This window comes from Croceicoccus estronivorus (assembly GCF_001625325.1).
Classification (GTDB): Bacteria; Pseudomonadota; Alphaproteobacteria; order Sphingomonadales; family Sphingomonadaceae; genus Caenibius; species Caenibius estronivorus.
On sequence record NZ_JRQQ01000001.1, the window covers coordinates 568,570 to 626,240 of the forward strand.

The following is a 57,671-nucleotide window of genomic DNA, read 5'->3' on the forward strand; positions in this document are numbered from 1 at the left end:
TGATCACCAGGACATTCGGCGCGCCTGCAGGCGCAGTCACCTGCCCCGGATAGGCAGGGGTGGAATCCTTCGCCGACTTGGCGATCGTCCCCCGGAATTGTTCAACAGGATAGGGTAGAGTTACCCTCTCGGCAGTCTGTGCGAATACCGCACTGCCGCCACCGCAAAGGATATTCGCCGAGGCAGCCGCCATCCCCAAAAAGGCGAGACGACCGATACTTTTGCCCCTCATGCCCCCTCACCCTCATCTATTGTTTGAGGTGCGATATTGCCTGACGCCAATTGAGTGAAGAACCCGAATTGGCTTGAACAATTCGGACATCATATTGTAAAATTCTCCAATGAGTTCGTCGAATGCCGTGTCACCGATCTTCAAGCGGATCGTACAAAGCCGGTTGACTGCGGCCGATCTGCATTTCGATCTGACTCTGGACGAATGGCCTGCGCTGGAAGGCCGCGCGATTTTCAATACTTCCCACAGCCTCGCCTATCGCTTCGCCGCCCATCAACACGGTGAAGGTTGCTATTACGACGAGGGGCAGTCGCAGGCATTTTCAAGACTTGGTACGGTGGTGTTCATCCCGGCCCACAAACGCTTGCGATTACGCGGTGAAGGCGGGACGTTGCGGCACGGACGGCTGGAATTTCCGCCCGGCCATTTCCCCGAACTGGATCACATGCTGGCATCGGCCCCGGCCAGCGTTCTGCAGCATTGCATGAACATCCAGAGCAGGGAGATCCTTCAGACATTGCACCGTCTGATCCTGGAGGCTCAAAATCCGGATTGGGCCTCGCACAGAATCCTGGGCAATCTGGGGGAAATCCTGTGCCTGGACGTGATGCGATATCTGACGAGAGCGCAGTCCCGGGATCTCCCCAACCCGATCTCCAGGGATACCTTTCGAGATCAGGTCGACCGCCATTTGGCGTCGCTGCACATTCTCCGGACATCGGTGAGTGAGATGGCCGAACTCCTGGGCATAGGTGAGCGGCAATTTTCAAGAAAATTCCGCGAAATCTATGGGGTCACGTTCACCTGCCACATCCGGAACATCCGGATAAGCAAGGCAAAATCCCTCATTTTAAAGAACAGCTTCTCTCTCAAGGAAATCGCATATTACTGCGGCTATGCGGACCATTCCGCATTTTCGAACAACTTCCACCAGGTGACGGGGCTCACTCCGTCGAGGTATCGGGTATTACACGGTAATCACGACCTGAATCGCCCTGCTAGCCTGTGATGAAAATTGACTGCCCCCTCAGTCCGGCGGCGGCGGTGTTTCCGGGACTTCGCGATGGGGCAATTCCGTTTCAGGCAACTGAAATGGGGCTTCGGCAGGATTTCTCACCGGAGCCTCGGCTGGCATATCGGGACTTGGCCGTTCCGGGGGTGCCTGGGGTTCGATCTTGTCCGGCTGCGGACCTCCAGCGACACTTTCGGTGCTGTACTGATACATTTCTCTCTCCGAGAAGAATGAGACACAATCTGTACTTGATTTATGGATGAACGGCGCAACTTGTTCCCGGCCAGCCGCCATTTCTCGATCAGCACACAGGTGCAGCAGATAAATCGAACGCCACCGCGAACGTTCACGGTGGCGTTCTATCCCCCAAGCGATGCAGGCAGTCAGTGCGAAGGTGTCATCCGCGCCAGCGCCGTGCGATAGGCCGGCATCCCCAGAGCAATGATCCCGATAATCACCGGCAGCAGAATGACGCCAGACAAGGCGATCGAGTAACGAATGGCATTTTCATCGCCAAATCCGAAGTCGGTGATTGCGGCAATGAAACTCGCGCCGACGCCCAATCCAACCAGATTGACCGACAGCAGCGTCAGCGCCATCACTTGCCCGCGCAGGCGGTTGGGCGTCACGTCCTGAATTGCGGCGATCATCACTCCTTGCGCACCCTGCCCGATCAGCGTGCCGATCCCCATGAACAGAAGCGCAAGAGGCGCACTAGGCATAAGTGGGCCGATAATCAGCGGCAGCCCTTTCAGGATAGTAGTCGCAAGCACGATCTGCATATTGGCGTCTGTGCGCCCCTTTTTCATAAGCACGCCGGAAACCCACCCGCCCCCGATCGTGCCAATCGTTCCACAAACGAGCATCAGCAGGCCATAGTACAGCCCTGCTTGCGCGATCGGCATCTGATAGGTCCGCACCAGAAACGTCGGATACCAGAGAGTAACGCCGATGGAGAGCATACCGATCAGGGAAATCGAACTGATCAACATGCCGTAGAGCCGCCGGTGCAGCCACAAATAGGCCAGGGTCTGGCGGATGGTCAGCGTTTCACCCTGATTGGCGGCGGCAAGCTCACGCCGTTGCGGCTCGCGAATTGTTGTCAGCAACAGCGCCACCAGCAAGCCGGGCAAGCCGACGACGATGAACACCATCTGCCAGGGTGCCAAGGCCCCCAGGATCGGCATCACCACGCCGCCCATATCGGTGAAATGGGCAAGCAACGCACCGCCAATCACCAGAGCCAGCCCGCCACCGATCGGATAACCGATGGCATAGAAGCTGATGGCCAAGGCGCGGCGGCGGGCTTCGAAATAATCGCTGATCAGGGAATAGGCGGTCGGGCTCAGCGTCGCCTCGCCAATGCCGACCCCCACACGCGCTGCAAACAATTGCCCGAAGCTCCGCGCCAGGCCGCATATGATAGTCATGGCCGACCAGAACAGAACCCCGACCACGATTATCCTGCTGCGCCGTCTGGTGGAATCAACCAGGCGGCCGAGCGGAATGGCCGCCACACTGTACAACAGCGCGAAAGCGAAGCCCTGCAACAGACTGATTTCGAAATCGCTGAGACCGAGGTCCTCTTTTATCGGGATAACGAGCAGCGTCAGCACTCGTGCGTCAATCGCGCTGAAACAGTAGGCGATGAACAGAACGCCGACGACATACCAGCGATAGGCCGGGCCCGCTTCCTCACGGCCTTTCACCGATAGATCGTCAATCGCCGTGCTTGCCATATCGTCTTGTCCCCCAAACGGTCTTCTGATTTGCCTACCAGGCCGATACCGGGTTGGTCCGGGCGACAATACTGTCCAGGCGTTCCCGCAGTTTCTGATCGTTTTCCGCACTTTCGGGCAACAGCCAGAACCGTCCCGCACGAATACCTGCCAAGGCAAAATCGGCCACCTCATCGGGTTCCGTCAGCGCCATCTTGAGGCCGGTCGTCCGGACAAGATCCTCCATCGTCTCGTATGCAGGCTTGTTGTCGTCGCCTGCACCGTACTCATCCGGGCGGTTGCGTTTGGAGGCGAGGATCGAGGTATTGACCACGTGCGGTCCGGGGAAAAGCACAGCCGCGCGCAAGCGGTCCCCTTCTCGCAGGAATTGCTGGTGCAGCACTTCGCTGATGCTGGTCACAGCCGCCTTGGACGCGGCATAGATCGGCGTATTCGGCAGCGATCGCAATCCGCCGTTCGAAGAGGACGTGTTGATGACCACGCCTTCCTCGCCCGAAGCGATCATCCGTGGAACGAACGCACGAATACCATAGACAACTCCGAAAACATTAACATCGAAGCCCCAGTGCCAGTCATTGACCGGCAAAGACCAGATTGGCCGTTGTGCCTCGCCCAGTCCGACACCGGCATTGTTGAATAGCAGGTGGACCGCGCCGTAGCGTTCCCACACCGCGTCGGCCAAGGCATCGACTGAGTCTGCCTTGGTTACGTCCACCCGAATGCCCGCGACCTCTCCACCGGTTTCGGAAGCGACTTCCTTCGCAGTGGTATCGAGCCGATCCTGATCGATATCGGTCAGAACTACTTTGGCTCCTTCGGCGGCAAGCCGGACGCCCAGCGCCCGGCCTACCCCACTTGCACCGCCAGTTATGACGGCAACGCGATCCTTGAAATCCCGCATCAGGCGGCCTTTGCCGAGGCGAGTGCGATCTCAATGCCCGGATTGGCCGGCACATCGTTCCGCTGCACCCAGAAAGGGGCGATATATTCGGATGGCACGGTACGCAGCAGCTGGCCGCTGGTATTGGTCGCGCCTTCAACATAATCCATGCTCACCATGCGGCGGATCGGCACGTCGACCAGCGGATCATAGGCGGATTCATGGAAACGGATCTGGCCGTCGAAGGCCCGCTTGAGGTTATAGTTCCGCTTCCAGTTGAGCCTGGTGAGATAGACGTCACCGTCAAATTCGCCCGGCGTGGTGATCGACGGCAGCCCCTTGTAGCAGTAGAAATATTCCTCGAACGGTTCCGGCTTGCCCTTGTCGGCGCCCAGCGTGCCTTCCACTTCGAAATAGGTGATGCCATGCCGGGTACAGGTGGCGCGGACGCGATCGCCATCCTTTTCGAAAGTCGTTTCCGCGATCTTCTTGGGCTCGCCAAACCGTTCGCGCCCGCTGGTAACGACGGATTCGCCTTCCATCGCCATATGGAAGACATAGCCGCCCGGCGTGCCTTCATAGTCGCACATGACGCCAAGCGTCAGCGCGCCGATTTCGACTGTCGTTTCCGGCGTCACATGCATGGCAACATGCGCGAACTGAAGGAAAATCTCCGGTCGGGCCGCAGCCACGAGTGGCCGGGGCAACAGCGCCTTGGCGATTTCCGGATCGGTTTCATAAACCGCGCGCACGGTGCGGACGGTGTTGTTCAATCCCGACGATTGCGGGGCGGGAACCGGCCCCTGAACATAGCGCAGCCTAGCCATAGCATCTCTCCTTCAGACAAAGTTATCCCGTCGCGCGAGAAGGCAGTTCTCGCGCGTTCGTTCATGGAACCGGATGTTTCGTTCAGACCGCGGCCATCTGCCGCGGCGTGTCGCCTTCGATGTAAAACTGTTCGAAATAGCGGCGGAAGCGCAGGATCGGGCCATCCCCGTCACACAGCAGCGGCCGCACCCGGTGAATCTTGTGGTTCCAGATCGGGATGTCGCCCTCGACACCGCTCTGACCGCAGGTGTTGGCGATTGCCGCCATCACAGCCTGATGCTCCGGAGAGCCTTCCTCCATTTCCGGATAGGTAAAACAGAACCGCAATTCGACCTGATCCGCCTCAACAGGCGTTGCCAGAACCATCAGAGACAGCGTCACCACACCGCGCAACTGGGTGAACTTCTGCCCCGCACCGTTCTGGATTGTCTGGACACTCGAAGGGACAACCTTCTCCACACCATCCGGCAACTGGACCGTGCGTTGCCCGTGCGCCTCGCTGCGGCGCACGTGACCGTCATAAACGGTGTCGCCTTCAGGCACGGCCTCCATCAGGTGGACATACTGGAAATGGGCGAAATCCACGCCATTCTCCGCAATCTCCTGCGGATTGCTGGCGAACGACCACAGCCGCCGGACCGGCTTTGCCCAGCCCGCCTCGGTGAACGGCGCATGCTCGATCACGTCGAACAGTGGCGCTTCCCCTTCGGGATGATACCAGGCCCAGACAACCCCGTTCTTCTCTACCACCGGATAAGACCGGGCAATCGGTTCACGCTTGGTGATCGGGGGAATGGCCTTGGCATAGGGAATGTCCACGCAGAAACCATCGGGGCGGAAGGCCCAGCTGTGGAACGGGCAGCGCAGCTTGTTGCCCTCGACCTTGCCACCGTGCCCCATGTGAGCACCCAGATGAGGGCAGTAGGCGTCGAGCATTCCGGCCTCGCCGTCCTCGGTACGAAAGAGCACCTGATCGCGGCCGAAATAGTGCACAGGCTTTACATCGCCGACAGCCAGTTCGTCACCGTAGCTGACGAAGAACCAGCCAAAGGGAATATCCATCGGGAAGCGTTGCAGCATCGCCATTTTCTCTCCATTGCGGGCCAGCTTATCATGCGGTCCCGTTGCCCTGCGGCGTTGTGGGCAGAATAACCGCTATCTTCGGTTGCGGAAGCGCGCCCGCAAAGACGGAGCGTGCGCTCTCATGCACAATCGCCTACTGTCCGCCGCGCAGATGTTCATCCAGAGCGGTCATCGCGGGTTGCATCCACGGGCGTAACTTGCGGTGTTCAAAGCTCATGGCCAGATGGTCGATGAAAGCGCGAGTGGCCGCAGGCATCATGCCCGGCGAAAAAACCGCCCAAACTTCCTTGTCGAAGAAGGCCCATTCCTGATCCAGCGCGACGAGCCGACCCTCAGTCAGATCCTCGCGGATCACGCTGATCGGGATTTGCGCAATTCCCAGGCCGTGGCGGGCCGCGGACGCCAGAGCTATCCCACTGTTGCTTTTCCAGTTTCCGGAAACCTTGATCCGCCCGCTGGCGGCATCTTCGTCATGAAAATAGAAATGGCCGCCAAGATCCGTAAGGCATGAATGCCCCGCGAGATTTGTTGGGGATGAGGGCCAGCCATGCGCGGCGACGTAATCCGGCGAAGCACACAGACAATAAGACAAGTAGCCGAACAGACGCGCCTTCAGATTGGAATCGTTGAGCCGACCATAGCGGATGATGACATCGAACTGTTCCTGCACCAGTTCCGCCTCACGCAGATAGGCGACCACCTCCATGGAAATTTCCGGATGGCGTGCGCCAAACTCCGCCGCGATGGCCGACATGAACGCCACGCCGAAGATGTCGCTGAGCCCGACCCGCAACCGGCCGACCGGCCGTTCCTGAAACTGGGTCAGCTGCCGTTCGACATCGACCAGCGACGCACGCATTTCCTGGCAACGTTGATGGAACAGATCGCCTGCCGCAGTCAGGGAAAGGCGTCGCGTCGTGCGGAGTAGCAATTGCGCACCGACGCGTGCCTCCAGTTCGCTGACCATCTTGCTGACATAGGACTTGGACACGCCCAGTGTTTCCGCACCCGCCGTAAAGCTGCCGGTTTCGACAACTGCCAGGAACTCTTCAATCCCTCGCCAGGTGACCAAACGCCCTCTCCCATGCAATGCCGTCTCAAACGCGGCCTTGCGCGGAAGGCTAACCGGGTGCTGACCCGATGGGAAGCCTGATTTACCCCGATTGTTCGCGTTGCGGGGCAAATCAGACAGGCGTTCGCGCTCAGGCCGCACGCTTTTCAAACTGCGACTTGCGCGGCCCGATCCGGCTCGCCAGTTCCCACAGTGCATCCTCGTCGAGATCGAAGACCTGCAATGCATTGCCCGCGAACATCTTCTGGATATCCGTTTCCGGTAATCCGCCCAGACTTGCGAGCATCTTCTCCAATGTGGCTGGCCAGGTTCCTTCCGGATGGGGGTAATCCGTTCCCCACATGATCCGATCGATACCGATCTTGTAATAGGCTTCGGTCGTTTCCTCGTCCGGCAGCGCCGAACATCCGATCCACATGTTGCGCGCGAAATACTCGCTGGGCTTCATGGTCAGGTTGGAATTGTAATCGCCCAGCTTGCCACTGGTATGTTTGACCGACGCACGGATATCCATGAGTTCGAGCACCCAGGGAAACCAGAATTCTCCCCCTGCTTCGGTGAAGCACACTTTGAGACGAGGGTAGAGTTCGAACACTCCGCCAAAGATCATCGACCACATCGGCCGGGTCAGCCAGAAGGCATATTCGCTCAGATAAGTGCCGATCCAGCCCGGCTGGGTTGTGTCATACGCGGGGGCTCCGCCCGAATGGAAATGGACCGACATGTTCAGCTCCTGCAGGAGATCCCACATCGGATAGTATTTGCGATGGTTGTACATCGCATAGCCTTCGGTGATGATCGGCATGAAGACGCCCTTGAGCCCGGCTTCGTGCGCCCATCGTATCTCCCTGAGATTCTGCTCGATATCATAGAGCGCCGGAATCACCGCCAGACCGATCCGGCGCAAGGGATCGTCGCTGCAGAATTCCGCCAGCCAGCGATTGTGAGCCCGCGCACCGGCCCACTGCAATTCCGGGTCAATGCCGAAAGGCCGCAACCCTACATCCGCCCCGAATGGGGGAGCGTTGCGCTCCGTAATACCATCGGGGAACAGCACTTCGGCCGCCACACCGTCTCCATCCAGCACGCGATTGCGGATTTCCGGGTCCCAGGCCCCGGCCAGCCCCTCACCGACGCGCGCGCGCCATTTGGTGTTGAAATCATCCAGCAGGAAGCGCTTCTCATGCTCTTCACGAGCGACGATCTCGCGCTGGACCCGTTCATCGAACTCGGCGTGGTACTTGCTCTCCAGATAGTTGCGATACTGTTCCGGTGGCAGACCCGCATGTCCGTCCGACGAGATGACGAGATAGCGATCCATGATTTGTCTCTCCTAAATGACGCGGCACGCAGCCGGGGGTGATCCGATGCCAAAGGCCCGCAGCCCATCTGTTTTCGTGGGGTGAGAATACCGCGTGGCCATATGGCCCCACAAGGCAACCAGCGCGCACAAACTATCGCTCACAGGAAACGATCCCACAGTCGGCAACCTCTCTTTGCGCCAATGCGGGGTCGATGAATGCATAGATCAGCAGCCCGCCCATGACCCCTCCGAAGACCACGAAGGGCAATGCCGGCATCCATTCGTATAGGCCGACGGCCACAGCCGGCACGACGACGATCGATGCCCCTGCGATCGCAGACACGGCACCTGCGACAGCACCCTGCTTCCCATCCCCCACAGCAAGCGATGCCCCGGCCGTGTAAGCCGGACGGGCAAGACCATATCCGAAACTGACCAAGGCAAAAGCAGCAACCAGAGACAGGAAACCGGGCAGAGCGACAATCAGGACATTGCCCGCAAAGGCCAAGGCGCCACCCCAGCGCAACAGCGCGCGTGGCATCATTCCGCACATGCCGACCAATCCCCATTGTGCGACAAGCCCAGCCAGAGCTCCCGCGACCATTGCGATGCCGATGGAGCTCTGGGCCTCCACCGGGGAAAGACCGACCCTGTCGATGACCAGAAATCCCAACGTGTATGTATTCGCCGCCTGGGCCGAGCTCATCGCGAAACCGTAGATCAGGAACGGTCGTACAGCCGGGTCGCGCCAGATATCCCAGCCCCCACTTGATTCCGTATGTTGGCGTGCGATCTCGCCGGGCCTGTCGGATGGCAAGACTATCGCCGCCAGGCAGAGGATGCCGATACCCGCAATCCCGAATACGAACATCGGCCCTGCAAGACCAACATGGGGCAGGATAAGAAATGGCGCGATGGCCGGACCGAGAATGGTTCCCAGGCTCAATGCGCCGCCCAGCGCGGCAATCGCCCGGACGCGCAACTGCCCTTCCGTCCTGTCAGCAACATAGGCCTGCGCCGCAGCGCCCGATGCCGAACCAAACGTCCCATAGGTCGAACGGATCAGGAGGAACCCGGCGAAAGTGACCAACGGAACCGTGAGGCCATTCAGGCCCGCCAGGACCACGCAGCCGCACCCCAGCATGGAGAAGGTAAAACCCCCAAGCCCGATGAGAATATGTGGCTTGCGGCCCTTGCGGTCCGAACGCCCCGCCCAGAATGGCGACGTCACCGCCCACATCAGCGCCGAGAGAGAAAAGATGCTGGCAATCAGGAAGTCGGAGATTCCCAGTTCGCGCCCGGCAGCAGGCATGACGGAAATCAGGCCCATGTTGCCGATCGCTGTCGCGAGAGTCGTGGCGAACAATGTCGCGAACGAAAGGCGCGACAGGGCGCGCGGGGATGGATCGACAATCATCCGCATCCGTCCGCCGCGCGCAATCCCGCCTTCAGAAAGTCAGCTTGGCTTCAACACCGAAGCTCTGTGGGTCGGCCCACTGGCGAACGGCAAAGATGCTCATATTGATACCGCTGACCCAGTATTTCTCGTCAGTCAGGTTCTTGCCCCATACCGAGAGTTCCAGTTCAGTGTCCCCGCCAAGCTGAATCCCGGCCAGCGAAATGCGGCCGTCCAGCACGCCATAAGCCTTGCGGCGGCTCAGCACGTCAGGCGTGATCGTACCCCATTGCGCGCTGCGCCAGGAATAATTCAGGCTGCTGACCAGTTCCATGGAGCCCAGGTCCAGGCGGTGTTCCCCACCGATCAGGACATTGTGCTTGGGTGCCAGCGGAACCTTGTAGCTATGCGTCACATCCTCGCCCGATGGCAGGATGAATTCCTTGTACCGGGCATGCAGATAACCGTAGCCGAAGTTGAAGCTCAGGCTGTCGATCGGCCTGATCTGCCCTTCGAGTTCGAAGCCGGTAAACTGGGCTTCACCCGCATTGATGATATTGGTGGTGATGAAGGCAGGGACAAACACGCCCGCCTGAAAATCCTTATAGATGCTGTGGTAGACCGCCATGTTCAGATGGAGCCTGCGATCGAAGAACGATCCCTTCGTGCCCAGTTCGAACGACAGCAGCTTTTCCGGATTATAGGGGGAATTGAATGCGGCATTGTTGGCCGCAGTGTCGTTGAAGCCACCGCTCTTGAAACCTGTGGCAACGCGTCCGTAGAAGTTCCAGTTCGGCGAAACCTTATAGGTGATGTTCAATTCCGGGCTGAACCGCGACCATGATTTCTTGTTGCTCAGGGGAATCAAATCGTCCGGACCGACACCGCCGCTTCCGGGCAGAGCGCCCAGCGCCGGATCACCGCTGACCGTAATCGGGCTGCCGTCGGGGTTGCGCTGGAACACGCCGGAAGCGAGATCCGCCGGATTTGCGGCATATGTATTGTAGGACAGGAATCGTTCCCACACATCCCGCGTGTCCTTTGTCCAACGCAGGCCCACTGCGATGTCCAGCTTGTCTTCCAGTACGGGGGGCGTCCAGGTGAACTGGCCGTAGCCCGCTATCGAGTGGTTGTTGGCGCCACGTTCGCTCAAGTCGTACTTGTCGGAACCGAAGCGGAAATTCCAACGAGGATTGAACACATTATACCGGTCGCGCATGTAGAATGCGCCAAGCGTATATTTCAGCCGCCCTGCGCTGCCGATGACCTGGAATTCCTGACTGAACTGATTGTAATTGTTGTCCAGCCGGAAACGCAGCAGATCCAATGGCGTACCGTCGAAGTCACTGTGGCTGCGAGTCCGTACCTTCCGCCAGGCGGTAATCGTCTTGAGCGTTACGTCGCCCAATGCGCCCGTGCCAGCGTCGAATTCCACCGTGACGGAATGGCCGGACACACGGAAATTATTTTCCTGTACATTATCCGCGCTGATCGATTTGGGCCGGGTCGGGTGGATGTAAGGCTCGATCAACGGATAATAGGTCGTGCCGGGGGCGATGCTGCCCGGGGCGCTGATGGCCAGCATCGCGCCAGTGCCTTTGCTGTCATTGATGTCGTAGGCGTAGCGCACGCTGAGGCGGTCACTCGGTTCCCACAGCAAGTCGACACGCCCGGCATTCAGCCGCTGGCGGCCAAAATCCCGCGATGGGCCCGTATTCTTGTAAAAGCCATCGAACTGACGCCCGGTATAGGCCACCTTGGCCTTCAGCGTTCCAAGCCCCTCCCCTTCGGTGCCGAGGGCCGGCAAGTCGACCGAAATGCGCTGGGTGAACAAGTCGTGTTCGCCCGCGCCAAGGGTCAGCGAACCGCCAAATTCGCCAGACGGTTTGCGCGTAACCAGATTAACCGCGCCACCGATCGTATTCTTGCCGTAAAGTGTCCCCTGCGGCCCGCGAAGCACCTCGACCCGTTCGAGATCGACCACGTCGAACGCTGCCCCGGTCGACTTCGCGATCGGCACGCCATCGACATAGAGGCCGACGGGCTGATCGCGACCAAGGCTGGTATCCGATGAAGGGGCAAGGCCGCGAATGGAAATCAGCGGGCCGAACGTATTGCCGACAGTCTGGTTGATCTGAATGTTCGGAACGTACGTGCCGATATCCGACACGTTGGAAACACCGGCACGATCCAGCGCTTCGCTGCTCATCGCCGAGACTGAAATCGGCACATCGAGAAGACGCTCTTCACGCCGCTGGGCAGTCACGACGATGTCGTCGTTCCCCACAGCGTCCGTGCCCCCGCTCGCGACCTGTGCCTGTGCCTGTGCCTGTGCCTGTGCCTGCGTGGCATAGATCCCCGTTGCGGCAATTGTCGTCAGCATAGTCAAACGCACGCGATTCATCGTAATCCCCTCCTGCTCCCAGCCGGTCGGGATTAGACGCCGCACAAGGTTGCGTGCCTATTTCTCCCCTTCCCAGCGCCGCGATTTCCGCAGTCTTATGAAAAGCTTATGCAACCGGGTGACGGATGCATCACCCAAGTCAACAATGCAGTTCAATCCTTGCCGAAGCAGGGGCGTTCAACAAGATCATGGCAAAGATCAGACTGTTTCCACAGAACAGCCAAACGCGGCCGTGGCGCCGGCCAATGTTCCGACAGAAATGGCGGCAGGATACGGGAAAACGAGCCCACGCTGGAACACGCCGCACGAACGGCGTTGCCAGCGGCATTTCAATGCCAGGGTATAATCATGCACACACTCACCCAATGGGTGAGCGGCGAAATTGTCCAGGCCTCACAAGAGGCCCGGACCGTTCAGACCTGCACAATCATCGCTGCGATGAAATGTTACCCCCATCGACCACGATTTCGGCGGCCGTGATATAGCTGGCTTCGTCCGACAGGAGGAAGCGTACCACGCGCCCGATTTCCTCTGGTTCGCCCATCCGGCCAAGAAGAATGCGCTGTTCGAAAAAGTCGGGGCCCCGGGCCTGGATCGCGGACTGCATCATCGGGGTGACGATTTGCCCCGGCGATACCGAATTGATCCGGATACCGTCGACGGCAAGGCGATCCGCCAGCGAGCGTACGAGCGAGAGTACGCCACCCTTGCCCGCCGAGTACACCGGGTTCACCGCATTACCCAGTGTTGCGTTGATAGAGGCGGTCGCGACGATAGCCGATCCAGGGTTCGCCTTCAGATCCGGCAAAAACGCCTTGATGAGGAACGGAATGGCCCGCAAGTGCACCGCGATGCCAGAATCCCAGCTTGCCTGCGTCAGCCCGTCAATACTGTCGGTATCGACAATGCCTGCGCAATGGACCAGGCCGCCAATGCCAAGCAGCAAGGCACGCGTACCTTCAGCAGCAGCCGCGATTGCGGAAAGATCCCGCACATCCACTCCCATACCGACCGCGGTAACGCCGAACTCCGACGCAATCTCTTCCGCCGCAGTTTTAGCACGCCGGTCATCGAGATCCCATATCGCAACAGGACGACCGACAGCCGCCAAGGCACGGGCGGAGGCCTTTCCAAGGCCTGACGCACCGCCAGTTATGACAACGGCCGTGGATGGCGAAGCAAGTTGCGGGGTAATATCCTGTGTCAAGTCGCGCTCTCCCAAAAAAGCCGCCCGCAACAGCTGCGAGCCACTACCTACTTGTTAGTAGGCTGTATTGATCGGGCAGGATTTGCTGTCAAGCAGCGCTCTGTCATGCTGAACCGACAGGGTTCCTGAAAATGAGATCCCTTTATCAATGATGACCATCGCGGCGTGCTTTTCGCAACTCGACCGATATGCGATCGGTCAGTCGCCGCGACACCATTAGCGCCAGCAATAGCGTCAATCATTCGAAGGCATGCTTTTTGGTCAAGGGCCGGGAAATTCGATTGCATTGGCCCGACGCCTCTGGCCTCTTTGTCTTGGAATATCCGCACGAAAAGATGCGGAGTGGAAATCACGCAACAAGCACAACGCATCCGTCGAGGATGACGTGAGACGTTTTCCGGGAGACCCAGACCTTGTCCGCGAAACCTGAACTGTCCGTATTTCTATCGCACCTCGATCACATCATTGAGCGTGACAACTCCAGGATCGTGGAAATTGCAAAGATCGCGGAAGCGGTGGGCATCGAACAGGTCGTATTCAGCGAACATGTAACGCTGGCCGAAGTCATTCAGGGAAAGGGCGAAGCCGCCAAGTTCCCTTTCAAGTCGGATGAGAACTATCCCGAACCCTTGGTCATGCTGGGGGCGATTGCCGGTTGTACAACGAAGCTGCGCCTGGCCACCGGCATTCTGATCGCACCGTTACGTCCACCGACCGTTCTGGCCAAATTACTTGCCACTTTGGACAATGTCTCCAGAGGACGCCTGGATGTCGGCATGGGTTCAGGCTGGCACGTGCCGGAACTCGAGGCTTGCGGCGTGGAGCCGGATAGAGCCCTGGAACATCTCGATAACGCAATCGGTGCGTGTCGCGCGCTATGGAGCGGTGAACCGGCCAGCTACGATTCCTCGACCATCAGTTTAGAAAGCCTGGTCTGCAGGCCAGTCCCCTTTCAGGGGCAGGACTTGCCCATCTGGCTGGCAGGACCACCGTCGATCAAGGGTGCCGACCGGATCGCCCGGCTGGGGCAAGGTTGGCTGCCCTTCGGCAATGTTGCACTGGATGGCATCAAGCGCGGCTCCGACAACCTTCGCATTGCGGAACGGAAATATGGCCTTGCCGAGGGATCAATCGGCATCCGTGCTCCGCTGCCTGTCATTTCCGATCCGGATGTCGACCGGATGCTCGACCTTACCTTTGCGGGCATCGACGAATATCCCGCCGCAGGCGCCAATTCCGTGCAGTTCGCCCTGTGGCGCTACGTCAAGACCCTTGACGATGTCGAACCCGTGCTGACGAAAGTCCGCCAACGGCTCGACGCCGCCTTTTGAATCACGCGATAACGCACCGCAACGGCTAAGCTGAATGGTATCGGCGGAAAACACCTCCCATCCAATCGACAGGAATGACGGCATGCCGCTAGTGGCCACGAATGGCTATCCTCGCGACGATCATGAACACCACCACCGGCCGCCCGATCCAGAAGATGAGCTTTGGCCGCATGCCGAAGCCTTGGGCATCCTTCAATCTGGAAACCGGCGAACTGGTCACCATAGAGCGGATAGATGTCGGCAAACCCGCGCCGGGCAAGTTTGCCGCACCCGTCGAAATCTGGGTCACCCCTAAAGGGTAGCGCCTAGGTAGGCATCGCGTCCTTCACCGTCCATGCTTCCAGATCGGTCTCATTCCCGATCAGAGCCAGGCCGTGAGCGACCGAAGTCAATTCCTCCCCGCTATCGATCTTTCTGTCTCCGAAGCGTTGCTCGAACAGGCGGCGAATGGCGGGAATCAACGATGATCCGCCCGTTAAAAACACGTGGTCGATCTGATCTCCATTCAGACCTGCACTTGCCAGGGCAGTATCGACAGTTGCCGCGATACGTTGAAGATCGGGTTCGATCCACTGTTCGAAATCAGCCCGGCTGACGTCCGCTTCGATAGTCAGCGCCTCACTTTCAAAGCGGAAGCCAGCGATGCTGTCGCTTGAAAGGCTGCGCTTCAATTGACCGACCGCTTCATAGAGCGGATATCCCAGTTCCTTGTCCACTACCGCAATCATGCGGCCGATTGCGGCCGAATCCGTAGCGGAACGCTGCAACCGCGACAGTTCGTCAAGCGTCCGGCGATTGCGCATCAATGCAAGGCGCGACCAGTCCCCGAAATCGTTGAAGTGCCCATCCGGAATCTGGAGGATCTTGTCGAAAGACCGGTAGGTGCCGCCCTTGCCCAGCATGGGAAGCACGAGACGATCCATGATCCGGAAATCGAACTGATCCCCGGCAATCCCGATACCGGCCGATCCCAACGGAACACACCGTCGAGCCGAACCCGGCTCCCCCACGCGAACGATTGAAAAATCGCTGGTGCCGCCGCCGAAATCCGCAACCAGAAGCGTCGCCGGTTTCGTCAGGCGGGAGGCAAACCCATATGCCGCGCCGAGCGGTTCATAGACGTAATGAATCTCGCGATCGAGCGATGCGAACATCGCGTCGTAACGCGTCTGTGCCAGCGCCGGATCGGGCCGCGCTCCAACGTAGCGAACCGGACGGCCAACCACGATACGTTCAGGTATCTGGTGAAGCGCCGCTTCGCCATGCGCCAGCAGGTGCTCCAGAAATATCTGGCCCAGTTCCTCGAACCGCAAACGCTTGTCGAACAGGATGGCATGTTCGAATGCGAGATTGCCCGCCATCGATTTGAAAGACTGAAGGAAGCGGCAGCCCTCCGGGAAATCGAGGAATTCGGCAATTGCCCAAGGCCCCGCCTCATGCCCCAAACCCGTACGAACCGCATAATCCTGCCAGAAACACAAAGCGGACCGAAACGTCGTACTATTGCCGTCAGGAGCTGAAAAATCGACCAGATCCACCTGCCCGCCATCCCCTGCCAGCGCGACAACAGAGTTGGTGGTGCCAAAGTCGATCCCAACGGCGCGGGCATTTGACATGCCGTCCGGCATAATTCGACATCCTTGATTGGGTAAAAGAGGGCCGGCGCCTTTGGCAGGATGCCAGTGATCGCGCAACCGGACGGACACCGCGGCGCCCGAATTATCGGACAGACAGGCGCACTTCCGCAATCAGGCCAGACCTTGTTTGACAGTACCGCCCGGCATGCAGATAAATCGCCCCCGATAAGCGCAGGCGATGTTTGCAAGCCGGCGCACATTGGGGGAAAGATAATGGAACCGACGACAGCCGCATCATCACCGACCTGGTTCGACAACTTCGGCCAGATAAGTTTCGGGGTGCCGGACCTCGATCGCGCCATCGGCTTCTGGGAGGAACGGCTGGGAATTGGTCCCTGGGTGGTATTCCGCGGCCTCACCATGGATGCGACCCATGAAGGGCAGCGTATTCAGATGCCCTTCGATGTCGCGCTGACATGGCACGATGGCCGCCTTGTCGAATTGATCCAGGCGCTGGGCGATGGCCCCTCGCCGCTTCACGACGGGCTCAATCGCCCGATGATCGGCCTGCAGCGGCTCGCATCGCTTACCAGGCATATAGAGCGGGACGCCCAGCTGGCGGAGAGCCGGGGCATGGTCCCCATCACGACCGGGCAAGCAGCGGGGCAGCGTTTCATTCACTATCGCTGCGACGATGCGCCGGGAGTCATTCTGGAACTGCTTGAGCGCACTCCCGACTTTGACCGATTGATCGGCCAGTTGCGCGAGAGAGCCAACCACTATCAGCCCAGGGTTGCGGCAACTCCTCCGACACCTGCCGCAACCGACGATTCCGCCACCATGCGCGTAGCCGTGATCGATGCCTATGGCGACGCGGACAGTTTCCGTATCGCGGAAATGCCAGTGCCGGTTCCGGGCCCAACCGAAGTACGCATCAGAGTGGCTGGTGCTGCGGTCAATCCTGTCGACATCAAGGCGCGGACCGGCTTGCTGCACGACATGATGCCACTGGAATTTCCAGCCCGTCTCGGCGGTGACGTCTCAGGTGTCGTGGATGCAGTGGGTAGCACAGTGACCCGCTTCAGAGCCGGGGACCGCGTTGCCGGTATGATCAATCCCTTCAAAGACGGCGCCTACGCCGACTTTGTCATCGTCGATGAGGCCATACTGGCAGCGGTGCCGCCGGAACTTGACTTGGTGGACGCAGCCGCGCTCCCGACCGGTGTTCTGGCCGGAACGCAACTGGTGGAATGTGGCATTATGCCTCGCGCGGGCGATCGCGTCCTGGTGACCGGAGCGGGCGGATCGACCGGGCGGGCAGCTGTCCTTGCCTTGCTGGAAGCCGGGGCAATCCCCATTGCCGGCGTGCGAGCCTCCAGTCGCCAGACCGTGGCCGATCTGCCCGTGACCGCCATCGATCTCGACGATCCGGAAGCCGTTGCGAAAATGGGAACATTGGACGCGATTGCCGACACGGTCGGTGGGGATCTGCTGGAAAAGCTGTTCCCGCTTGTACGCCCCGATGGAACGGTGGCTTCCGTCGCAATACCCGTGCCGGTCCCTCCCGCGAACTCGACCCAACGTTTCAGCTCGGTTATCGCACGCTTCGATGCAGAACGGCTGGCACGTTTCATGGCGGGCGCTGCCATGGGCAGATGGACCATGCCGATCGCCGGGCGCCTTCCGCTGGATGATGTCGCCACGGCCCACCGGCTCATGGAAAATGGCGGAGTCGGGGGGAAGCTGGTTCTTTATCCAGGCTCGCAACATTCCGGGAAGAGCAAGGCCTAGACGAAACGGCCCTCACACCGGTTCCAACCAGGAAGCACCTGGTGGGGGGGAGAATTGCTGCGACCTATCCATCCGACACCTTGGTGCGTGGCTGGAAAGTCACAGTGTGCGACTTCTGTGCACATAAACCCCCTCTTACGCCGGAAAAGCCCCAGAATCGTCTTTGAATAATTTTAGACCGAAGTATAGGAATTTTGGAATCAAGATAATTCAGAGGGAGGGTTCCAGATGAAACCTAGAAAAATCATACCGTTGCTCCTATTGGGATCGGCGGCCACAATTGCGCCAGTGATGGCCCAAGCGCAAGAAAGCGCACCCGCAAACAACGGCGGCATTGAAGATATCGTCGTCACGGCTCGCCGTACGGCGGAATCCATGCAGCGGACGCCTGTCTCCATTTCCGCGTTTTCCCAGCAGTTTCTGGAAACACAGAATGTGGTGCAGGTCGACAAGATCGCTCAGTTCACCCCCAACCTCACCATTTCGCAGCAGCCTTCCAGTCTGACGGCTGCCTCGATCCTGATCCGCGGCGTCGGGCAAACCGAACCGTCAGCGGTCGCGGAACCGGGCGTCGGCATGTATCTGGACGGTGTTTACATCGCTCGCACGGGCGGTGCGATTCTCGATCTGGTCGATCTGGAACGCATCGAAGTGCTCCGTGGTCCGCAAGGCACGCTGTTCGGCCGCAACACCATCGGCGGCGCAGTGCAGCTGGTTTCCAAGAAGCCCTCGGACGACTTCGGTGTCGAACAGAAGCTCGGCTATGGCAGCTTCGACAGCTGGTACACCAAGACCACTCTCAACACCGGCTACATTGGCGATTCACCCTTCAAGGCGACGATCTCCTACCAGCATCGCGAAAAGGATGGCTGGGTCGACAACAAGCTTTCGAAGCACGACCCCTATGGTCTCAACAGCGATGCCGTTTGGGTCCGCCTGAGCGGGGAACTGTCCGACTCGTTCAAGGTCGACTACAGCTTTGACTGGAACGATCGCAAAGGCCAGCCGGCCTATTTCCAGCTGGTTGCCGCTTCCGACAACGTGCTGGAATATTTCGGTCGTTCGGAATCCCTTGGCGGGGACCCGCTGATATTCAGCCGCGAACGTCTGCGCGAAGGTCTTCAGGAAGGTTTCACCGACCGCAAGGGCAACTATCGCTGGGATTCTCGCGCCAAATCGCAGGGCCATGCCTTGACGCTGGAATTTGATGCCGGCGATGCCCTGACTCTGAAATCAATCAGCTCGTTCCGCAAGTTCGATCAGGATACGATCCTCGGCCTGAGCGGTAACGGCAATCTGCTGGGTGTGGTGTACGATTATACGTCCCCCACCAAGACATCGGTTCAGCGCGTAACCACCTATCAGGGCAACAACGCCCCGCAAAAGCAGAAGCAGTATTCCCAGGAACTGCAGGCGACCGGCAAGATTGGTGACGTCAACTACGTGCTCGGCGCTTATTACTTCCATGAGAAGGCCAGCGAGTACAACAACCAGTTCCTGACCATCGTCACACCGGTGGCCGGCTTGGCCTACCTTGGCTTCGAACCCGCAGATGTGGCTGAGATACAGGCACTCAATCCCGGCCTCGACCTGATCGGTCTCAACGCCAACCCTCCCGGCAACTTCGGCGGCAAGGCGGACTCGTATGCCCTGTTCGGCCAGGCAAGCTGGCGGCCATCGTCGCTGGATGACAAGCTCGAGCTGACTGCCGGTCTCCGTTACACGTGGGACAACAAGACGCTGTTCATCGACAATGACGGGAACGGCGTACCCGACGTCAACGGCAAGGCCAAGTTCACCAACCTTTCATGGCTCGCCTCGGTCAATTACAATGTGACCGACAACGTCATGATCTATGGCCGCGTATCGACCGGTTACAAGAGCGGCGGTTTCAACCCTCGCACTTCGGTGTTGAACGGTTTCGATCCGGAAAAGGTCATATCCTACGAAGCCGGCCTCAAGGCCGACTGGCTTGACCGTCGCCTGCGGACGAACATTGCCTTGTATTACACCGACTACAAGGACAAGCAGATCAACCAGTTCGCCTCCGGCACTGGCGGCGCGACCTCGATTATCCTGAATGCGGGTAAAGCCAGTATCCAGGGTGTCGAATTCGAAATGACGGCTGTACCTGTAGATGGCCTGACATTGACCGGCTCGCTGGGTTACACCGATCCGAAGTTCAAGAAGTTCGCTTTCCGCGATCCGGTACAGGACGTCGTTATCGATGTTGCTGACGAAGCGCGTTTCTCGAACGTGCCGAAACTGAACTGGAACGCCAGCATTCAGTATGTCTTCCCGGCATTCGACTTTGGCGAATTGTCGACCCAGGTGAACTATTCCTATCGCAGCAAGATGTACTTCTTCCCGCTTGACCGGGTGAACACCTTCAACAAGGAAGTGGCATCTCCGGGCCAGGGCACGCTGTCGGCACGCATCGCGCTGTCGAATGTCGCCCTGGGTGACCGTGGCAGCATGGAAGTGTCCGTGTGGGGCGAAAATCTCGCCAACAATGACAAGCTGGCATACGGCATCGACTTCGGTGGTCTCGGCTTCGGTGGCGCTTATTTCGCCGAACCGCGCAGCTTCGGTGTCGATGTGAAGTTCAACTACTGAGCCTTCAGCTCAGGCAATCAGATCCTCAGGCAATATCCATAATTGACCTGATGGATGGGCGCGAGGCCGGGGCATGAATGCTCCGGCCTCGTAAACCCAGGCAGTAATTACCTGCCAACAGGCAACAGCTTGAGATCAGTTCAAAGCTTGACTGCGGCCATCGCCGCCTCCGCGTAACGAGGGCCCGCCGCACTTCCCGCCGGAACAGCCGCTTCGATCTCGGCAAGATCGTCTGCGGTCAGGGCAACATCCGGAGCGCCGGCACTGTCGCGAAGCGTTTCGACACGCTTTACCCCGGGGATCGGCACGATGTCCTCTCCCTGAGCCAGCAACCAGGCGAGCGCTATCTGCGCATTCGAGACGCCATGGCGCCCGGCCACACGACCGATCGCATCCACGATCGCCAGATTCTTCGGCATATTTTCGGGCGAGTAACGGGGGTCGTTGTGCCGCCAGTCACTGGCAGGCAATTCATCCAGACTGCGGATTCCCCCTGCAAGAAAGCCCCGGCCCAGCGGGCTATACGGCACGAAGCCGATCCCATTCTCGCGGCAAGCGGTCAGGATCTCCCCTTCCACATCCCGTTCCCAGATGGAGTATTCGCTCTGCAATGCGGCAATGGGATGAACCTTCGCCGCACGCCGAATCGTATCCGGGGCAGCCTCGGACAGGCCGAGAAAGCGCACCTTACCCTCTTTGACGAGATCGGCCATGCCCCCCACTGTTTCTTCAATCGGCACGTCCGGATCGACCCGATGCTGATAGAACAGATCAATCACATCGACACCGAGCCGCTTGAGCGAACCTTCGCAGGCACGGCGCGCATTCTCCGGGCTGCCATCGACACCCACGGCATTGTCGCCATCCCAGCGCATCGCAAACTTGGTCGCGATCACCAGACCGTCGCGCCGATCCTTGATCGCCGCCCCCACCAGTTCCTCATTGCGAAACGGCCCATACAATTCCGCAGTGTCGAAAAAGGTGATCCCCAGGTCGATCGCTTCATGGATCGTGCGCGTGGAGACGCGGTCATCGGCAACCCCGTAGTTGATATTGCCTTCGCGGATCATCGGCATGCAGCCGATGCCAATGGCCGAGACTTTCAGACCCTGGCCCAGTGTCCGGTATTTCATGATAACCTCCTGAATTTGCGATGGTGTCAGAAACGTTCGCCAACCAGCTGTTCGCTTTTTTCCCACAGAGCCTTCGCCCGCTCCGCATCGAGCCCATATGAAGCGACGCCTCCAAGGATTCCGTTGCTGTCCTGGACTTCCGCCACATGACAGTCCTCGCAATAGCGGCCGCCGACTTCGTCCCCCGGCGCGGTGATCGCAGCCCAGACAGACGTGGCCGCGCCCTGCGGGACTGTTTTGTAGAAGAATACTTCCGCGCCATATTCCTTCTGTGCCGCTTCGATCGAAGCGAGCAGTTGAGCTGTTGATTCCCTGGTCATGTGGCGGCCCAGTTCGGTGCTGATCGCGCCTGGATGGACAGCCGCCGCGCGGATGCCCCGCCCTTTGTGCCTGCGATCGAACTCTACAGCGAACAGGATGTTTGCGGTCTTCGAGCGGCCATAGGCCTGCCACTCGTTATAGGGCGTGCGTTCGAAATTCGGATCGTCCAGGTCGACATCCGAATACCAGTGTCCTGACGAGGAAAGGTTTACCAACCGTCCCCCCGGAGCCAACAAGGATGCGATGCGATTGACCAGCACAAAATGGCCGAGATGATTGGTTCCGAACTGCATTTCGAAACCATCCTGCGTCTTTCGCTCCGGACAGGCCATGATACCCGCATTTGCAATGATGACGTCGAACTGACGTCCGTCCGCCACCAATGCGTCGGCACAGGCCCTCACACTGTCGAGTGAGGCCAGATCGAGCTCGACGAGTTCGAAGCTGCCCCCGGTTTCCTGCGCTGCATCTCGCACTGCCCCGGTCGCATCCCTTGCCTTGGCCAGATCCCGTGCCGCGCCAACCACGTCGGCGCCACGCATCACCAGCGCGCGGGCGGTTTCGACGCCGAGTCCCGCTGACACACCGGTCACAAGGATACGTTTTCCTGTGAGATCTATTCCTGCGAGTACTTCGTCAGTGGTCGATTCAGCTCCGAAGGGCTTCGTCATCGTTCGTTCTCCCTCTCCAGATCAAGTGATAGGCCGGTGATCAATTCTCACCAGCGTTCGCATCTAAATGGCTCTGACCCGACCTGCGATGAAGCCGAATCGTCTCTATATCTTGCCTGATCCTCTCAAATGCGGACCGCCATGAGCAACATCCTCTTGCCCTATCCCGCCGCCTCGGCTGATATTGCCATCATGCACGATCATCTGAATCGCATGCGCACTGTCGTCGAACGGCATGCCAAGGGCATCTACTCCGAGACGATCCTTCCCCGCATCGCACTGCATGTCAGCCCGGCGACCACCAAGCCGCGCCCTGCGGTGTACGAGCCGTCGTTATGCCTCGTGCTTCAGGGGGCAAAGCAGGTCATGATCGGCAACCGCATCCTTCGCTATGACCCGGCAAGCTATTTTATCGCGGCAGTCGAGTTGCCCGCCGCCGGTTGTATAATCGAAGCCACTCCCGCCCGACCCTATGTGGCAGTCAGCATGAAACTGGATCGGACAGCGCTTTCAACGCTGATGCTGGATATGGCCGACATATCCGAAGGCCAGACGACAGGTTTCGCAGTCAGCGCCGTGACCCCGGACCTGCTGGACGCATTTTCGCGTTTCGTGTCCCTGCTCGATGCGCCGGATGATACGCCCGTCCTGGCGCCAATGCACGAACGCGAAGTCCTCTATCGGCTGCTCAAGGGGCCGCAGGGCGGGGCGCTGAGGCAAATTGCCCGGACAGGCAGCCGCCTGAGCCAGGTACGGCAGGCAATCGCATGGATTCGATCGCACTTCGATGAAGCCTTGCGGGTCGAACAACTGGCCGAACTGGCGGGAATGAGCCCCGCATCGTTCCATCGTCACTTCAAGGCCGCAACGGCAATGAGCCCGCTGCAATACCAGAAGATGCTGCGCCTTCAGGAAGCCAGGCGATTGCTCGTCACCAGCGCCGATGTCGCCCGGGCAGGTCATATGGTAGGCTATGAAAGCGCCTCCCAATTCAGCCGGGAATATGCCCGCATGTTCGGCGCGCCGCCAAGCCGGGACGCAGAACGCCTGCGCGGCGAAGGGGTTGAGGAAATCAGCCACGCGGCCTGAATATTTCCGACCGCCAGACATTCTGCCCTGGATCTAGGTCAGATTACGCTTCTGCGCCTCGATCGCGACTTCTGCACGCGAAGACACGTCCAGCTTGCGGTAGATCGACTTGAGATGATCGCGAACCGTGTGTGAACTGATCTGCAATTGCTCCGCCACTTCCTTGGCACGCAGTCCGCGGCCCACAAGCGAGAGCACCTCGCGTTCGCGGTCCGTCAGTGGATCTTCCTCCTCATTCTGATGCGGACGGAAACGCGCGAGCATCATCCGGGCGATTGCAGGCGACAGCGAAGGCTCCCCCGCCATCAGGCGTTCGATGCGAAAGTGCAGCAGTTCAGGCTCTGCATCCTTGATCAGATAACCATCTGCCCCGGCGGCTAGGGTCGCCTCCACGCTCTGGCTGTCATCCATCACAGTGACTGCGGCAACGAGTATGTCGTAGGAGCTTTTCAGGCTGCGGATGATGTCCCACCCGCGCCCATCGGGCAAATGCAGATCGACAAAGGCGAAATCGAATTTGCGGTCGAGCAACACCATCGCCTCGGTAAAAGAGGATGCTTCCTCGATCCCCGATGCGTCCTGCCCCCTCTTGGCAAGCACTGCCTTGATCGCATCTACCAGCAGGCGCCGGGCCGGTTCGAGGTCGTCGACCACCAGGACTCTGGGTGACAGGCCACCGCTCATGAAATCACCGGTACATTGATGCTGACACGAAAGCCGCTGCCCGCCTCGCCGTCAAAATCGAAATAGCCGTCAATCGCGGCAAGCCGGGCGCGCATGTTTTTCAATCCATTGCCCTGCTTCAGAGTGCCGTTGAAGTTCGCCCCATCATCGCTGGCGACCAGATACAGCCGCGCATTCTCCAGCCGGGTTCGCACGGATAGCCGCCCTGCCCCCGAATGCTTGACCACGTTGGTCACGATTTCGCGAAGCACGGATGCCAGCGCCTTTTGCGATTGCGGGGACATGTGGCCGGAGATGTCGGCCACCGGCCAGCTTAGCTCTATTCCAGCCGCTTCCAGCCGCTCCGCGGCCTCGGCCCGACTATCCGCCAGGATATCGACCAACTGGCCGCTACCCCCTTCCTCCGTCGAAACAATCGTCCGCACTTCGGCGAGCGAGGCCCGCAATACGGCCTTCAGCTCCCCCGGATCCTCCAGCATCAGCCCCGAGACAAGGCGTGCGGACAGATCGTCATGCAGATCGCGCGAGATCCTGCTGCGTTCAGTGCTTACGCCCTGCTTGAATGCTTCCTGCTGCCGCTTGAGGCTCGACGCCAGATCGATCAGCCGCGTGGCCAGTTGCCGGTCCCGTTCCTGAAACAGCCGCGTGCCGCTGTTCTTGTATCGCACCAGCAAGGCTGGGCAGTCGATGACGGCAGGCAATTGCAGGGCTATTCCGTCTTCCAATATGTCGACTTTGGCCGAAGCGCCAGGCCCGACGGTATCGATCTGCAATGGCGAGAAGGCCTTTTCGAAAATGCCGCGCCACTGCTGCACTCGCTGTTCGACATCGCCGATCAACGCAATGTGCGCCACTTCCTCCAGCAAGTCTTCGATCCGCCGGTTTCCCAGTAACCAGCGCTGCACCAGCCCGCGCCATGGCAGGTAGAAAAACGGCAGCAGCAGCAGCATGGTCAGCACGGCGGCACTGCTGATCGACCCCAGCAAAGTGATCAGCGCTATATCCACTGCAATCAGCAACAGGCCGAAAGACACCGCGCGGAACATGCCGATGGCCCACCGCTCGCTCTGGAACAGCGCATTGCGCCGCAATCCGAACGCCACCCCGAGATGGACGATAAGAAAGAAGGCAAACGCGTAGCTCTGGCCGATCAGTGGCTCCAGACCCAGCAGGACTGGAATAACCACAGTGCAAATGAACAGCCCGGAGCCGATCAGTGTCGAAACGCCAACCCAGCGTATCGCTGCCCGCTCCAGCGGCTTTTTTCTTGAGCGGAAAAACTGGACCGCCACCAGCAGCAGGATCGCCAGCATTTCGGTGGCGGTGAGCAGTGGCCCTTCGTTGGCAGGCGAACCCAGCGCATCGAACTGGCCCAGCAGGAACCAACCGCCGAAAAAGGCCGCGACGACGGCCAACAACCTGTTGGGGATCATTCGGACGGGATAGATCAGAAACAGGCAGATCATCGCCACGCCATAAGTCATGGCACCGAAAACATTCATCGCGCTCAACGGGACGAAGAGCGAAGATGGCAGCGCCAGCCAGCGCGTGCTGTACAATGCCGCAGTCGTCGCGGAAATCCACACGCCTGCCCCCGCAATACCAAACAGCCGATTGGCAAGTGCGCGGGGCTGAAGTGCCCAGATCCAGGCCGACACCACGAAAATGGCAAAACCCACCAGTATTTGCAGCCAGAATTCAAAGGGCAGGCTTCGCGACGGGGTTAGCGGTATTTGCGTCCGCAACCGGCCATCCCCGATGACGGGAACGGTATCCTGACCGGGCTCCGCCAGCCAGCGCGCAAAAGCATCCTGCCGGGCAAAGAACCGCGCCTGCGCGTCGTAGCTGTCGATGACATCCGGGTCCGGGGTGAGATCTCCCGGTTCGGGGCGGATGGGCGTATCATCAACCGCCACCGGCGGGGCAAGCTCGCCAACAGCCTGCCGCTTTGTGTCGTAAAGAAGGACGCGGTCCTGTTCCAACACCAGCCGCTCCGCATAATGCGGTTGCATCATGGCAAGCACGGTCATGGCGGCGGAAAAAACGAATCCTATTGAAATCGCAATGGAAAGCAGCGTGCCCGGCATGGCCCAGAAGCTGTTTCTTGCAATGTTCGGCATTGACGATCCAGGCCCGGAGAAAAGAGGACGGTGGAGCCCATGGGCCCCACCGTCAAGGTCAAGCTGTCCTGTCGGGTCGCATTAGGCATGGACTGCTTGGCAAGAACTGTGTTTCACCGCCTTGCAGCTGCCATATGCACTTGGTCCGCGAAGCCCGACCATCCCGCAAATGGGGGATGAACCGAGGATCGCGTGAGATAAACGGAGCCGCCGCGCCAAGGCGTGTTCGCTCCGCCGACCGTTGCCTTTCCCGTCAGCGTGAGATGCGCACCTCCTCGATATCCCCCGTAAAGGGGAAACGGCCCGTGTAGCCCTTGCCCACCGGCGATCCGCAATTCTGCCCCACACAGAAGGCCCCGAGATAGGATGGCATGAAGATGTGAGGGATCGGCGTTTCACCCACCTCCTCTCCGTTGACCAGCAAATGCCCGACCTGGGTCTTGTCATCCTTGCTCAGCACAAACGAAACCGTGACCGGGCCGGCCGGAAGCGGTTCGGCAGAGCGAATGGTATCGTAGTGCACGTCTGCCAGATTATTTTCGTAAACGAGGTAACCGTCTTTCAGATAGAGTGTGAAGCCGCCATCCCGTGCGCCATTCGATGCGATGACGCCATTGGCATCTGCCTCGGGAACAGTGATCTTCGCGTCGATCCGGTGCGGGCCGATCAACATCGGCATCCCGTAAAGCGACGGGATCGGCGCAGTGTCGCGTTTGTAGACGAATTCCTTGCGCCCACGCTCCAGCGAAGGCTGGATGTTCATCAATGTGGAATTGAGCGTCATCGTTGCCAGCGGCTCGGCATTGTTGCGCTTGGCTTCACTTTCGAACAGCGCCTGCATCGCTTTCAGTTTTTCAGGATAGCGCGTGGCGAGATCGGTGGCCTGCGAGAAATCCTTGTCGAGATTGTACAGTTCCCACTTGTCCTCACTGAACGGCTTGTTCTCTTCATGTAGCAGCCAGGGGATGTGATGCCGCGCACTGGCCATCCAGCCATTCGAATAAACGCCGCGATTGCCCTGCATTTCGAAGTACTGGGTCCTTGGTTTTTCAGCGACCGGACCTTTGAACGTAGCGGCGAAGCTGATGCCGTCCATGCTGATCTGCTTCACGCCATTGACCGTATCGGGCGCCTTGATCCCGATGATGTCGTATAGCGTCGGCGCCACATCTATCACATGGGTCCAGGCGGAACGGACCTGGCCAGCCTTTGCAATATGTCCCGGCCAACTGATGACCATCGGGTTTCGCACACCGCCGAGGTGCGAGGCAATCTGCTTGGTCCACTGAAACGGCGCGTCGCTGGCCCATGCCCAGCCGGCCGAGAAGTGGTTGTCAGCCTGATCGCTGCCAAGCTCGTCCATCCGCGCAGACTGGGTGGAAAGATCGTGCGCGGATTCGGTAATCATATCGAACAGATTGCGGTCCGAACCGTTCATGCCGCCTTCGGCGGAAGCGCCGTTGTCACCCATGATGTAGATGACCATGGTGTTTTCGCCGCCTGGGCCCGCGCGTGCCGCATCCACCATCCGTCCGATTTCATAATCGGTCTGCTCCAGAAAACCGGCATAGACTTCCATTTGCCGCGCATAGAGTTTCCTGGCCTCTTCGCTGAGGCTGTTCCAGGCAGGCAGTTCGGCGGGTCGTTCCGTCAGCTTGGCATCCTTGGGGATCACTCCCATTCTCTTCTGCCGCTCGAACGTCATTTTGCGCATCGCATCCCAGCCGTCATCGAAACGGCCACGATATTTGGCGATCCATTCCGGCCCGACCTGATGCGGTGCATGGGTCGCGCCGGGGGCATAATAGAGGAAATAGGGCTTGCCCGGGGCAAGCGACTGGTGCGTGTGCAACCAGCCAATCGCATCGTTTGCCATGCCTACGTTGAAGTTATAGCCCGTCTCCGGAGCGGTCATGGCAACCGTGTTGCGATAAAGGATTGGCTGCCATTGATCGGCTTCACCCCCCATGAACCCGTAGAAATACTCAAAGCCGAGACCCGTCGGCCAGCGATCGAATGGCCCGACCGGGCTTGCTTCCCAATTGGGAGTATTGTGCCATTTCCCGAATGCGGCGGTGCTGTACCCATTATCTTTGAGCACTTGTGCAATCGACGCTGCCGATTTCGGCCAGATTCCAGTGTAGCCTGCATGCGGCTTTTCCTGGCCGGAAACATAGCCGAAGCCCACCCGGTGCTGGTTACGCCCCGTAAGCAATGCCGCGCGGGTGGGCGAACAGACGGCGGTCGTATGGAACCGGTTGTAACGGAGCCCTTCCTCCGCCAGCTTGTCGAATGCCGGAGTGGCGATCGGGCCGCCAAATGCGCCCGCCGCGCCAAATCCCACATCGTCGAGCAGGATAAGAATGACATTGGGTGCGTTTTTCGGAGCCGTCGGCTGCTGCCATTCGGAAGCCGGGTCATGTGCAGCATCCTGCGCCGCGAGAGGGTGCCCGGCGACCAGACCAAGAGCAAAACCCAAACTACTTACTACCGCGCGCGCACGTTTCCTGCCCATAAGACACCTTCCAAGATCGACCTCACCCAACATGTTTAAGTGTATACACTTAAACATGTCTGACCACTAATGCGCTATAGACCCGTTCACAAGACCCAAAATCGAAGGCAGAAGCCCGGGAAAACCAGATGATACGATATGAACGCTTCACCATTCCCGACATCACCGGGCAGAACGGCACGCGCGAACGCCTGATGATGGCGGGCGAAAACCTGATGGGGCGCCGTGGCTTCAGCAATGTCTCTCTCGAAGAGATTGCCAGCCATGCGAAGCAACGGAACAAGTACGCCGTGCAATACCATTTCAACAACCGGGATGGGCTTGCCCAGGCAATCCTGAACGTGCGCATGCAACAGGTCGAGCTCCGCCGAAAAGTGCTGCTCCGCGATGTCGACCCGGCAGATATCCATTCGATCCTGACGGCGTTTCTGTATCCGCTTGCCGAGCAAACCGACGGCGACGGCAACTGCAGCTTTGCGCGTTTCCTGCTTCAGTTCATTGTCCGGGACGATCCAATCGATGAGATCGTCCATCCCGTGTTAGCCTCGCAAACGGACAGCCCCACGCTCCAACTGTTTGAAATGAGCCGCCGGGCAATTGGCATCAGCGACAGGGAATTGTTCAAGCGGACGAAGCTGTTTCTGCCCGTGTCCCTACGCTTCCTTGCCGTGCAAACGCACGAGGACACACAACCGGTTATCCCGGCGGGCTTTCCGCAAGTCGTCAGAATGATCGCAGCCGCATTGGCTGTCCAGTGTCCGGACGAGCTGGAGGAGGGCCACCGGGAAACTCAAGACTGGATACCCTTCGTCAAAACCCCTGCGGCAGATATGTGAACTGAACCGCCGTGTCATGCCATCGCGTCGAAAGACCAGCGATGGCGCACGATCATGGCTGAACTTCGGCTGCGACCTTGGGAACGTCAGGCAGATCATACTTCAGGTAGGCTGTCGACAGGCGAACCATGGAATCAATGAACTCCTCGTCCGTCATCCCGGCAGGATTTTCCATAATATAACGCCGCATGTTCGCCAGAATGCCGATTTCGAGAACAATCAGTGCCTTCTCGAGATCCATGGGCACCATCTCGTCCTGATGTTGTTCGAGCAGGACCCTGTTCGTCTGGTGCGTGAATTTCTCGACCGAGAGGTTCTGCGTCAGCTCGATCAGTTCCGGAGAACGCTTGGGGAGCGAATAGAACAGCTCCTTCTTTTCCCGCAGGTTATCGAGCAGATAGGAAAACGCGTTGCGGCTCGCGATTTCGAGGGGAAGCTCCATTGCCTCCCGCAAGACCACTCTCATCCCGTTTGCGACCCGTGAAACCGTCTGTTCGATCAACGCCGATATGATCGAATTCTTGTTCGGAAAATACTGATAGAGCGAGCCGATGCTCACTCCTGCCTTTTCGGCAATGTAGTTGGTCGTCGCCTTTTCATATCCCTCTTCCAGGACGATGATCTCCGCGGCTTCCAGTATGGCATCCGACGTAAATTTGGCGCGATCTTGAATTGGTTTCTTGCGGCGCAACGATGGGCCCTCTCGATTATGCCTTTGATTTCCAGCAGCGCTGCAATCTAACCTCTGCAAATCCGCATGACAAAGGAGCTTTTGGCATCACTCTGACGTGCCGGAACACGTCCAGCGACGACTATCCCGGATCGGCGCCTTTGCATCGCATGTCATATCTCACTCCGCGCCAAGCTGATATGCATGGCCCCAATGGTCCGGCACCGTGCTGACAGTCGGTTCGAAACGAGTCCAGTCGAGTTGCAGACCTTCACAACCGATCTCGAGCGGCACGTTGGCGGGCCCGTGGACATAGAACGAAACCATGTTGTCGTTACAGTGCCGCCCCAACGAAGCCATCAGGCTGATATTGCGAGCCTCGACCCGATCAAGGCACCGCCCGACTTCGTCAAGATTTTCCATCTCGAGCATCAGATGCACGACCCCGGTCGGGGAAGGCAGGTTGAACAGCGCCAGGCTGTGATGCCGGGGATTGTCCGCATGAAGGAACCGGACCCGCATATCCGGCATGCCTGCCTGCGGCGACGCGATGGTCAGATCGTCGCTGTCTCCCAGCCCTAGCGTGGTCGTATAGAACCTGTAGGCCTCTTCAAACGCACCGGCGGCGGAAACGACGATATGCCCCAGGCCCATCGCACCGGTCACGAAACCGGATGTACCGATAGGCGACACGAACGGTTCGCCACAACCCGTTCGGCCATAATAGAATTCGAGAGGGTTTCCGGCAGGGTCGGTAGTGGCGAAAAATTCCGTGACGCAGCGCTTTTCGGCTTCTTCAGCCGTGCCGGATCGCACTGCGAGACCCTGCCCTGCAAGATGATCGCGCATCGCCGCAAGGTCGGCATGCGAAGCCATTTCCCAACCGATTGCTTGCAACCGGTCAGCTTCGCCGGTTTCGACCAGAATCCGGAACGGATGCTCGTCGATCTTCAAAGCCACGGCACCATCGGGCGCAGGCGCCTCCATCGTCCCGATTACCTCAAGCCCGAAACTGCGCCAGGCATCAGGTGCGGGTGAACTGAGGATAACGTAACCGAGATTAGAAATTTTCATTGCGGAATAGTCTCTCTTGTCCGGAACACATCGGCTGCGAGTACCAGTTCAATTGCTGTCGAGACGGTCGAGGAAATACTGCACCTGAGCATTGAACATGCCGGCACGCTCCACCATCACCCAGTGGCCGCAATTGGACACGATAGTGAATGCGCAATCCGGGCTGCTTGCCAGAAACTTGGAGAAGCCGGTAACTGGCGTGAACTGATCGTCCTGGCCCCAGAAGCCGAGAATGGGGCAACGCAGGTTGGGAAGCTCCTGCTCCATATTCGACACCTGCAATCGGGCGAGAACATCCACCGGTTGCAACTGGAGAACTTCCAACCGTTCAGAAACCAGTTGATCGTCGACGATGGCAGGGTCCTTTACCAGCATCTGCAACAGGTTGCGCAGGCCATCGAAATCGAGCGAGCCCCCCACGAAACCGGCGATCATGCTCTTGATGCCCGGCATGTTGTAATACACCGCATCGGCTTCGATCCCGCCCGGCGCCATCAGCACCAGACCATCAACCATGTCCGGGTGATCGAGCGCCAGCCTGATGCTCACGGCCCCGCCGAGCGAATTTCCGACCAGCACACAGTGCGTCACGCCAAGGGCATCCAGCGCGCCCTTGATCGTCTCCGCGAACAATTCCGTGGTATAGTCGATACCGGTCGGTTTGCTCGAGTAACCAAACCCGATCATATCGAATACGATCGCCCGCCTGCCGGCTTCGACAACCGTGTCGATATTCGACCTGAAGTTGCTGAAGCCGCTCGCGCCCGGCCCACTCCCATGCAGGAATACGACCGCAGGCCCTTCCCCATAGCTCAGGTAATGGATCCGGTGCTCACCAACCGCGACTTCATGGCCGCGCGGAAGAAGGTCTTTGCTCACGATAGTCCCTCAAAGAAAGAAATCGGCATTGTCGGCACCCAGCAGCATGTTTCCGTAATTACGGGCCAGCGGGACCGGGTTGTTGGCGACGTGAGCACGAGCAATGTGGATGTCGTGCCAGATGTTCTGAATCTCGGAGCCCAGAAACACGCTGCGTCCGCCGCCGACTTCGAACAGAATATCCACCGCTTGCATCATCTGCACCACGATCGCCCCGGTTTCGTAGCGGTAACGGGCGCGATCGATCAGCGGTATCTCCTGACCGCTTTCGAGCAGACCCATCATCGAGTCGAAATTCGCAATGAGGTTGGCCTCCGCCCTGTCGATCAGGGAACTGGCTTCCGCAACGCGGCGGAGAATGTCCGGATCCCCTTTCAGCTTGGTCGGGTCCGTGCTGCTCCCGCCTGCCTTGGCAATGAACAGCCTGAGCGCATGACGAGCGGCGCCGATGGCCGGGGCGGCAACGGTCGCGGCAAAGATTTGCGCCCAGGGCAGACCGTAAACGGCATCCGGCTGATCGCGCAGTCTTTCATAGCCGTCCATCTGTGAATGGATGTGATCGTCCGGCACGAATATCGGCTCTTCGATCACGATATCGTTGGAACCCGTCCCCTGAAGCCCCATCACATGCCATGTGTCTTCGATCACATAGGCGCTGCGCGGCACGAGCATGGTCTGAAGCAGCGGCCGTCCTTCGACAATCGTCCCCAACAGGGCCCACTGACAGTGGTCGCTCCCGGAACTCCAGCCCCAGCGCCCGTGCAGCATGACACCGCCCTCTACCGGCTTGGTTCTGGCCCCCACGGGATTGTAGGAACTGCTGACACGTTCATCGAGATCGGTGCCATAGACTTCGTCCTGCACCTGGCTGTCCAGCAGGGATATCTGGAAGGCGTGCACCGAAATAACGCCGGTGATCCACGCCGTGCTCATATCCCGTTCCGCCACTTTGATGAGCGTCCGCAGCCACTCCTGTGGCGTGGCGCCGATCCCGCCGAGACGTTTGGGAATGAAAGCCCGGAAAACGCCGCTTTCACGCAAAGCTTCCACGGACCCGGTGGGGACTTTCCGTTCCTTCCGCGCCACGGGGCCGTTCTTCTCAATGAGATCGAGGCAGGGTTCGATGTCGATCACGCTCATTGCCGGTGCATTTCCGGCTGCTGCAAAACTCGTAGCCATATTCTCTCTCGATTTTCCCGGTTCAGTGGCCGTTCGCCATTTCCAGATCGCGTGTGATGTCGTCGGCCGGTTTCTTGTGCGTCGGAACATGCCGTCCCTTGGCAATGCCCTGAAATTCCGCCGCACGATTCCGCGGGTTGTAAAATTGCCGATACCAGGTCCGGCCAAGCTGGAAGTTACGCTCGGTCGGCAGACCCATGATCCCGATCGCGGGCTGCTTCCTCGACCAGATCTCGAAATCCTGGCTGAACGCGTCGAGCACTTCGCCCTGCATAGCCTTGGCTGCGGCGATTTCGTCAGGCCCCGGATTGTCGTTCGGCACACGCAGCAAGTTATTGTGCCACACCTTGATCACCCCGTCGTCGACCGGAGTGTGAAAGATGAATTCGATACCGTAAATGTCGCCGATCGACTGCCGGGACAGCAGCAGACCCGGCCCGGTGTACCAGGTAAGAGTCTTCAGATAGGCATCGTATTCCCGGCGGAATCCGCCCTGCCGCTGTTGATAGACGTGCCCGTTGAACTCGTTCTCGAAATACTCGCACGGGACGCCGTGCGTCGGGCCGAGGTGGTTGGAATCGGCCATGTTGTCGAGAACTTCCTGCGGGTGGATCGCCAGCGTTCCCAGATGGTCGTAGGCCCCGTTGATCCAGTTCGGCATATCCCATTCGGGCAACTGCGGCGGCTCGTAGTCCGGCTCCCCTCCTTCGGGGTCGTGCCACATCATCACTGCCCCCATCACCTCGCGCACCAGGTGCGTGCCCAATGTCGCCGCCTTGGGGCATGGTCCGTCGAACCCGGGAATGTCATCCACCCGCCCCTCGCTGTTGTAACGCCAGCCGTGGTAGGGGCAGCGAATGGCATCGCCTTCGATCTGCTCGTGATGAGCGGCGATGGAAGCCGTCTTCGAACCCGCGAGATGAGCGCCCATGTGCCGACAGAATGCGTCGAGACAGATCAGCTTCCCGCTCTCTCCGCGAAAGAGCGCGAAATCCTTGCCGAAGAAGCGCAACGGCACAGGCCCCGAGTCCAGTTCGGTGGCTTCCGCCACCATGAACCAGCCCCGCGGAAATTCGAATTCGCCCAGTTTATAGTCTTCTGTCTTGGCCACGTTTCCAGTTCCCGATAGTGTTTCACTAACTAAGCGTTGGCGTGCATGAGCTTGTTGCAGGCGCGGAACGCCATGGTCAGCGCCGGACCGAGCGTGCATCCCGCCCCCGGATATTTGTCCCCCATGATGGAGGCAGAGCTGTTGCCGGCGGCGAACAGGCCGGGAATGATCTCCCCCGCGTCGTCCAGCACCTGCGCATCGTCATCGATGACCAGGCCGCCCTTGGTACCAATGTCACCGGGATAGAGCGGCGTGCCGTAAAACGGCGCCTTCTCAATCGGGCCCAGGCATGGATTTGGACCGACCCTGGCATCGCCATACTGCCGATCGTGTTCGTCACTGCCTCTGCCGAATTGCTCGTCCACGCCAGTCTCGGCATAGCGGGCCATCTCCGCCGCCGTGGCCTCGAGGCCATCGGGGTCGATACCGAGCTGAGACGCGAGAGAGCGCAAGGAGGACGCCTTGCGCAGAAAGCCTTCGGGCCCGAAGGCATCCCTGTTCATCCAGTCCGGCGACATGTTCGATTGGAGCAAGCCCCCGAACATATAGTTCTCTCGATAAGTGCGGTCGAAAATGACGAACGCGGGCACCCGATCACGGATGCTGTAGTCCTCACCATAGATGCACTTGCCATAGGAATTGTAAGTGATGGATTCGTTCATGAAACGGCGGCCATTGCGATCGACGATGAGGAATCCCGGCTTCGACTTCTCGAAGAACAGGACCACACTGCGTTCGCCCCACCTGACCACAGGGGCCCACCACGCTTCGTTCATGAGGCCCGTTGCGGCGCCGATCTCTTTGCCTGCGGCAATCAGGTCGCCAGTGTTGCCGGGGCTTCCCGCCGACCAGTCAGCCGAAGTGGGCGCGGCAATATTTGCCGACCGCATGATTGAGCTGCGTTCAAAGCCACCTGCCGCGATTATCACCCCGCGGCGAGCCCCGATGTGCTGATGCCGCCCGACCGCATCTTCGATAACGACTCCGGCCACACGCTTGCCTTCCCGGATCAGTCCCTTGACCGGGGCATTCAACCGGAAATCCACACCACGCTTGCGCAGCGCGAGCAGCAGACGGCCGACCAGAGCTTCACCCATGCACAGGCGGCGATCACGGCTGCCCTTTAATCTGCCGCCGATGTCCGCTGCATAGCGGGCTACGGCTCTCAGCGCGATCTTCTGCCACCCCTTAGCGACAGCCTGGATCTTCGACACCTCGGTAATCGACAGGTTGATCCGCCCGAATGCCTTCGAGGCAGGCGGCATCTCGCGAAGCCTGCCGAGATCGTCCCCAAGCTCGCGACCGTCGAGCGGCGCACAATCCATTGTCCGGCCACCCGGCTTCCATCCGGGAGCGGAAGGGTAATAATCCGGATATTTCTTCACCGGGCGATAAGGCACGCCGATCTGCCCGAGATATGCGATCATCGCCGGTGCCGTTCGGATATAGGTCCGGATCGTATCGTCGCCGATCTGATCGCCGGGGATCACTCCCCTTAGATAGGCATACGCATCTTCTTCGCTGTCTGTAACACCGGCTTCGGCGATCCACGGATTGTTCGGCACCCAGATTCCCCCGCCGGAAGTGGCCGAGTTACCTCCGATGCGGTCCGTCTTTTCCAGCACGAGCACACGCGCGCCAAGATCCGTGGCCCGGCAGGCAGCCAGAAGCGCCGCCGCACCGGATCCGACCACGATCACATCATAAGCCAAATCCCCCCCGGACCCGGCGGATTGCATTGCCTGAGGCGTGGACGGAGGCTTATTCATATATCGGGCCCCGACCGCTGCCGGCACCACGCCCGTTCGGGCGACCTGGCGCCATCCAATCGGCGCAGCGATGCCGCAAACCTGTAATATGCGTTGCCCGGTTCTTCATCATCGTCTCCCGTGCACACTGCCCGTCTGCTTGCCCCGGCCGCAAACCGTAGCGTCAGTGTTTGTGTCCCGCAGTTTACCGGGCCTTGCACGAAAATCTGACTATGGCGTGAGAAGGTTCACCTCAAACTCGCATTTAGTCGCCAATGACTCCCGCAAACTCGTCTTTCGCGCTCGAATGCGAGTTTCTGTTGAGCCTCTTTCGACAACATAATCTCGAAATGGCGCAAAGCTGCGTGCCCGGCCCCGATTGCGCATTGCGCGATCTCAAGGGCCCTCGGGCGAGGCAGCCTGAGGGCAAAATGCACCGGATCAGACAGACCTGGACCGCATGAACGCGCGGTTCCCGGCAGGATCAGGATGGATGGGAGGCAGAGCAATTCAATTCGAAACGCTCCGATATGAAGTCACCGACGGCGTCGCTCTGATTACGCTGGACAGGCCCGCAAGGCTGAATTCGATCAACAGCGTGATGAGCCGCGAGTTGCCCATACTGTGGCGCGGCTTTGAACACGACGAATCCGCCATTGTCGCGATTGTTACCGGCGCGGGAGACAAGGCTTTCTGCACCGGGGCCGATCTCAGGGATCTGCCGGAAATGATCACCGATGCGGCGGGCACCTCCCTGCCTGAATCAGTGCGCTGGTCGCCATTGCAGAACCGGGTCTGGAAGCCGGTTATCTGTGCCGTAAACGGTCTCGCCATGGGCGGCGGCCTGCACTTCGTGGCCGAATGCGACGTGGTAATCGCCAGCGACACTGCCGAATTTTCCGACCCCCATGTCAGTGTCGGGCTGGTTTCCGCCCTGGAAACCATCGCTCTGGCCCGGCGCATTCCCATCGGCGCTGTCCTGCGCATGGCGCTGGGAGGTCGCGGGGAGAAAATTTCTGCGCATCGGGCCCATGCCATCGGGATGCTGGATGAATTGTCGCCCCCCGATGAACTGATGAACCACGCCTATGCCCTGGCAGAGCGAATGCGGCGAAATTCGCCCAGCGCCATGGCCCGGACCAAACGAGCAATCTGGAGTTCGAAAGAGGCTGGCCTGGGCGAAGCCACGACGCGCGCGTGGGACACGATGAATGTCCACAACCGTTCGCACGACTTTTTCGAAGGGGTCCGCGCCTTCGGCGAGGGCCGCGATGCGCGATGGTCCCCGTATCATCCGGACACCGAATCCTAAGCAAAAATCAGCATATTTTCCAATGGAATACGACGCGAATGAACACGATCCGATTTGACGACATTGCAACGCTGGAGGCGCTGGTCTCCGATGAATATGGGCCTTGGAGCAAAGAGCGGCTGGTTACGCAGGACGACATCACCGCCTTTGGCGAACTGACCGACGATATGCAGTGGATCCATGTCGATCCTGAACGTGCGGCTGTCGAAAGCCCGCTGGGTTGCACGATTGCTCATGGCTTCCTCGTGCTCTCGTTTCTTTCCGCGCTGCGGAAGTCGGACGGGATCGCAATTGTCGGGCACGGCAATGCCCTGAACTACGGAATAGACCGGCTTCGGTTTGTCCGCCCGGTTCCCGTCGGATCGCGCATCCATTGCCGTACCCGGATCGAAAACGTGCTCGTCAAGGATGGCGCCACGATGATTGACTTCGGCGTCGCGGTTCACGTGGTCGGACAGGACAAGCCCTGCCTCGTGTTCTCGTGGAAGCTGCTTTACCGCCCCTGACCCCGCGAAGGAGCCCGACATGATCGAAGGCATGCCTCTGCCGGCAACCGATGACCCGCTCGACCGGGAGTTCTGGAGCAAGGCACGCGATGGGAAGCTGGTCGTGCAAGCCTGTGGCGACTGCGGAACATCGCGGTTTCCACCGCGCCCGATGTGCCCGCATTGCCAATCCGAGAACGTGACCTGGCGCGACGATCCCGGCACTGCCACCATCTGGTCGTTCGCGACCCCTCGCCCACCGCTGCTGCCGGCTTTCGAAGCGATCACACCCTACATCACAGTAATCGGCGCGCTCGATTCCGATCCCATGATCCGCATCGCCGGCATGGCGGTGACAGGAGCGGACGACGCGTTCACCGGCCTTACCGCGGAAGACGTCGAGATCGGACAGCCTCTCACGATCCATTTCCAGACCGTGTCACCAGACTGCGCCCTGCCCGTCTGGCGGCTTGGCCCACGTATCTGAAAAGAGGAAATCAACTTGACCAGCGCTGCAACAGCATCGGCTCTCGCCCTGGAAGATTACGCACTGGAGGATCGCTATCGCAAGCAATCCGGCCAGGTCTATCTCTCGGGATCGCAGGCGCTTGTCCGCCTGCCTCTGATGCAACGCGAGCGGGACCTCGCCAGCGGCCTGAATACCGCCGGGTTCATCTCGGGTTACACGGGTTCACCCCTCGGCGGATATGACACGACGCTGAAGGCGGCACAGCGCGAGCTGGACGAACATCACATCGTCTTCCAGCCCGGCATCAACGAGGAGCTGGGCGCGACCGCAGTATGGGGATCGCAGCAGACCGACCTCATGGGCGGGGCGCTCTATGACGGGGTATTCGCCCTGTGGTATGGCAAAGGGCCGGGCGTCGACCGCGCCGGAGACGCGCTGAAGCATGGCAATTATTCCGGCTCATCCCGGCACGGGGGCGTGCTCGTACTCACGGGCGACGATCATGGGGCGAAATCGTCCACCATTGCCCACCAGAGCGACCATGCCCTGATCCATTTCGGAATGCCCTATTTCAATCCCGCCACAGTGCAGGACTATCTCGACTACGGCCTCTACGGCTTCGCATTGTCTCGCTATTCCGGCTGCTGGATCGGCATGAAGTGCGTGACCGATACGATCGAGAGTTCGGCATCGGTCAACGTCTCACCGGATCAGGCACCGATCGTCATTCCGGAAACGGAAAGCGGCAAGGAAGGGGACCTTGCGCTCCATGCGCGGTGGGGCATCCACCCGGTTCAGGCAGAACAACGCCACTACCAGCAACGCATTCCCCGAGTGAAGGCCTTCATCAAGGCCAACCGCCTCAATCGGCCTGTCATTCATCAGGACCACGGCGCACTGGGCATTGTGACGACCGGCAAGGCCCACCTGGATCTGATGCAGGCGCTGGAAGAACTCGGCCTCGACGAGGACGCGTGCAAACTCCACGGGATCGGTGTCTTCAAGGTTGCCATGCCCTGGCCGCTGGAGCCCGACCTCATCGCGGAATTCGTCCGGTGCTATGACCGCATTCTGGTTGTCGAGGAAAAGCGGCCGATCATCGAACAGCAACTGGCAAGCCTGTTCGTCAACGATCCCACCTCCCCGATTCTGACCGGCAAGATGGACGAAAGCGGCGCGCCGCTGATTTCGTCCGAAGCGGAACTGAACGCCACGGTCCTGTCGCAAGTCATCGCAACCACTCTGTCCCGGCAGGGTGTGAACATCGCCCCGCCCTGCCACGGCAAGCCGAACACTGCCTCTGGCGGCAGTCTGGTGCGAATGCCCAGCTTCTGCGCGGGATGCCCCCACAACACCTCGACCAAGGTGCCCGAAGGCAGCGTCGCATTCGGCGGTATCGGCTGCCATGGCATGGCCACATTCCTGCCAGAGCGCAACACACCAACATTGTTCCAGATGGGCGGTGAAGGCGCCGCATGGATCGGGCTGTCGCCTTTCACCGAAAAACAGCACATGTTCCAGAATCTTGGCGACGGAACGTATTTTCATTCGGGCCTTCTGGCCATTCGCGCGGCGGTGGCGGGCAAGGTCAACATCACATACAAGATCCTCGTCAACGACGCGATCGCCATGACCGGCGGTCAGACCATCGAAGGCAATGTCCGGGTTGACGATCTGACCCGGCAGGTCGCTTCCGAAGGCGTGCGCCGGATCGCACTGGTCAGCGACAACATCGAGAAATATCGCTCCGGCTACGACTTTGCGCCGGGGGTAACGCTCCACCATCGCGACGATCTCAACGCCGTACAACGGGAACTGCGCGAGATCGAAGGCGTATCGGCGATCATCTACGAACAATACTGCGCAACCGAACTGCGGCGGCGGCGCAAACGTGGCATGGCAGACGACCCCGACCGGCGCGTGTTCATCAATCCAAGGGTCTGTGAAGGATGCGGCGATTGCGGCGTCCAGTCGAATTGCATCGCCATCGAACCGGTCGAAACGCCATTCGGACGCAAGCGGCGCATCAACCAGTCGGCCTGCAACAAGGATTTTTCCTGCACCAAAGGCTATTGCCCCAGTTTCGTGACCGTTCACGGCGGTACCCCCCGCAACCGCAGCCGGGGGAAAGGCGCCACCCTGCCCGCCGAAGCGGCACGGCTGGCTGCGGACCTGCCCCCACCGCAACAAGCGCCTCTCAATGCTCCTTTCAGCCTGCTTGTCACCGGCATTGGCGGGGCAGGCGTGGTTACGGTCGGCGCACTGCTCGGCATGGCAGCACATCTGGAAGGCAAGGGATGTTCAGTGCTCGATGTAGCCGGCCTCGCCCAGCGCAACGGCCCGGTCACCAGCCACGTGCGCATTGCGAACCGGCCGGAGGAACTCCACGCCACGCGCATCGTCACGGCGGATCTCCTGCTGGGTTGTGACATCGTGGTCAGTTCCGGGCAGGAAGCCGTGTCCAAGCTGGACTCACAACGCAGCCGGGTGGTGGTCAATACCCGTGTCGCCCCCACTTCCGCCTTTGCCAGCAATCCGGATCTCAATCTGACCCCCGACGGAATGATCGCGTCGATGCAGGACATCGTCGGCCATGAACGCGGCGCGTTCGTCGATGCAGGCAGGCTGGCCTACGCACTGCTCGGAAACGAGATCGCCGCCAATCTCTTCCTCCTCGGCTATGCCATCCAGAAAGGCTGGATGCCGATTAGCCTCGATGCCGTCCTGAAGGCAGTGGAACTGAACGGCGTCAGCGTCGACATGAACAAGGCCGCGCTCACCTGGGGACGGATCGCGGCAAACGATCCCCATACCGTGGAACGTTTCGCCTTCGCAGACCAGGCTAAGCAGCCTGCAAGATCAGAAACGGCGAACGAACTGGCGGATCGCCTCACCAGTGAACTGACCGCGTACCAGAACGCCAGCTATGCGCAGAAATATCGGGAATTGGTGGATAGTGCGGAAAAGGCCGATCTCCGCTTCCCTAAACGGGAACAGGCACTGACCGGTGCCGTCGCGCGGTATTACTACAAACTGATGGCCTACAAGGACGAATATGAAGTTGCCCGGCTGTACGCCGATGACAGCTTCAGACGCGCTCTGGAGGAGGAGTTCGAGGGCGATCTGACGCTCGAGTTCCACATGGCGCCCCCCAAATTGCAGAAACGCGATCCGGAGACCGGCCGCTATCGCAAGCGTACTTTCGGTCCGCGCACCATGCTGCTCTACAAGGTTCTCGCAAAACTCAAGGTTCTGCGCGGCACGCCGTTCGACATCTTCGGCCATAACGCACATCGCAAGCTGGAGCGCCAGCTGATCGACGATTACGCCGCGCTGATGCGCGATGTTCTCCTCCGGACCGACGCGGACAACTATGACCTGGCCGTTCAAATAGCCTCGTGGCCGGAACTGATCCGCGGCTACGACACAGTGAAGGACGAACATCTCGCACGCGCGAGGGAGCATCTGGCCAGTCTGCTGGAGAGTTTCTTCTCCCCTGCCCCGCAGCCGATGGCTCTGGAAGCCGCAGAATGATCGCACCGATTGCGCCAAACTCACTCCAAGGCATCTGAACATGTTCAAGGACAAGACCGCCATTGTCGGAATTGGCGAAACCACGTTCGCCAAGAATCTGGAAGAATCCGAATTTCAGCTTGCCTGCCGTGCGATCAAGGCCGCGCTCGACGACGCCGGGATCGCCCCGGGCGAAGTCGATGCGCTGTCCTGCTACACTTATGAGGAGACGCCCGAATTCGAAGTCGCCCGCAGCGTCGGCATGGGGGATGTCCATTACCTGTCGCAATCGCCTCACGGCGGAGGCGCGGGTTGCGGTGCGATCGGCCATCTCGCACTTTCCATTGCCGCCGGCATCGCCAACGTCGGCGTAGTCTGGCGTTCGCGCAAACGCGGATCGCCCACAAAGCGGCTCTGGGCAGGTGTGAACAGCGTTGTCACCGATCACTGGAAATGGACACGCCCGCAGGGGCTGGTCCGTCCGGTGGACGAAGTGGCCGTGCTGACCCGCCGCTACATGCACGAATACGGATTGAAACGGGAAGAGCTGGCCGAAGTCGCCCTGGCGATGCGCAAATTTGCCCGAAACAACCCCAAGGCACTGATGCACGCGCGGGCACTGACGCTCGATCAGTACATGGAAGCGCGGATGATTTCCGACCCCTTGTGCCTGTTCGATAATTGCCTGGAAAGCGACGGGGCCATTGCATTGGTGCTCACGCGAAGCGACCGCGCCACCGACTGCGCGAAACCGCCCGTCTATATCCATGCCTTCTCACAGGGCATGACGGCCCAGCATCAGTTGATGACCGATTATCACAGTGCCGATCCTCTGCGCAGTTCCTCCTGGGCCTGCGCGGAAAACCTCTGGCGTCAGTCAGACATCGGTCCCGCCGATATCGACGTGGCGCAGCTGTACGACGCATTCGCTCCGCTCGTGCTGTTCAGCCTCGAAGCCTATGGCTTTTGCGGCCGGGGAGAAGCCGGCGCCTTTGCCGCGGAAGGCAACTTGCGCGCGGGCGGGAAACTGCCGGTCAACACATCGGGCGGCAGCCTGTCGGAAATCTATCTGCACGGCATGAACCTCGCCACAGAAGCGGTCAAACAGCTGCGCGGCGACGCGTTGACCCAGATCGAAGGCGCGAGCACGTGCCTGGTCACTTCATGCGACACGACACCCAACGGCGCGCTGGTTCTGCGCAATTGAGAGCCCGCCATCAGCAAATAACAAATCAATACGAGTTAATGTTGAGCAGCATTGGGATGTAGGGCTGCGAACACGCAAGCCACCGCACGAGGAACAAGTGTCGGCGGGCAAGGACACACTGATATTGGGATCGGGGGAACATACGTGGGCGCCGCACAATTCCTGCCTATAGAACGCACGATATTTTCTGAAGAGCATGAGATTTTCCGGGCATCCGTCCGCCGGTTCATGCGCGATGCCGTCATTCCCAATCTCGATAAATGGAACAAGCAGTGCCATCCCGACCGCGAGGTCTGGCTGGAGGCCGGCAAACAAGGCCTGCTGTGCGTCACCACCCCGACGGAGTACGGCGGCGCTGGCGCCGACCGGAAATACAGCGCCGTGCTTATCGAGGAACAGCAGCGCGCCAACGCCGCCGGGCCGGGCTTTGTAATGCATTCCGAAATTGTCGCCGGATATATCGAGCGGTTCGGCACCGAAGAGCAGAAGCAGGCCTGGTTGCCGAAAATGGCGCGCGGCGAAGTCATCGGCTCTCTTGCGATGACCGAACCCCGCGGAGGATCCGACTTGCGCGCGATCTCTACCCGCGCCAATCCGGTCGGCGACGAATACGTCATCAACGGCGCCAAGACCTTCATCACCAATGGTTATGTCACCGATCTTATCGTTCTCGCCGCGAAAACGGAAATGGGTGACGGATCGAGCGCGCTATCCCTGTTCCTGGTCGAAGCCGACCGTGAAGGGGTGAGCAAGAGCGCGCCGCTGGACAAGGTCGGGCAGAAGGCGCAGGACGCGGCGGAACTGTTTTTCGACGACGTCCGCATTCCGAAGACCAGCCTGCTCGGCAAGGAAGGCGAAGGGCTGCGTTACCTCATGCAGGAACTGGCCTGGGAACGGCTGATGATTGCCATTCGCGCAGTTGCGGGATGCGAAATCGCGCTGGAAAACACCGTCGATTACACCAAGTCGCGCAACGCGTTCGGCCAGAGCCTGATGGATTTCCAGAACACCAAGTTCAAGCTGGCCGAATGCAAGACCAAGACCCAGATTGCCCGCGTCTATATCGACCAGTGCATCGAACTGGCGGCGGAAGGCAAACTCAACGCAGAAGCCTCCGCCATGGCCAAGTGGTGGTGCACCGAACTGCAAAACCGCGTGCTGGATGAATGCGTCCAGTTGCACGGCGGTTATGGCTATATGCTCGAATATCCGGTCGCACGAGCATGGACCGACGCACGCGCACAGATGATCTATGGCGGCACCAACGAGATCATGAAGGAAATCATTTCGAGGAGCTTCTGACCATGTCAGGCGCTCGAAGCTTGCCGGACCGGATTCCGGAAAATCCGCTGCCCCGCCGCTCATCCGGTCTCTAGCCGATGCCCACCGCACTCACCGTCAGCGAAGTTCCCGCTCTGTTGCAGCCGGGAATGACAGTGTTCGTCCAGGGGAGCATTGGCCAGCCGCAGGGATTGATGCAGGCGCTGTACAATGCATCCAGCCAGCTTGGCGGCCTGCGCTTCATTACCCCGCTGACACCGGGAATGAACCATTTCGCAATCGGGCAAGGCCGCGAACCGAGTACCTGCGTCACCTTTTTCGACTACAAGGAACTTCGCAGCTCCTGGCAGGCAGGTCCGATCGAATTCGTTCCGAGGCATTACAGCGCCATCGAGCCATTGCTCGGCCGGATCGACATCGGCCTGATACAACTCAGCCCACCTGACGCTGACGGCATGTGCAGCACCGGGCTAAGCGCGGATTTCGTGCCGGATATCGTTGGCCGCTGTGATGTCGTGATTGCCGAATTGAATGCGGCGATGCCTCCGGTGGCCGGTGGGCCAAGGGTTTCGCTGGAACAGATCGACTATGCCGTCGCCGTCGATTATCCCCTGCCCACAGTCGCAGATCCGGTGGCAAATGCCGTCACAGACAAGATCGCCCGCAACGCGGCCGCGCTCATACGCGATGGCGACACCTTGCAATTCGGTGTGGGCCGGTTGCCACAGCTGGTTGTTGGGTCCCTCGGGCACCTGAACGATCTCGGGCTCCACAGTGGCCTGATCTCCCCGGTCATCCAGCCGCTGATAGAGGGCGGCGCGATGACTGGCGCGCGCAAGTCGATCGACCAGGGGTTGCATGTCACCGGCGCGGTCTGCGGCGATGCAGCGTTTTATGACTGGATCGCGCAACGCCCCGATTTCGCATTCCGGCCTGTCTCGTACACACACGATTGCCGCACGCTGGCCGATCTGGATAATCTGGTTGCCATCAATTCCGTGCTGGAGGTCGATCTGTTCGGTCAAGCCAATGCCGAAACCGCAGGGGGGCGGCAGATCAGCGGCAGCGGCGGGCTGGTCGATTTCGTCCGGGGCGCGCACCTGTCACGAGGGGGGCGGGCGATCATATGCCTGCAGTCGACCAGCGGCGGCGGCAAGCGATCGAATATCGTAAACCGGCTCAATGGTGTGGTGACAATCTGCCGCACCGATCTGGACATCGTCGTGACGGAACACGGGGTGGCAGAGCTGGCCGACAAGTCGGTCGAACAGCGGGCCGAAGCCCTGATCGGTGTGGCTGCGCCGGAGTTTCGCAATCAGCTGGCAGAGCAGTGGCGCGCGCACCAACAGGCATGAGCCACCGCTGCCAAGCCAGAGCCCGCTCAATCAAGCGTTGAACGCTGCCCCACCGTCAATCCTGAGCCCTTCACCCGATACGTAGCGAGCCGCGTCGGATGCGAGGAACACCGCCACCGGGCCGATGTCGTCCGGCTCACCCAGGCGGCCAAGAGGGATCTTCCTCTTCCAATGCGCGACATACTGCTCATCCGCCATGTGCGCCTCGGACAACGGCGTAACGATCGCCCCCGGCTGGAGAAAGTTCGCGCAAATCCCGTACTGCCCCAGATCCATTGCCATGGCCTTGGTCATGCCAGCGACGGCGTGCTTGGAAGTCACATATGCGATGATGGAGGGGCTTGCGATCTCGGACATGATCGAGCCTGTGTTGATGATCCGTCCGCTGCCGCTCTGCTTCAAAAAGGGCACGGCTGCGCGCGTCAGCCGGAACACGGCATCGACGTTGAGCGCCATGACCCGGCTCCACATTTCATCAGATGTCGTCTCGACATCGCCAGCCGGCGAAATGCCTGCATTGTTGACCAGGATATCGATCCCGCCGAGCATGTTCCGTGCTGCCTCCACGACACGCGCTGGGGCGTCGGCCAATGTCACATCAACCGCCAATCGAGCCACACCGTTTTCGACGACATTGCTGGTCTCCCACTGCCCGGACGGCAAATCGACCGCGAGAACCGTGGCGCCTTCCCTGACGAACGCTTCCAGAATGCCTCGGCCAATGCCGCTGGCTGCTCCTGTGATGACTGCCTTGCGCCCGCCAAGGGCACCTGTGACCTGCTGCATGGCTCGCTCTCTCCTCAACTCGGCCAGGCCCAATTCGCCGCGACCGTTGTTGCGGCACATCTAGACCGCCGGGATGCGGGGAATAATTCGCGAAGCGCTCGCTTTTCCTAACATTCGCCATTGATCCGTCCGCCGGTCCGCAAGCGAACCCGGCCCTATACGAGTTTTATGTGAGCACCCTTGTTTCCTAGCAGACAGGCACAGCTCGCCGTCGAAGGGCGCGACAACGGCTGTTCGCATCCGTTGAAACGCCTCGGCCGGTCGATCCCAAATGACGTTGCCGAACAGGGCGCCACGGAGAAGCCATTGACCAACACAGGTATCACCTCGATCGCGGGTTACCTCCCGCGATTGCGCGTTGCCCGCCGGGTGATCGCAGACGCCAACAAGTGGGCCAACCCGGCCCTGGCCGCGATGGCCAAAGGCCACCGTACAAGCTGCACTCCCGATGAAGACAGCCTGACCATGGCAGTGGAGGCCAGCCGCAGCTGTCTCGCCGCCGGGTCCGGCGCAGCACCGGCAGTGGTGCAGTTCGCCAGCACGACAGCGCCGTTTGCCGACCGGGCCAATGCCGTGCTGCTGAGCGAGGCTTTGACACTTCCAGCCCAAATTCGTTGTGCCGATTTCGGCGGCTTTCTCGGCGCTGGAATGACCGCGCTCATCGACGCCTTGTCCAGCGGGCAGCCGACCCTGACAGTCGCCGCCGACAGGCGCAGCGCGAAACCCGCTTCCGCGCTGGAAATGACGCTCGGCCACGGCGCGGCAGCCGTGGCCACCGGGACGCAGGGGCTGATTGCCCAGCTGGTCGCTACTCATGCAACGGCAACAGATTTCGTGGACCACTATCGCGCCGCAGGGGCCGAAATCGATTATTCGCTCGAAGAGCGCTGGGTCAGGGACGAAGGGCAGATGAAGATCCTGCCCTCTGCCATCCTGGCCCTGCTGGAACAGGCCGGCTGCACACCCGGCGATATCGATCACGTGGTTCTGTCCGGCATCGGGCAGGCTGCCGCTCGCAATATCGCCAAGGTCTGTGGCATTGCACCGGAACGTCTGGTCGATCCGCTGGATGCAGGTTGCGGTAATACCGGGACGGCCCACGGGCTGCTGATGCTGAGCCATGCGCTCGAGCAGGCATCGCCGGGGAAGAAGATCCTGGTCGCGAATTTCGCGCAGGGCACCCAGTGCATCCTGCTGGAAACCACAGATGCCATTGCCGACTGGGCAGCCGCCAATCCGGTGGCCGCCCAACTGGAAAACGGATGCGAGGATGGGAATTACACCCGTTTTCTGGCGTTCAACGATCAGCTGGAGATCGATTGGGGCATCCGTGCCGAGCGTGACAATCGTACCGCTCTTTCCGCGTTCAACCGCCACCGCAAAACCATAACCGGGTTCATCGGCGGGAAGTGCACCGCATGCGGCACCAGGCAGTTTCCCAAGGGCCCGGCATGCGTAAACCCGGATTGCCGCAGCTTCGGCACGCTGGAGGACGAACCGTTTCGCGACAAGATCGGGCGGGTCAAATCGTTCACCGAGGATTGGCTGGCAATCTCTCCCAATCCGCCGCTGATGTACGGCAACGTCGCCTTCGACGACGGCGGCGTAATCATGATGGAATTTACCGATTTCGAACCCGGCGAGCTGGCCGTGGGCACACCGGTCCGCTTCGTGTTTCGCATCAAGGACAAGGATCCGAAACGCAGGTTCCATCGCTACTTCTGGAAAGCGGCCCCGGTAAACTCAGCGGAGGCGGGATAAATGGCCAAGGGCATTCGAGACAAAGTCGTCATTCTCGGTATGGGATGTTCGCAGTTTGGCGAGCGATGGGATTGCAGCGCGGAAGACCTGCTGGCGGAATCGTTCCTTGAGGCGATCGGCGATGCGGGGATCGATCGCGATCAGATCGAGGCCGCGTGGTTTGGCCTGTCCATGGACGAACAGAACCTGGGCAAATCGGGCCTCTCTGCCTCGCAAAGCCTGCGCCTGCCGAACATCCCCGTCACGCGCGTCGAAAACCTTTGCGCCACCGGTTCGGAGGCATTGCGCGGCGCGGTCTATGCCGTCGCTTCCGGCGCGGTGGACATCGCCATGGCCATCGGGGTCGAGAAGCTGAAGGATACCGGCTACGGCGGCCTGCCGGAACGCAGCAAGGGGACGTTCAACGAACTGTGGCAACCCAGCGCGACCGCGCCAGGGTCCTTCGCCCAGTTCGCCAGCGCCTATACGGCGCGCCACGGAATCGAGATGGACACGCTCAAGGAAGCGATGGCCCACGTCTCGTGGAAAAGCCACGAGAACGGATCGAAGAACCCCAAGGCCCATCTCCAGCGCCGGATATCCAAAGAGGCGATCCTGAATGCGCCCATGGTCGCCTATCCGCTGGGCCTGTTCGATTGCTGCGGCGTCAGTGACGGATCGGCCTGTGCCATCATCACCACGCCGGAAGTCGCGCGCCGTCTGGGGAGGACGGGCGACCTCGTCAGCGTGAAGGCCGTGCAGCTGGCTGTCAGCAACGGTTCGGAAATGTCCCATGATTCATGGGACGGCAGCTATGCCCGCACAACCCGCATTGCAGCCGAACGCGCATACCGCGAGGCGGGGATTACCGATCCGCTCAAGCAGCTCGACCTGGTCGAAGTGCATGACTGCTTCTCGATAACGGAACTGGTCACAATGGAAGACCTTGGCCTGTCCAAGCCTGGAGAAGGTTTCCGGGACGTTCTGGCGGGCAAGTTCGATGCCGATGGCGAAGTTGCCTGCAACATCGACGGCGGACTCAAATGCTTCGGCCATCCGATCGGGGCATCAGGCCTGCGCATGGTCTATGAATGCTATCAGCAATTGCTGAACCGTGCAGGCGACCGCCAGTTGAACCGGCCGACCCATGCGCTGACGCACAATCTCGGCGGATTTCCGAATTTCAATGTGTGCAGTGTCTCGGTTCTCGGCCTGCTCGACACCTGACCGGCCTTCCCGCCCCAAACTCAACGCAAACAAGGTTCAAACGTGGAAAATCCAGCATCCCTCGACCGCAAGGTCATCATCATTACCGGCGCTGCGCAAGGTATCGGCAAGGCTCTTGCCGACCAGTGCCTGCTGATGGGCGCCCGTGTCGCGGCAGTCGACATCAACGAGGCGGCTCTGGCCGACAGCTTCGGCAGTTGCGACGCCGGAAGGGTGAAGACCTTTGCCGGTGACATCACTGACGAAGCATTCGTCGCCAGTGTGGTCGAAGATACCGCGAAGACGCTCGGCGATGTGAATGGCCTGATGAACAACGCCGGCATCGTACGCGCGGCAATGGCCGCCGAAATGTCCCGCGAGCAATGGCAATCGGTCATCCATGTCAACCTGACCGGCGCCTTCACCTGTCTTCAGGCTGTCGGACGTTTCCTGATAGAAAAGGCGAAGAACGGCGATTCCAATCCCGGTTCGATCGTCAATGTCTCTTCAGACGCGGGCCGTCGCGGCACTTTTGGCCAGATCAACTACGGTGCGGCCAAGTCCGGCGTTCTCGGCCTGACGATGAGCGCAGCACGCGAATGGGGCCGTTACAACATCAACGTCAACAGCGTATGTTATGGGCTGGTCGAAACCGCGATGACGGAGACCATCCGTCAGGACAAGTTTCGCGACCGTTATCTGGACTCCATCCCGCTTCGCCGCTTTTCCTCGCCCGAGGATGTCGCGCCCGCGACCTGCTTCCTTCTGTCAGATGCAGCGGCCTACATCACCGGCCAGCACCTCGGCATAGATGGCGGGTTTCACATCACTGCTTGAGGGGCGCACCGGGGGATCAACATCCCCCGGTATTTGCGTGGCATCAGGTTTCAAGCGGGCTGCAGCCAACGCTCTCCGCCACGATCCCACGGATTGTCGGCTTCGTCGGCGGGCAGAGCATAGAGCGCGTCGCAGGTCGTCACGATCCGCCCGTCGACCGTCATATTCAGCGTGACTTTAACACATGGTCCGCAAGGTCCGTCTTGCAGGACATCCTCGACCGTGCCGTGGATGGCGACCTCATCTTCCGCAAAGACCGATACCCGCATGGCGAAGCGCATCTGCACGGTGCGGCCCATCGGGCCCGACCAATCGTTGAGATAACGTTCGAACAGCGCGGCCTGAAATTGGGTATTGGCGAAAATGTCACGCTGACCCGCAACATCGACCACGTAGCGCCTGTCATGATGCAACGGCGAATAATCCCTGCTGGCCAGGGCACCGGCAACCAGCCTGGTGGCCGACACCGTAAAGACGAGTTCAGGCAAATCCATGCCCATGGCGACATCGGCGACGGTGAGCCGTTTCATGCCTCACCTTTGTCGAAGCCGAAGAAATCGTAACTTTCGACGCCGACGACATCTCCCGCAGCGTCCAGATATTGCATGTCGACCGTCCAGAAACGTCCTGTGCCGAGCTTTGTCGACTTGATCTCGCCAATCCGGCGGACGATCTGCTGGGTCCGCAGGCGATCACCGAGTTTGACCGGCTTGTAGAATGTGGTGGTGTAAGTCACCACGATCGAAGCGGGATAGCCCAGCAGACCCTTGAGATCGAAATGCGCCTGCAGGGCCCTCAGCGGCTCCCCCTGCCCCGGTTCCCACAGTTCCGGCCTGCCCCACGCGGGAAGCATCGTGGCGGGGCAATAGGGCTGGCCAAGCAACACCGTGGCCTCCCCCGCGCTCCACCAGGCCGGATTGGCGTTTTCAACCGCCGCGCACATGGCCTGCACATTGCGCTCATTGGCAGGGATGCCCGCCTCCGCCACATATTGCGGGCGGCCGATCAGGCGAACAATCGCGGGATCGAGATCCGCCGCACACTCCTCAGTTGTCGGGGCGTCAGCCATGGCCTTCACGACAGGACATGGTCGGCAATGGACTTCTTCAGCCCGGCCGCAGTCCCATACATGAGCTCATGATATTTGGAGCGCCGATAGAACAGCTGCGGCTCTCCTTCGGTCGAATAGCCGATCCCGCCGTGGACCTGAACCGCCACTGTCGCCAGACGGCGGAACAGGGCGGCGGCAGAGTATTTGGCCATTCTGGCGAGATGAGCGCAGTCCTGGCCTTCATCCTTCGCCCAAGCGGCCTGATAGGTCAGGTAACGCACGCCTTCCAGTTCGGTCGCACAGTCGGCCAGGGGATGCGAAATGGCCTGAAAACCGGCAATAGGCCGCCCGAACTGCTTGCGCTGGTTGGCATAATCCGCCGTGATCTTCAGCAGACGCGTCGCCGCGCCGACAGCTTCCGCCGCCGCTGCAATCAACACATCATCGGATAAGGCAGAGTTTTCGGCGGCGGGCCAGAAATGCCCTTCCGCAACATGCACATGATCGAAACGGACTTCGAACAGTGGTTGCGATGCATAGTTCGGTTGTTCGGTAATAACGATGCCATCGGACTGTGCGGGAATCAGAGCCCAGCCGGCACCGGACTCGGTCGCAGCTCTCACCAGAAAAGCATCGGCAACACTGGCGAACGGTACGACCATCTTGGTGCCCGACACCGTCCTGCTTGCACTGTCGAAATGCGATGGTCGCGCCGCTTCACGCAACTCGTCTTCCTGCCAGGCCGGGATGACGATGACTTCTCCGCCAGCGATTTTGGGTAGCCATTCCGCAGCCAGATCTTCCGATCCAACGGCAGAAAGAATGTCGGCGGCGTGAACCGCGCTTTGCAGGAATGGCGAGGACGCGAGCACCTGCCCGAACTCCTCAAACACAATCGCGAGGTTGAGAGCGCCCATCTGCGCACCGCCGTGCCGTTCTTCAATCCGCAGCGCACAGATACCGCTTTCGCCCAGCGCCGCCCAGAATGCCCGGTCGAGTTTGTCCCGTTCCCCTTCCAGCTTGCGAACTGCCGCAGAGTCGAACGACGTCTCGCAGATGCGCCGGACAGTGGCGCGCAACAGTTCCTGTTCTTCGTTGAAATCGAGATCCATGAATCAAGCTCCGACCATGAGGCCCAGGCCCCGCCGGGCAACGATATTCTTCTGCACTTCGGTCGAACCCCCACCAATCGTATCGACCACTGTCGCACGATCGGACATTTCCCATCTGCCGCCGAACGGCGCACCGGGAGCACCCGATTTCAGCAGCCCCAACGGCCCAAGACAATCGATGGCATAGTTGGCGATCCGGCGGCCGAGCCCGGTGCTGAAATACTTGTACATCGCCGCCTCCACTGTGGGCACCTCGCCCTTGATCGCCTTGGCGATGACGCGGCGCTGGAGCATGGTGGCCATTTCCACTTCGCAGGCAAATTCCGCGATCCGGTCGCGCACCACGGGATCGTCCGACAATGGCCGCCCATCCCGTCTGGCCACCTTCGCCAGTTCGACGAGAGCCTCGAATTTCAGGAGCAGCGGGCCAACCGTGTAGAGCGCGAAGCGTTCGTAATCGAGCGCCTCGCAAACATATCGCCACCCGGCATTCTCTTCGCCGACGAGATAATCCGGCCCGATGTTGACCTCGTCGAAGAACACCTCGTTCGTGCGGTGATCCCCCATGGTCTTGATCTCTTTGATCGTCAGACCGGGGTGATCCATCGGCACGAGGAATACGCTGATCCCCTTATGCTTGGGCGCTTCGGGATCAGTGCGTGCGGCAACCCAGTACCAGTCGGCAAAGTGCGCCGAAGTGGTCCACATCTTCTGCCCGTTGAGCACCCATTCGTCGCCCCGACGCTCCGCCCGGAGCCGCAATGACGCGAGATCCGAACCTGCCCCCGGTTCGGAATAACCAAGTGCGAATTCTATATCGGCGGCAAGGATCTGCGGCAGGAACTCCTGCTTCAGCTTGTCGGAACCATGCGCGATGATCGTCTTGCCGATGCAACCGACACCCTTGCCGATGATCGGGGCACCCTGGCTGGAGAGCTCTTCGTTCAACAGATAGTCGTAGACGCCGGGCCGTTCGCGACCGCCATATTGCTTTTCCCACGACATGCCGATGTATCCGGCCTGCGCCAGCCGCTTCATGAAGCCGCGCCGTTCGGGGGAATCGACCAGCCAGGAATCGGTTTCGCGCCATGGCGCGAAGATCACGGAACTGTCAGGCCCCGCCTTCTCCTGTTCGAGATATTGCTGGAAATCCTTCAGGAAGGCCATTTCCTCTTCGGAAAATGCGAAATTCATGACGCATGTTCCTCCATCAGTTCGATGGTATTTCCGTCGGAATCTTCGACCAGAGCCACATCCACTCCCGGCCGCAATGTGCGGATCGGGATCACCACGTTGAAACCGGCATCGGTCACACGTTGGACCAGTTCCGCCAGATTCGAAACTTTCAGGGCAATATAGCGGATACCCTCGGTGCCGGCGAAACCCCCTTCCCGCGATGCACCCGCGGCAGGGGTGAGCGGGACCAACACGCGCAGGACGCTGCCGCCTGCCCGAAAGCGTGTTATCCTGCCCACCTGCGGAATCTCCACGTTGCCTTCCACCGGCAGGCCGAGCGTTTCGCTGTAAAAACGGGTCTGACCTTCGATGTCGTTCGACACCAGCCCGACTTCAAGCCCCAGGTCCGCACGCATGGCGATTGCTTCCTCTGTCACGTCCGAGGTCCCTTTCACGTCTGAGGCATTGCCGCGATGTTCCGGGCAATCGTTTCGGGGTCGAGCCCGCGATGCCCCCAGATATCGCCTTCGACGAACTGGTTGGCTGTCCAGTCCTTGTCGATCAGGCGGCCATCGAAACCGATTTCCACTTCGAAACCGAATGGGCTCCTCATGTAGAATGACAGCATGTTGTCATTCACATGGCGCCCCAAAGTCGAGGTTATCGCTATGCCTGCATCGTTGACCCGTTCCAGGCATTGCAGGACCATATCGACACTGGTGACTTCCAGCATGAGATGGTGAATCCCGATCGCACCGCCGACCTTGAGCAGCCCGACCGAATGATGCCGCGCATTGCAGGCATAGAAATTCGCCACGTTGCCGCCGCCAAAGTGGATGTAATCCGACAACTTGAAGCCAAGGACGCGTGTGTAGAAGTTCTGCGCATCCTCCAGATGGTCGGATGTCAGCAGGTTCACATGTCCCACACCGAAAGGGCCTGCCAGAAATTCCATGCCCAGCGGAGACGCAAACTTCCTGTCCAGCACAGGCCCGTAGAACAGTTCGATGGCATTGCCGGAGGGGTCCCGCGTGAAGGCTATGCCGGTGACGGAACGGGCCTGCGCCTGGGCCTGCGTCCCCAGTTCGGCGGGGAAGCCCGCTTCGTTCAGCTTGGCGACTTGCTCTTCGAGGTCGATCTGATCCTCGACTTCCAAGCCAATATACTTGATCCCCCGATTTTCCGCATCCGGGTGAATGGCGATCCGCCACTGCCAGTCATCCATCTTCAGATAGACAGTACCGTCATCTGCCACGCCGCTGCCCGCGCTGGCAGGCCCGGAACCGGGAACCATCGGGATACCCCAGTCCTCACCCGCACATGCCCGCGCAGGCATAAGGCCGATGATCCTGGTGGCATATTCCAGCCAGACAGCCGGATCAGGGGCCCCGAACCCCACATAGCCGAGGCTGCGAATGGACATTATTACCTCTCCTTGACGTGTTCTGGCGTGATTTTCAGTCGCCCAGTTCCACCGGTATGTGATCGAAGCCCGACAGGAATTCGCTGTAGGCGCGGGTGCAGCGCCCGGTGTCGATCCGGTAGTCGCCTGCAACCTTGAAGAATTCTTCCAGCAGGATGACTCCCGCCATCGTCGCCAGATGCATCCCGAGACACATGTGCCCGCCCACACCGAACGTCAGGTCTCGCGGATAGCTGCGGAAGATATCGAACTCTCCCGCCCGCTCGAATTCCGCCTCGTCGCGATTGGCGGAGGCATAAACCATGAGCAGGTTCTGCCCCGCCTTGATCTGTTTGCCGCGAATTTCGAAGTCGTTGGCCGCCCTGCGGCACAGGATATTGGTCGGCTGATCGTAGCGAGCCGCCTCGGAAAACGCCTGCGGAACGAGCGACAGATCGTTCAGAACGGCGTGCTTCTGATCGGGATTCTGGGCCAGATAATAGACCGCCCCCGCGCACACGTTGGGTGTCGTGCCCGATCCGACAGTGAGGAATATGATCAACAGATTGACCAGGCCCTGATCGTCGAGCTTTTGCCCATCGATCTCTGCCGCCAGATACTTGGCCACATGCCCTCCCGCCAGAGCGGGATTGGCGCGCACCTCACGCACATAGGCGTGAAGCTGTTGGGCCAGTTGCCCAGCCGCCTTCAGATTGCGTTCCGAACTGGTGCCGACCTGCCCGGTTTCCCGGTGCATCGTTTCATCGACAAGGCCACGCCAGGCGATTGATTTTTCCCGCGGCAGGCCGAGATTATAGCCCGCGTTGATCGCCAGGACACGGTTCACGTATTCCTTGTAGAAGTCGAAGCTGCCGCGCTCTGCAAGAGGGGCCAGAATCTCGCGCGCCAGCGCCGTAATGCGCTCTCGTTCCTTCTCGACGCTGCCCTTGGTATAGTCGGCATGAACGACCCGTCGCCACTTGCGGTGTTCGCTCATGTCCATGCTGGGGAATGCATGTGGCACAGGCTCCCCCAGAAGGACGTTGGTGAGCGGCTGTCCCGCCGTGAAGGTGATATCCTTCTCGTGCTTGGTGCTGGTGTTCCAGATGTCCTCGAAATGGACGAGAGCCCAGGCGTTGTATTTCTCGATGAAATGAGGCCCATCGCCCTTGCGCAGCTCCGCATAGATCTTGTGCGGATCCCGCATCGCATCGTCAGAAAAGGGATCGTAATCAATCAAGGGACCAAGCCTTCGTCTATTCAACATACTCCCACAGACTGCTCCGCACGGCATTGACTGCCGCCCAGGCTGTCCGGGTTTGTGTTGCGAAAGCTATGGCCGGGGGTGCCTCACGATAAACTCGCTTTCCGGGCCGCAAGAGGAATGCGAGCGAAAACTTAGGTCAGGTGCGGCAACCGTCAGCTACACAATGCCCAGGTTTGGTTAGCGCAAGGGACGTACCGGTCTGATGAGCAATCCCACGTTACGGGCATATGAGAACTCTACGGAAGGTCTGTCCATCAGTGCCAGCGACCGCGTACTGACCATCCGGCTGGACCGCGAGGAAAAGCGTAACGCGATCACGTATGACATGTATGTCGCGATCACTCAGGTGCTGGCGCTGGCGGCCACTGACGGCGACGTATCCTGCGTCCTGTTCACGGGCAGTGGGACCACTTTTTCGGGCGGTCACGATGTGGGCGGTTTCACCCGTGGCCTCAGTATCGCTCCGGAGGAAAAACCATCCTTTGCCTTCATGCAGGCGCTCTCCATGTTCCCCAAACCCGTGATCGCCGCGCTTAACGGGAATGCTGTCGGGATCGCGGCGACGATGTTGCTGCACTGCGACCTGGTGTTTGCCGTGCCTGATTGCCGGCTCGTCTTCCCGTTCACGAAAATGGGTCTGATTCCGGAATTTGCCTCCACCCACTTTCTTCCGCGTCTGATCGGACACCAGAGAGCGATGGCATTGTTCCTCACTCAGGGGCAGTGCACTGCGGAGCGTGCTGTCGAATGGGGCATCATCAACGCAACGGTCCCGGCAGCGGAGATGCTCGGCGTCATCGCCGAAACAACGGCGACGATCTCCGGGCTCTCGCTCGAAGCGGTCATGGAAACAAAACGCCTTGTGAAGGCGGACGGACAGGCCGCTGTACAAGACGCGATTGGCGATGAGGCACGGACCTTTCACCGGCTGCTGCAATCCGACTTCGTACTCGGAAAGCTTGCTGCCGGGC

Annotated in this window: 49 protein-coding genes (2 of these 49 only partly in view); 18 read left to right on the forward strand and 31 right to left on the reverse strand. The window is 59.9% G+C overall.

Annotated features, from left to right (window positions below; genetic code table 11):
• Positions 1-232, reverse strand: partial view of an arylsulfatase gene (locus tag MB02_RS02825; RefSeq protein ID WP_067531996.1) — the 5' end (the start) only. It extends 2,156 nt beyond the left edge of the window; only the first 232 of its 2,388 coding nucleotides appear in the window; it begins with the start codon at positions 230-232; its stop codon lies beyond the left edge, outside the window.
• 109 nt (positions 233-341) lie between these two features.
• Here MB02_RS02825 and MB02_RS02830 point away from each other — a divergent pair, with 109 nt between their 5' ends.
• Positions 342-1,241 carry a helix-turn-helix domain-containing protein gene (locus MB02_RS02830; protein ID WP_067531998.1) on the forward strand — a complete coding sequence of 300 codons (900 nt, stop codon included), beginning with the start codon at positions 342-344 and terminating at the stop codon, positions 1,239-1,241.
• Positions 1,242-1,259: 18 nt separating this feature from the next.
• Here MB02_RS02830 and MB02_RS02835 read toward each other — a convergent pair whose 3' ends face one another.
• The 10 genes from MB02_RS02835 to MB02_RS02880 form a co-directional block, all read right to left on the reverse strand.
• Positions 1,260-1,457, reverse strand: a complete 198-nt coding sequence (locus MB02_RS02835; RefSeq protein ID WP_067532000.1) for a hypothetical protein — start codon at positions 1,455-1,457, stop codon at positions 1,260-1,262.
• Between the two features lie 170 nt (positions 1,458-1,627).
• Positions 1,628-2,983 (reverse strand): MFS transporter, encoded by a 1,356-nt coding sequence (locus MB02_RS02840; RefSeq protein WP_082825921.1) that lies wholly within the window; start codon positions 2,981-2,983, stop codon positions 1,628-1,630.
• Between the two features lie 34 nt (positions 2,984-3,017).
• Positions 3,018-3,884, reverse strand: a complete 867-nt coding sequence (locus tag MB02_RS02845) for an SDR family NAD(P)-dependent oxidoreductase (protein ID WP_067532002.1) — start codon at positions 3,882-3,884, stop codon at positions 3,018-3,020.
• The gene (locus MB02_RS02850) at positions 3,884-4,690 is read right to left on the reverse strand and encodes an acetoacetate decarboxylase family protein (RefSeq protein WP_067532004.1); all 807 of its coding nucleotides are present in this window, start codon (positions 4,688-4,690) and stop codon (positions 3,884-3,886) included. Before MB02_RS02850 ends, MB02_RS02845 begins: the two co-directional genes overlap by 1 nt.
• A gap of 82 nt (positions 4,691-4,772) precedes the next feature.
• Complete coding sequence (locus MB02_RS02855; protein WP_067532006.1) at positions 4,773-5,777, reverse strand: Rieske 2Fe-2S domain-containing protein; 1,005 nt, start codon at positions 5,775-5,777, stop codon at positions 4,773-4,775.
• Positions 5,778-5,907: 130 nt separating this feature from the next.
• On the reverse strand, positions 5,908-6,846 hold the full coding sequence (locus MB02_RS02860; RefSeq protein ID WP_067532008.1) for a LysR family transcriptional regulator: 939 nt from the start codon (positions 6,844-6,846) through the stop codon (positions 5,908-5,910).
• Positions 6,847-6,976: 130 nt separating this feature from the next.
• Positions 6,977-8,167, reverse strand: coding sequence for an amidohydrolase family protein (locus tag MB02_RS02865; protein ID WP_067532010.1), 1,191 nt, complete (start codon positions 8,165-8,167; stop codon positions 6,977-6,979).
• A 133-nt stretch (positions 8,168-8,300) separates the two neighbouring features.
• Positions 8,301-9,566 carry an MFS transporter gene (locus MB02_RS02870; RefSeq protein ID WP_235829400.1) on the reverse strand — a complete coding sequence of 422 codons (1,266 nt, stop codon included), beginning with the start codon at positions 9,564-9,566 and terminating at the stop codon, positions 8,301-8,303.
• A 31-nt stretch (positions 9,567-9,597) separates the two neighbouring features.
• A complete protein-coding gene (locus MB02_RS02875; protein ID WP_235829401.1) occupies positions 9,598-11,949 on the reverse strand; it encodes a TonB-dependent receptor in 2,352 nt (783 codons plus the stop codon).
• Positions 11,950-12,376: 427 nt separating this feature from the next.
• Positions 12,377-13,156, reverse strand: coding sequence for an SDR family NAD(P)-dependent oxidoreductase (locus MB02_RS02880; RefSeq protein WP_235829402.1), 780 nt, complete (start codon positions 13,154-13,156; stop codon positions 12,377-12,379).
• Between the two features lie 413 nt (positions 13,157-13,569).
• On the opposite strand from MB02_RS02880, the gene MB02_RS02885 reads away from it, so the two are divergent.
• Both MB02_RS02885 and MB02_RS02890 read left to right on the forward strand, forming a co-directional pair.
• The gene (locus tag MB02_RS02885; protein WP_067532016.1) at positions 13,570-14,487 is read left to right on the forward strand and encodes a TIGR03619 family F420-dependent LLM class oxidoreductase; all 918 of its coding nucleotides are present in this window, start codon (positions 13,570-13,572) and stop codon (positions 14,485-14,487) included.
• Positions 14,488-14,588: 101 nt separating this feature from the next.
• Complete coding sequence (locus MB02_RS02890) at positions 14,589-14,789, forward strand: hypothetical protein (protein WP_067532018.1); 201 nt, start codon at positions 14,589-14,591, stop codon at positions 14,787-14,789.
• Between the two features lie 3 nt (positions 14,790-14,792).
• Here the strand turns inward: MB02_RS02890 and MB02_RS02895 are convergent, their stop codons facing one another.
• On the reverse strand, positions 14,793-16,115 hold the full coding sequence (locus MB02_RS02895; protein ID WP_067532019.1) for an Hsp70 family protein: 1,323 nt from the start codon (positions 16,113-16,115) through the stop codon (positions 14,793-14,795).
• Between the two features lie 222 nt (positions 16,116-16,337).
• Here MB02_RS02895 and MB02_RS17345 point away from each other — a divergent pair, with 222 nt between their 5' ends.
• Together MB02_RS17345 and MB02_RS02905 are read left to right on the forward strand one after the other, a co-directional pair.
• Positions 16,338-17,855, forward strand: coding sequence for an alcohol dehydrogenase catalytic domain-containing protein (locus MB02_RS17345; protein ID WP_170304611.1), 1,518 nt, complete (start codon positions 16,338-16,340; stop codon positions 17,853-17,855).
• Positions 17,856-18,146: 291 nt separating this feature from the next.
• Positions 18,147-20,471 (forward strand): TonB-dependent receptor, encoded by a 2,325-nt coding sequence (locus MB02_RS02905; RefSeq protein WP_082825923.1) that lies wholly within the window; start codon positions 18,147-18,149, stop codon positions 20,469-20,471.
• A gap of 140 nt (positions 20,472-20,611) precedes the next feature.
• Here MB02_RS02905 and MB02_RS02910 read toward each other — a convergent pair whose 3' ends face one another.
• Positions 20,612-21,604: an aldo/keto reductase gene (locus MB02_RS02910; RefSeq protein ID WP_067532023.1), complete on the reverse strand. Its 993-nt coding sequence runs from the start codon at positions 21,602-21,604 to the stop codon at positions 20,612-20,614.
• A gap of 26 nt (positions 21,605-21,630) precedes the next feature.
• Positions 21,631-22,596 (reverse strand): SDR family NAD(P)-dependent oxidoreductase, encoded by a 966-nt coding sequence (locus tag MB02_RS02915; RefSeq protein ID WP_067532025.1) that lies wholly within the window; start codon positions 22,594-22,596, stop codon positions 21,631-21,633.
• A gap of 141 nt (positions 22,597-22,737) precedes the next feature.
• Here MB02_RS02915 and MB02_RS02920 point away from each other — a divergent pair, with 141 nt between their 5' ends.
• Positions 22,738-23,685: an AraC family transcriptional regulator gene (locus MB02_RS02920; protein ID WP_235829403.1), complete on the forward strand. Its 948-nt coding sequence runs from the start codon at positions 22,738-22,740 to the stop codon at positions 23,683-23,685.
• A gap of 33 nt (positions 23,686-23,718) precedes the next feature.
• Here the strand turns inward: MB02_RS02920 and MB02_RS02925 are convergent, their stop codons facing one another.
• The 3 genes from MB02_RS02925 to MB02_RS02935 form a co-directional block, all read right to left on the reverse strand.
• The gene (locus MB02_RS02925; RefSeq protein WP_067532028.1) at positions 23,719-24,369 is read right to left on the reverse strand and encodes a LuxR C-terminal-related transcriptional regulator; all 651 of its coding nucleotides are present in this window, start codon (positions 24,367-24,369) and stop codon (positions 23,719-23,721) included.
• Positions 24,366-26,489: a sensor histidine kinase gene (locus MB02_RS02930; RefSeq protein WP_067532030.1), complete on the reverse strand. Its 2,124-nt coding sequence runs from the start codon at positions 26,487-26,489 to the stop codon at positions 24,366-24,368. Before MB02_RS02930 ends, MB02_RS02925 begins: the two co-directional genes overlap by 4 nt.
• Before the next feature lie 253 nt (positions 26,490-26,742).
• Positions 26,743-29,004: an arylsulfatase gene (locus tag MB02_RS02935; RefSeq protein ID WP_067532032.1), complete on the reverse strand. Its 2,262-nt coding sequence runs from the start codon at positions 29,002-29,004 to the stop codon at positions 26,743-26,745.
• A 128-nt stretch (positions 29,005-29,132) separates the two neighbouring features.
• On the opposite strand from MB02_RS02935, the gene MB02_RS02940 reads away from it, so the two are divergent.
• On the forward strand, positions 29,133-29,840 hold the full coding sequence (locus MB02_RS02940; RefSeq protein ID WP_067532034.1) for a TetR/AcrR family transcriptional regulator: 708 nt from the start codon (positions 29,133-29,135) through the stop codon (positions 29,838-29,840).
• Positions 29,841-29,892: 52 nt separating this feature from the next.
• Here MB02_RS02940 and MB02_RS02945 read toward each other — a convergent pair whose 3' ends face one another.
• The 6 genes from MB02_RS02945 to MB02_RS02970 form a co-directional block, all read right to left on the reverse strand.
• Positions 29,893-30,531: a TetR/AcrR family transcriptional regulator gene (locus MB02_RS02945; RefSeq protein ID WP_067532036.1), complete on the reverse strand. Its 639-nt coding sequence runs from the start codon at positions 30,529-30,531 to the stop codon at positions 29,893-29,895.
• A 159-nt stretch (positions 30,532-30,690) separates the two neighbouring features.
• The gene (locus MB02_RS02950) at positions 30,691-31,584 is read right to left on the reverse strand and encodes a VOC family protein (protein WP_067532038.1); all 894 of its coding nucleotides are present in this window, start codon (positions 31,582-31,584) and stop codon (positions 30,691-30,693) included.
• Between the two features lie 48 nt (positions 31,585-31,632).
• Complete coding sequence (locus tag MB02_RS02955; RefSeq protein ID WP_067532040.1) at positions 31,633-32,463, reverse strand: alpha/beta fold hydrolase; 831 nt, start codon at positions 32,461-32,463, stop codon at positions 31,633-31,635.
• 9 nt (positions 32,464-32,472) lie between these two features.
• A complete protein-coding gene (locus MB02_RS02960; RefSeq protein ID WP_067532042.1) occupies positions 32,473-33,642 on the reverse strand; it encodes an acyl-CoA dehydrogenase family protein in 1,170 nt (389 codons plus the stop codon).
• Between the two features lie 22 nt (positions 33,643-33,664).
• Entirely contained in the window at positions 33,665-34,753 is a 1,089-nt protein-coding gene (locus tag MB02_RS02965; RefSeq protein WP_067532044.1) for a Rieske 2Fe-2S domain-containing protein, read from the reverse strand.
• 29 nt (positions 34,754-34,782) lie between these two features.
• Positions 34,783-36,522 (reverse strand): FAD-binding protein, encoded by a 1,740-nt coding sequence (locus tag MB02_RS02970; protein WP_156495388.1) that lies wholly within the window; start codon positions 36,520-36,522, stop codon positions 34,783-34,785.
• A 472-nt stretch (positions 36,523-36,994) separates the two neighbouring features.
• On the opposite strand from MB02_RS02970, the gene MB02_RS02975 reads away from it, so the two are divergent.
• From MB02_RS02975 to MB02_RS03005, 7 genes are all read left to right on the forward strand, one after another.
• Positions 36,995-37,813, forward strand: a complete 819-nt coding sequence (locus tag MB02_RS02975) for an enoyl-CoA hydratase/isomerase family protein (RefSeq protein ID WP_067532396.1) — start codon at positions 36,995-36,997, stop codon at positions 37,811-37,813.
• Between the two features lie 38 nt (positions 37,814-37,851).
• A complete protein-coding gene (locus MB02_RS02980) occupies positions 37,852-38,319 on the forward strand; it encodes a MaoC/PaaZ C-terminal domain-containing protein (RefSeq protein WP_067532048.1) in 468 nt (155 codons plus the stop codon).
• A gap of 19 nt (positions 38,320-38,338) precedes the next feature.
• Positions 38,339-38,785 carry a Zn-ribbon domain-containing OB-fold protein gene (locus tag MB02_RS02985; RefSeq protein ID WP_067532050.1) on the forward strand — a complete coding sequence of 149 codons (447 nt, stop codon included), beginning with the start codon at positions 38,339-38,341 and terminating at the stop codon, positions 38,783-38,785.
• Positions 38,786-38,800: 15 nt separating this feature from the next.
• On the forward strand, positions 38,801-42,301 hold the full coding sequence (locus MB02_RS02990) for an indolepyruvate ferredoxin oxidoreductase family protein (protein WP_067532052.1): 3,501 nt from the start codon (positions 38,801-38,803) through the stop codon (positions 42,299-42,301).
• A gap of 40 nt (positions 42,302-42,341) precedes the next feature.
• The gene (locus MB02_RS02995; RefSeq protein ID WP_067532054.1) at positions 42,342-43,487 is read left to right on the forward strand and encodes a thiolase C-terminal domain-containing protein; all 1,146 of its coding nucleotides are present in this window, start codon (positions 42,342-42,344) and stop codon (positions 43,485-43,487) included.
• A 144-nt stretch (positions 43,488-43,631) separates the two neighbouring features.
• Entirely contained in the window at positions 43,632-44,789 is a 1,158-nt protein-coding gene (locus tag MB02_RS03000) for an acyl-CoA dehydrogenase family protein (RefSeq protein ID WP_067532056.1), read from the forward strand.
• 77 nt (positions 44,790-44,866) lie between these two features.
• The gene (locus MB02_RS03005) at positions 44,867-46,123 is read left to right on the forward strand and encodes an acetyl-CoA hydrolase/transferase family protein (protein WP_067532058.1); all 1,257 of its coding nucleotides are present in this window, start codon (positions 44,867-44,869) and stop codon (positions 46,121-46,123) included.
• Positions 46,124-46,153: 30 nt separating this feature from the next.
• Here MB02_RS03005 and MB02_RS03010 read toward each other — a convergent pair whose 3' ends face one another.
• Positions 46,154-46,909, reverse strand: a complete 756-nt coding sequence (locus MB02_RS03010; protein ID WP_067532060.1) for an SDR family NAD(P)-dependent oxidoreductase — start codon at positions 46,907-46,909, stop codon at positions 46,154-46,156.
• Between the two features lie 180 nt (positions 46,910-47,089).
• On the opposite strand from MB02_RS03010, the gene MB02_RS03015 reads away from it, so the two are divergent.
• The 3 genes from MB02_RS03015 to MB02_RS03025 are packed head-to-tail and all read left to right on the forward strand — an operon-like array spanning position 47,090 to position 50,692.
• A complete protein-coding gene (locus tag MB02_RS03015; RefSeq protein ID WP_235829404.1) occupies positions 47,090-48,670 on the forward strand; it encodes a 3-oxoacyl-[acyl-carrier-protein] synthase III C-terminal domain-containing protein in 1,581 nt (526 codons plus the stop codon).
• On the forward strand, positions 48,671-49,876 hold the full coding sequence (locus MB02_RS03020) for an acetyl-CoA acetyltransferase (RefSeq protein ID WP_067532062.1): 1,206 nt from the start codon (positions 48,671-48,673) through the stop codon (positions 49,874-49,876).
• A 42-nt stretch (positions 49,877-49,918) separates the two neighbouring features.
• A complete protein-coding gene (locus MB02_RS03025) occupies positions 49,919-50,692 on the forward strand; it encodes an SDR family NAD(P)-dependent oxidoreductase (protein ID WP_067532064.1) in 774 nt (257 codons plus the stop codon).
• A gap of 50 nt (positions 50,693-50,742) precedes the next feature.
• Here MB02_RS03025 and MB02_RS03030 read toward each other — a convergent pair whose 3' ends face one another.
• Genes MB02_RS03030 through MB02_RS03060 form a run of 7 tightly spaced genes read right to left on the reverse strand, consistent with a single transcriptional unit; the run spans position 50,743 to position 56,673 of the window.
• On the reverse strand, positions 50,743-51,222 hold the full coding sequence (locus tag MB02_RS03030) for a hotdog family protein (RefSeq protein ID WP_067532066.1): 480 nt from the start codon (positions 51,220-51,222) through the stop codon (positions 50,743-50,745).
• Positions 51,219-51,761 carry a MaoC family dehydratase N-terminal domain-containing protein gene (locus MB02_RS03035; protein WP_067532402.1) on the reverse strand — a complete coding sequence of 181 codons (543 nt, stop codon included), beginning with the start codon at positions 51,759-51,761 and terminating at the stop codon, positions 51,219-51,221. Before MB02_RS03035 ends, MB02_RS03030 begins: the two co-directional genes overlap by 4 nt.
• 5 nt (positions 51,762-51,766) lie before the next feature.
• The gene (locus MB02_RS03040) at positions 51,767-52,855 is read right to left on the reverse strand and encodes an acyl-CoA dehydrogenase family protein (protein ID WP_067532068.1); all 1,089 of its coding nucleotides are present in this window, start codon (positions 52,853-52,855) and stop codon (positions 51,767-51,769) included.
• Positions 52,856-52,858: 3 nt separating this feature from the next.
• Positions 52,859-54,049, reverse strand: a complete 1,191-nt coding sequence (locus tag MB02_RS03045) for an acyl-CoA dehydrogenase family protein (RefSeq protein WP_067532070.1) — start codon at positions 54,047-54,049, stop codon at positions 52,859-52,861.
• Positions 54,046-54,468, reverse strand: coding sequence for a VOC family protein (locus tag MB02_RS03050; RefSeq protein ID WP_235829405.1), 423 nt, complete (start codon positions 54,466-54,468; stop codon positions 54,046-54,048). Before MB02_RS03050 ends, MB02_RS03045 begins: the two co-directional genes overlap by 4 nt.
• Positions 54,469-54,482: 14 nt before the next feature.
• Positions 54,483-55,454, reverse strand: coding sequence for a VOC family protein (locus MB02_RS03055; RefSeq protein ID WP_067532072.1), 972 nt, complete (start codon positions 55,452-55,454; stop codon positions 54,483-54,485).
• Between the two features lie 34 nt (positions 55,455-55,488).
• Positions 55,489-56,673, reverse strand: coding sequence for a cytochrome P450 (locus tag MB02_RS03060; RefSeq protein WP_235829406.1), 1,185 nt, complete (start codon positions 56,671-56,673; stop codon positions 55,489-55,491).
• 229 nt (positions 56,674-56,902) lie between these two features.
• On the opposite strand from MB02_RS03060, the gene MB02_RS03065 reads away from it, so the two are divergent.
• On the forward strand, positions 56,903-57,671 hold the 5' portion of the coding sequence (locus MB02_RS03065; protein WP_067532074.1) for an enoyl-CoA hydratase-related protein. Its footprint extends 38 nt past the window's final position; the window shows 769 of its 807 coding nt (coding positions 1-769); it begins with the start codon at positions 56,903-56,905; the stop codon falls past the right edge of the window.

Bases quoted from the DNA above. Each gene is read 5' to 3' on its own strand.
- MB02_RS02935 (WP_067532032.1), bottom strand. From the start codon at position 29,004: ATGGGCAGGAAACGTGCGCGCGCGGTAGTAAGTAGTTTGGGTTTTGCT.
- MB02_RS02870 (WP_235829400.1), bottom strand. From the start codon at position 9,566: ATGATTGTCGATCCATCCCCGCGCGCCCTGTCGCGCCTTTCGTTCGCG.
- MB02_RS02850 (WP_067532004.1), bottom strand. From the start codon at position 4,690: ATGGCTAGGCTGCGCTATGTTCAGGGGCCGGTTCCCGCCCCGCAATCG.
- MB02_RS03010 (WP_067532060.1), bottom strand. From the start codon at position 46,909: ATGCAGCAGGTCACAGGTGCCCTTGGCGGGCGCAAGGCAGTCATCACA.
- MB02_RS02925 (WP_067532028.1), bottom strand. From the start codon at position 24,369: ATGAGCGGTGGCCTGTCACCCAGAGTCCTGGTGGTCGACGACCTCGAA.
- MB02_RS02835 (WP_067532000.1), bottom strand. From the start codon at position 1,457: ATGTATCAGTACAGCACCGAAAGTGTCGCTGGAGGTCCGCAGCCGGAC.
- MB02_RS02940 (WP_067532034.1), top strand. From the start codon at position 29,133: ATGATACGATATGAACGCTTCACCATTCCCGACATCACCGGGCAGAAC.
- MB02_RS02855 (WP_067532006.1), bottom strand. From the start codon at position 5,777: ATGGCGATGCTGCAACGCTTCCCGATGGATATTCCCTTTGGCTGGTTC.
- MB02_RS02865 (WP_067532010.1), bottom strand. From the start codon at position 8,167: ATGGATCGCTATCTCGTCATCTCGTCGGACGGACATGCGGGTCTGCCA.
- MB02_RS03020 (WP_067532062.1), top strand. From the start codon at position 48,671: ATGGCCAAGGGCATTCGAGACAAAGTCGTCATTCTCGGTATGGGATGT.
- MB02_RS02970 (WP_156495388.1), bottom strand. From the start codon at position 36,522: ATGAATAAGCCTCCGTCCACGCCTCAGGCAATGCAATCCGCCGGGTCC.
- MB02_RS02960 (WP_067532042.1), bottom strand. From the start codon at position 33,642: ATGGCTACGAGTTTTGCAGCAGCCGGAAATGCACCGGCAATGAGCGTG.
- MB02_RS02890 (WP_067532018.1), top strand. From the start codon at position 14,589: ATGGCTATCCTCGCGACGATCATGAACACCACCACCGGCCGCCCGATC.
- MB02_RS02915 (WP_067532025.1), bottom strand. From the start codon at position 22,596: ATGACGAAGCCCTTCGGAGCTGAATCGACCACTGACGAAGTACTCGCA.
- MB02_RS03040 (WP_067532068.1), bottom strand. From the start codon at position 52,855: ATGGATCTCGATTTCAACGAAGAACAGGAACTGTTGCGCGCCACTGTC.
- MB02_RS02830 (WP_067531998.1), top strand. From the start codon at position 342: ATGAGTTCGTCGAATGCCGTGTCACCGATCTTCAAGCGGATCGTACAA.
- MB02_RS03005 (WP_067532058.1), top strand. From the start codon at position 44,867: ATGCCCACCGCACTCACCGTCAGCGAAGTTCCCGCTCTGTTGCAGCCG.
- MB02_RS02975 (WP_067532396.1), top strand. From the start codon at position 36,995: ATGGGAGGCAGAGCAATTCAATTCGAAACGCTCCGATATGAAGTCACC.
- MB02_RS02840 (WP_082825921.1), bottom strand. From the start codon at position 2,983: ATGGCAAGCACGGCGATTGACGATCTATCGGTGAAAGGCCGTGAGGAA.
- MB02_RS03055 (WP_067532072.1), bottom strand. From the start codon at position 55,454: ATGTCCATTCGCAGCCTCGGCTATGTGGGGTTCGGGGCCCCTGATCCG.
- MB02_RS02985 (WP_067532050.1), top strand. From the start codon at position 38,339: ATGATCGAAGGCATGCCTCTGCCGGCAACCGATGACCCGCTCGACCGG.
- MB02_RS03030 (WP_067532066.1), bottom strand. From the start codon at position 51,222: ATGAAACGGCTCACCGTCGCCGATGTCGCCATGGGCATGGATTTGCCT.
- MB02_RS03045 (WP_067532070.1), bottom strand. From the start codon at position 54,049: ATGAATTTCGCATTTTCCGAAGAGGAAATGGCCTTCCTGAAGGATTTC.
- MB02_RS02905 (WP_082825923.1), top strand. From the start codon at position 18,147: ATGGCCCAAGCGCAAGAAAGCGCACCCGCAAACAACGGCGGCATTGAA.
- MB02_RS02980 (WP_067532048.1), top strand. From the start codon at position 37,852: ATGAACACGATCCGATTTGACGACATTGCAACGCTGGAGGCGCTGGTC.
- MB02_RS02930 (WP_067532030.1), bottom strand. From the start codon at position 26,489: ATGCCGAACATTGCAAGAAACAGCTTCTGGGCCATGCCGGGCACGCTG.
- MB02_RS02920 (WP_235829403.1), top strand. From the start codon at position 22,738: ATGAGCAACATCCTCTTGCCCTATCCCGCCGCCTCGGCTGATATTGCC.
- MB02_RS02875 (WP_235829401.1), bottom strand. From the start codon at position 11,949: ATGAATCGCGTGCGTTTGACTATGCTGACGACAATTGCCGCAACGGGG.
- MB02_RS02995 (WP_067532054.1), top strand. From the start codon at position 42,342: ATGTTCAAGGACAAGACCGCCATTGTCGGAATTGGCGAAACCACGTTC.
- MB02_RS03035 (WP_067532402.1), bottom strand. From the start codon at position 51,761: ATGGCTGACGCCCCGACAACTGAGGAGTGTGCGGCGGATCTCGATCCC.
- MB02_RS02910 (WP_067532023.1), bottom strand. From the start codon at position 21,604: ATGAAATACCGGACACTGGGCCAGGGTCTGAAAGTCTCGGCCATTGGC.
- MB02_RS02950 (WP_067532038.1), bottom strand. From the start codon at position 31,584: ATGAAAATTTCTAATCTCGGTTACGTTATCCTCAGTTCACCCGCACCT.
- MB02_RS02895 (WP_067532019.1), bottom strand. From the start codon at position 16,115: ATGCCGGACGGCATGTCAAATGCCCGCGCCGTTGGGATCGACTTTGGC.
- MB02_RS17345 (WP_170304611.1), top strand. From the start codon at position 16,338: ATGGAACCGACGACAGCCGCATCATCACCGACCTGGTTCGACAACTTC.
- MB02_RS02845 (WP_067532002.1), bottom strand. From the start codon at position 3,884: ATGCGGGATTTCAAGGATCGCGTTGCCGTCATAACTGGCGGTGCAAGT.